This is a genomic window from Dactylosporangium sp. CA-139114, from assembly GCF_050955725.1.
Taxonomy (GTDB): domain Bacteria; phylum Actinomycetota; class Actinomycetes; order Mycobacteriales; family Micromonosporaceae; genus Dactylosporangium.
The window spans coordinates 9,079,603-9,130,000 of sequence record NZ_CP192080.1 but is presented as its reverse complement, the minus strand read 5'-3'; the positions used below and the strand labels follow the sequence as shown (position 1 = coordinate 9,130,000).

Genomic DNA, 50,398 nt, shown 5'->3' with positions numbered 1-50,398 from the left:
AGACTGTAAGGAGCCCGCGCCAGCCGAGTGTGCTGGTGGGGTGCTCAATGGCGGAGACACTGGCGACATTCCTGGTTGGCAACGGCCGGCTCGTTAGTACTGCTGCAGTGATGTGGCGTGGAACGCGTGGTTGGTGCGGCGGCTGGGGAGTATAGGCACCCTGTTGGGTCCTGAAACAACCAACGGTTTGTTTCGGACATGGATCCTGGACGGTTCCGAGGACCGCGGTCGTGGGTGGCCGGAGGCTTGGGCTGATACGACGTTCAGGGTTTGGTGTTGGTTGAGAATTGCACAGTGGATGCGAGCATCTTTATTGCTTTGTGGTCAAGTTGCTGAGGGCGTACGGTGGATGCCTTGGCACCAGGAGCCGATGAAGGACGTGGGAGGCCGCGATAGGCCTGGGGGAGCTGTCAACCGAGCTGTGATCCCAGGGTGTCCGAATGGGGGAACCCGGCACCAGTCATGTGGTGTCACTCCTGCCTGAACACATAGGGCAGGTAGAGGGAACGCGGGGAAGTGAAACATCTCAGTACCCGCAGGAAGAGAAAACAATTGTGATTCCGTGAGTAGTGGCGAGCGAAAGCGGATGAGGCTAAACCAGGCATGTGTGATACCCGGCAGGGGTTGCATGTCTGGGGTTGTGGGGCGTGTCTGCACTGGTCTGCCGGCTGGTGGCACAGTCAGAAAATCGTGGGTTAGTCGAAGTCCGCTGGAAAGCGGCACCGTAGACGGTGAGAGTCCGGTAGGCGAAAACTTGCGGTCTGTGTTGGCGTGTTCCCGAGTAGCGGCGGACTCCTGTAATCTGCCGTGAATCTGCCAGGACCACCTGGTAAGCCTAAATACTCCCTGGTGACCGATAGCGGACGAGTACCGTGAGGGAAAGGTGAAAAGTACCCCGGGAGGGGAGTGAAATAGTACCTGAAACCGTGCGCCTACAATCCGTCGGAGCGTCCTGGCTTTATGTCGGGGGTGACGGCGTGCCTTTTGAAGAATGAGCCTGCGAGTTAGTGATACGTGGCGAGGTTAACCCGTGTGGGGGAGCCGTAGCGAAAGCGAGTCTGAATAGGGCGTTCAGTCGCGTGTCCTAGACCCGAAGCGGAGTGATCTAGCCATGGGCAGGCTGAAGCGCGGGTAAGACCGCGTGGAGGGCCGAACCCACCAACGTTGAAAAGTTGGGGGATGATCTGTGGTTAGGGGTGAAAGGCCAATCAAACTCCGTGATAGCTGGTTCTCCCCGAAATGCATTTAGGTGCAGCGTCATGTGTTTCTTGCCGGAGGTAGAGCACTGGATGGCCTAGGGGGCCCACAAGCTTACTGAAGTCAACCAAACTCCGAATGCCGGTAAGTGAGAGCGTGGCAGTGAGACTGCGGGGGATAAGCTTCGTAGTCGAGAGGGAAACAGCCCAGATCACCAGCTAAGGCCCCTAAGCGTGTGCTAAGTGGTAAAGGATGTGGGGTCGCATAGACAACCAGGAGGTTGGCTTAGAAGCAGCCACCCTTGAAAGAGTGCGTAATAGCTCACTGGTCAAGTGGTTCCGCGCCGACAATGTAGCGGGGCTCAAGCACACCGCCGAAGCTGTGGCATTCACACGTGTACCAGGCCTTTGTGGTCCAGGTGTGTGGATGGGTAGGGGAGCGTCGTGTCACCGGTGAAGCGGCGGAGTGATCCAGCCGTGGAGGTGACGCGAGTGAGAATGCAGGCATGAGTAGCGAAAGCAGGGTGAGAAACCCTGCCGCCGGATGACCAAGGGTTCCAGGGCCAGGCTAATCCGCCCTGGGTGAGTCGGGGCCTAAGGCGAGGCCGAGAGGCGTAGTCGATGGACAACGGGTTGATATTCCCGTACCCGCGTAGAAGCGTCCATGCTGAACCTGCTTGTACTAACGTCACAATGGTCTGAACCTTTCGGGGGGATGGCCGGCGTTTCGGAACTCGGGTGGTAGTAGGCAAGCGATGGGGTGACGCAGGAGGGTAGCTGGGCCCGGCCGGTGGTTGTGCCGGGGCAAGCGTGTAGCCCGTGCTGTAGGCAAATCCGCAGCACATGAGGGTGAGGCGTGAAGCGGAGCCGTTTCAGGTGAAGCCAGTGATCCCATGCTGCCGAGAAAAGCCTCTAGCGAGTTTCGAGCGGCCCGTACCCCAAACCGACACAGGTGGTCAGGTAGAGAATACCGAGGCGATCGGGCGAACTGTGGTTAAGGAACTCGGCAAATTGCCCCCGTAACTTCGGGAGAAGGGGGGCCACCGATGGTGAGACCACATGCTGGTGGAGCGGTTGGTGGCCGCAGAGACCAGGGGGAAGCGACTGTTTACTAAAAACACAGGTCCATGCTAAGTCGTAAGACGACGTATATGGACTGACGCCTGCCCGGTGCTGGAACGTTAAGGGGACCTGTTAGTCCTTCGGGGCGAAGCGGAGAACTTAAGCGCCAGTAAACGGCGGTGGTAACTATAACCATCCTAAGGTAGCGAAATTCCTTGTCGGGTAAGTTCCGACCTGCACGAATGGCGTAACGACTTCCCCACTGTCTCAACCACAGGCCCGGCGAAATTGCACTACGAGTAAAGATGCTCGTTACGCGCGGCAGGACGGAAAGACCCCGGGACCTTCACTATAGCTTGACATTGGTACTCGAATTCGATTGTGTAGGATAGGTGGGAGCCTATGAAACCCTCACGCCAGTGGGGGTGGAGGCAAGCTTGAAATACCACTCTGTTGGATTTGGGTATCTAACCTTGGACCGTGAGCCGGTTCAGGGACAGTGTCTGGTGGGTAGTTTAACTGGGGCGGTTGCCTCCTAAAATGTAACGGAGGCGCCCAAAGGTTCCCTCAGCCTGGTTGGCAATCAGGTGTTGAGTGCAAGTGCACAAGGGGGCTTGACTGTGAGACTGACAGGTCGAGCAGGGACGAAAGTCGGGACTAGTGATCCGGCACTGGCAGGTGGAAGCGGTGTCGCTCAACGGATAAAAGGTACCCCGGGGATAACAGGCTGATCTTCCCCAAGAGTCCATATCGACGGGATGGTTTGGCACCTCGATGTCGGCTCGTCGCATCCTGGGGCTGGAGTAGGTCCCAAGGGTTGGGCTGTTCGCCCATTAAAGCGGTACGCGAGCTGGGTTTAGAACGTCGTGAGACAGTTCGGTCCCTATCCGCCGCGCGCGTAGGATACTTGAGAAGGGCTGTCCCTAGTACGAGAGGACCGGGACGGACGAACCTCTGGTGTGCCAGTTGTTCTGCCAAGAGCACGGCTGGTTGGCTACGTTCGGAAGGGATAACCGCTGAAAGCATCTAAGCGGGAAGCTCGCTTCGAGATGAGGTATCCCACCCCTTGAGGGTTAAGGCCCCCAGCGAGACCACTGGGTTGATAGGCCGGAAGTGGAAGCCTGGTAACAGGTTTGAGCTGACCGGTACTAATAGGCCGAGGACTTGACCTACAACATCAAGCTGTAAAGACTTGCATCCACTGTGTGATTCTGAACCAACACCGGACGCACCCCAATGGCGGGAGACCGTCTGGGTGTGCGGGGTTGACAGGTTCATAGTGTTACGGCGGCCATAGCGGAGGGGAAACGCCCGGTCCCATTCCGAACCCGGAAGCTAAGCCCTCCAGCGCCGATGGTACTGCACCCGAGAGAGTGTGGGAGAGTAGGACGCCGCCGGACTAACGTTCCTTCAGGGGCCCACCGATCATGGTGGGCCCCTGAAGCGTTTCCTGGACACGACACCAATGTGTTGAGCCGGCCCCGCTGACGCGAGGCCGGCTTTTTGCGTTGGTGCGGCACCCGGCCGAGCAGCGCGGCAAAGCACCGCGGTGCTCCGCCGTGGGTGCGGGGTTCGAGCAGGCGCTTGGCCGAGTTGGGCGATGGGACCGTTTGGCGAACAGGGGCGCGCCCAGGCGAGCCGAGGGCATCCGGCACGAAACAGCGCGACGATCAGCTGCGGTGCTCCACGGCGGTGCGGAGCTCGAGCAGGGACTTGGCGGAGTCGGCGACGGGACTGTTGGAGAACAGAGCCACGCCCAGCGAGCCGTTGTCCGCCCAGCCGCACACCGTCAGATCCGAGTCGTCCACCTTCGTCGTGCCGCAGCGCACGGTGCCGCCCAGGGGGCCGGCGTCGACGTCCTTGGTGTCGCGCACGCCGCCCTTGTCGTCGGCCAGCATGTCGAAGGCGGTCTTCAGGGTGTCCTCGGGCTTCCAGATGCGCGCGGTGCCGGCCACGAGGATCGCGTCCGTCTTGCCGTCGCGGTAGATGAGCCCGACGCTGTCGTCGAGGCTCACCTTGGAGGCGATGGCGTCGCGGATGTACTCGCTGGTCTGCTGGGCGCCGTCGCTCTTGTCGAGCGTGAAGGCGCCGACCTTCTCCGGGGATTTGATCTCGGTGTCGCTCTGGCCCAGCACGCGGAAGAAGGTGGGGCCGTAGAAGATCCCCGAGACCAGCAGGGCCGCGGCCGCGACCGAGCCGGTGATGATCGCGATGCGCTTGAGGGGCACTCGGCTCGCCGGGGCCTCGGGGGCGTCGTCGTCGTCTTCGTAGTACAGACCGGCGGGACCGCCGTCGGGGTCGACCATCGGCGCACTGTAGCAACTCAGGCTCGACGGGCGTGGCCGAGTAGCGGCCCGGCAGCACACGCCGGAAGCGGGCGGAGACGCGACAGGGGCGCGTGGAGCGCCCCTGTCGTCGAGGATGCCGGCGTCGAAACGGCTGCGACAGCTCAGCTGCGGGTCTGGACCGCCTCGCGGATGGCGACGAAGCGGGTCGACGCGCCGCTGATGTCCTGGCCCATGAAGACCACCAGGCCCACGCTGCCGTGGTCGGCCCACACGCACATGCTCATCTTCAGGCTCTCCGAGCCCGAGCCGATGTTGTACTGGCTGCTGCCGCACTTCACCGTGCCGCCCAGCTGGCCCGCGGGGTACTCGGTCGGCGGGGTCACCGTCGTGAAGCCGCTGCTCGTGCCGAAGCCCTTGAACGCGGCGTCGACCTCCGAGCCCGGGGAGAAGAACGTGCCGGTCGCGGCGACGAGGATGACCACGTTCGTCGGGTCGTCGTCCTTGGCCGCGGAGTAGACCCCGGTCTCGATCTCGTCGATGTTGTCGATGCTGCCGCGCAGGTCGGACTCCATGCTCGACTTGAGTGCGTCCGACTGCTGGGTCTCCTGCTTGGTGAGGCCGCCCGGGAGCGTCGGCGGGGCGGTCACGTGCGCGCCGGAGTCGCGGTAGATCGGGTACAGGGCGATGCACGCGATCAGGCCGCAGACCAGGAACACGCCGCCGACGACGCCGAGGGTGATTTTCAGCCCCTTGCCCTTGCGGGGCGCCGGTGGGGGCGCGGGCGCGAAACCGGGGCCGGGCTGCTGGTACGCCGGCGGGTAGGCCGGCGCGGGCGGCTGCTGGTAGGGCGGCTGCTGACCATGCGGCTGGCCCGAGACCGCGTAGCCGGGGGCGGACACCGGATACTGCTGCTGCTGCGGTGGCTGCTGCTGCGGCGGCGGATACGGGCCCGGGTTGTTCACCGGCGGGGTGGTGCCGTACTCCGGAGCGAGGTCATACGAGATGGGCCGGAACGGCTCGGAGCGCGGCTCGTCATCCGGGTTCTGCGGCGGGTAGGTCACCGTCGATCAGTCTCCTGAGTGTAGGGGCAATGGCGAGCGTAGACCCCCTGCGCGACAGTTCTAGACTTTGCGTGTGACGGATACTCCACGCACGGGGCAAGCAACCCCGGAGCTCTCGGCTCAGTATGCCCCTGGCGAGGTCGAGCAGCGGCGGTATGAGCAATGGGTAGCCGACGGTCTGTTCAAGGCGGACGCGGGTAGCGACAAGCCGCCGTTCTCGATCGTGCTCCCGCCGCCGAACGTCACCGGCTCCCTGCACATCGGGCACGCGCTCGACCACTCGGTCCAGGACGCGCTGACGCGGCGCAAGCGGATGCAGGGGTACGAGACGCTCTGGCTGCCCGGCATGGACCACGCCGGCATCGCCACCCAGAACGTGGTGGAGCGGCAGCTGGCCGCCGACGGGCAGTCCCGGCACGACCTGGGCCGCGAGGCGTTCGTCGAGCGAGTGTGGCAGTGGAAGCAGGAGTCCGGCGGCAAGATCCTGGGGCAGATGACGCGGCTCGGGGACTCCGTGGACTGGAGCCGCGAGCGGTTCACCATGGACGCGGGCCTGTCGCGGGCCGTGCTGACGATCTTCAAGCGGCTCTTCGACGACGGGCTCATCTACCGGGCCGAGCGCATCATCAACTGGTGCCCGCGGTGCCTGACCGCGCTGAGTGACATCGAGGTCGAGCACTCCGACGACGACGGCGAGCTCGTGTCGATCCGCTACGGCGAGGGCGAGAACGCGATCGTCGTGGCGACCACGCGCGCCGAGACGATGCTCGGTGACACGGCGGTGGCGGTGCACCCGGACGACGAGCGGTACCAGCACCTGGTCGGCACCGAGGTCGAGCTGCCGCTGACCGGGCGGCGGATTCCGATCGTCGCGGACGCGCACGTCGACCCGGCGTTCGGCACCGGCGCGGTCAAGGTGACCCCGGCGCACGACCCGAACGACTTCGAGATCGGCCAGCGCCACGACCTGCCGAGCCTCACGATCATGGACGAGCACGGCGTCATCACGGTGCACGGGCCGTTCCTGGGTCTGGACCGGTTCGAGGCGCGGCCGGCGGTCGTCGCGGCGCTGCGCGCGGAGGGCCGGATCGTCGCGGAGAAGCGGCCGTACGTCCACGCGGTCGGGCACTGCTCGCGCTGCAACACGACGGTCGAGCCGCGGCTGTCGCTGCAGTGGTTCGTGCGCACCGAGCCGCTGGCCCGGGCCGCGGGCGACGCGGTGCGCGACGGGCGGGTGCGGGTCGAGCCGCCGGAGCTCACGAAGCGGTACTTCGGCTGGGTCGACAACATGCACGACTGGTGCATCTCGCGGCAGCTGTGGTGGGGGCACCGGATTCCGGTGTGGTACGGCCCGAACGGCGAGGTCGTGTGCGTGGGCCCGGACGACGAGGTGCCGGCCGGCGACGGCTGGACCCAGGACGCCGACGTGCTCGACACGTGGTTCAGCTCGGCGCTGTGGCCGTTCTCGACGCTCGGCTGGCCCGACGAGACCCCGGACCTCGCGAAGTTCTATCCGACCAGCGTGCTCGTCACGGGGTACGACATCCTGTTCTTCTGGGTCGCCCGGATGATGATGTTCGGTCTGTACGCGATGGACGGGCGGCAGCCGTTCGACGTCGTGATGCTGCACGGGATGGTCCGCGACCAGTACGGCAAGAAGATGTCGAAGTCCTTCGGCAACGTCGTCGACCCGCTGGACTGGATCGAGCGCTTCGGCGCCGACGCGACCCGCTTCACGCTGCTGCGCGGGGCGAACCCGGGCGCGGACGTGCCGGTGAGTGAGGAGTGGGTGCAGGGTGCCCGCAACTTCGCCAACAAGCTGTGGAACGCGACGCGCTACGGGCTGGCCAACGGCGCCACCGTCGAGGGCGAGCTGCCCACGGAGGACCTGAGCACCGTCGACCGCTGGATCCTGTCCCGGCTGCAGCACGTGATCGGCGAGGTCGACCAGCAGTTCGAGGCGTTCGAGCTGGCGAAGGTGTGCGACACGCTGTACCACTTCGCCTGGGACGACGTCTGCGACTGGTATCTGGAGCTGACCAAGCCGGTGCTGACCGGCGACGACGAGACGGCCAAGGCGCGCACCCGCCGGGTGCTGGGGCACGTGCTGGAGAGCCTGCAGCGGCTCCTGCACCCGATCATGCCGTTCGTGACCGAGGAGCTGTGGACGACGCTCACCGGCCGGCCGACCGTGGTCCGCGCCGAGTGGCCGACGCCGGACAAGGAGCTCGCCGACGACTCGGCCGAGCGCGAGGTCGAGAACCTGCAGCGGGTCGTCACCGAGGTGCGCCGGTTCCGCGCCGACCAGGGCGTGAAGCCGGCGCAGCGGGTGGTGGCGCGGCTCGAGGGGCTGGACGCGGCCGGGCTGGCCGCGCACGAGGGGCTGATCCGGTCCCTGGCCCGGCTCGACGCGTCCGGCGGGGACTTCGCGGCGACGGCGAAGCTGGCCGTCGGCGTGGGGGTCACCGTGGAGCTCGACACCCGGGGCGCGATCGACGTCGCGGCCGAGCGGGCCCGGCTCACGAAGGACCACGCGGCGGCGGAGAAGGAGGCGGCGCAGTGCCGGGCGAAGCTCGGCAACCCGGCCTTCACCGGCAAGGCGCCGGAGGCGGTGGTGGCCAAGATCCGGGAGCGGCTGGAGACCGCCGAGGCCGATCTCACGCGCATCTCCGCGCAGCTGGACGCGTTGCAATGACCCGGTTCACGGAGGTCGACCAGGAGCTGAACGCCCGCGGGTTCACCCGCATGGTGTTCGACCTGTCACGCATCGAGGGGCTGCTCGACTCGCTCGGCAGCCCCCAGCGGGCGTACCCGGCGATCCACCTGACCGGCACGAACGGCAAGACGTCGACGGCCCGGATGATCGACTCGCTGCTGCGGGCGCACGGGCTGCGGACGGGGCGGTACACGAGCCCGCACCTGCAGAGCATCACCGAGCGGATCAGCATCGAGGGCGAGCCGATCAGCGAGGAGAGGTTCGTCGAGGTGTACGAGGAGGTGGCGCCGCTGGCCGAGTACCTCGACGCCACCGCAGCGGCTGAGTCTGGTGCCCCGTTGACGTACTTCGACATGACCACGGCGATGGCGTTCGCGGCGTTCGCCGACGCGCCGGTCGACGTGGCCGTGGTCGAGGTCGGCCTCGGCGGCGCGGACGACTCGACGAACGTGCTGCAGGCCCAGACCACGGTGATCACGCCGATCGGCCTCGACCACACCGAGTGGCTCGGGGACACGATCGAGGAGATCGCCTGGGCCAAGGCCGGGATCGTGCACAAGGGCTCGAAGCTCATCTGCGCGCTGCAGCCCGAGGAGGCGATGCGGCCGATCCTGGAGCGCTGCGCCGAGGTCGGGGCGACCGTGGCCCGGGAGGGCCGCGAGTTCGGGGTGGTCAACCGCGATCTCGCCGTCGGCGGGCAGGTGCTCACGCTGCAGGGGCTCTCCGGGGTGTACGAGGGGATCTTCCTGCCCTTGCACGGCGAGCACCAGGCGCAGAACGCGGCCGTCGCGCTGGCGGCGGTCGAGGCGTTCCTGGGTGCGGGCGCCGAGCGGGCGCTCAACGCCGAGTCGGTCCGCGACGGGTTCGCCGGGGTCACCTCGCCCGGCCGGCTGGAGCGGGTGCGCAACTCGCCGCCGATCCTGCTCGACGCGGCCCACAACGCGCACGGCATGCAGGCCACGGTCCGGGCGCTGACCGAGGAGTTCGCGTTCAGCGGGCTCGTCGCGGTCGTCGCGGCCCTCGCCGACAAGGACGTCGAGGGCATGCTGGAGCTGCTGGAGCCGATCACCGAGAGCATCGTGGTGACCCGCAACAGCTCGCCCCGCGGGATGCCGGTCGCCCAGCTGGCGCAGATCGCCGAGGAGCTCTACGGCGGGGACCGGGTGCGGGTCGTGCCGGAGCTGCCGGACGCGATCGACGCGGCCGTCACGCTCGCCGAGAGCGACAACGCCGTGCCCGGCACCGTCGGGATCCTCGTCACCGGCTCGGTCGTGACCGTGGCCGACGCGCGCGGGCTGCTGAAGCGATGAGCTCGCCCGCCGGACTGAAGAATCCGGGCGCGGCCGTGCGGGGCGTCGGGGCCGCGGGCCTCGCCGTCGAGGGTGTCGTACTGCTGCTGGCCCTGCTCCCGCTGGCGAAGCTCGGCCACGGGCACACCACCGGGGCGATCTGGGTGTGTGCGGGGCTCGCGGTCGTGTGCTTCCTGCTGTGCGGGTTCATGAAGCGCCCGTGGGCGTGGATCGCCGGGCTGCTCGTGCAGGTCGTGCTGCTCGCGGGCGGGTTCCTGCACTGGTCGCTGCTCGCGCTCGGGCTCGTCTTCGGGCCGGCCTGGCTGTACGCGCTGTACGTGCGCCGATCCGTCTACGCCAACAAGCCCGACTGATGCGCGCGAGCCGGCTCCTGTCGACGCTGCTGCTGTTGCAGACCCGGGGCCGGCTGACCGCGCAGCAGATCGCGGACGAGCTCGAGGTGTCGGTGCGCACGGTGTACCGCGATATCGAGGCCCTGTCCGCGTCGGGCGTGCCGGTGTACGCCGACCGTGGTCCGGCGGGCGGGTTCGCGCTGCTGGACGGGTACCGAACCAGTCTCACGGGCCTGACCAGCGATGAGGCGGCGGCGCTCTTCCTCGCCGGCAGCGGGGCGACGGCCGGGGATCTCGGGCTCGGGCCGATGCTCGACGCGGCGCGGCTGAAGCTGCTGGCGGCCCTGCCGGCCGAGCAGCGCACGATGGCCGGGCGCGTGCAGCAGCGCGTCCACGTCGACGCCCCGGGCTGGTTCCGCGATCCGGAGGCGCCGCCGCACCTCGACACGGTCGCGACGGCCGTCTGGGAGCAGCGCCAGATCCGGATGTCGTACCAGAAGTGGGACGGCGTTTCCGTGTCGCGCCTGGTCTCGCCGCTGGGGCTCGTGCTGAAGGGCACCGCGTGGTACGTGGTCGCGCTCGGCCGCTCGCGCACGAACGCCTACCGGGTCTCGCGGATCCTGTCGCTCGAGCTGACCGACGAGCGCTTCACGCGCCCGGCCGACTTCGATCTTCGCCGGTACTGGCTGGAGTTCTCCGACCGCCTGCAGTCGACGCTCTATGCCGGGGGGTCGGCCACGGTACGGCTGTCGCCTCGGGCGGTTTCGCTGTGGTTCCTGCTCGGGCCGGTCGCGGGGCGGGCGCTGCGCGAGTCGGCCGTGGAGGCGGGGGACGGCTGGGTGCAGGTGGACGTGCCGATCGAGTCGCTGGAGCACGCGCGGATCGCCTTCGCGCGGTTCGGGCCGGACCTGGAGGTGGTGTCGCCGCCCGAACTGCGCTCGCTCATGATCGCCGACGCGGCCGCGCTGGTGCGGCTCTACTCAGCGTCGTAGCGCTCTCGCGCATGCTGCTTCTGGCGCGTTCTGTCCAGCGGCGTAGCTGCCGGCGTGCTCTGGTCAGCGTCAAAGCTGCGGCCCGTTCTGCTCAGCGGCGTAGCTGCCCAGCCTGCTCTGCTCAGCGGCGTAGCTGCCGGCGTGCTCTGCTCAGCGGTGTAGCTGCCAGCCTGCGCTGCTCAGCGGCGTAGCTCCCAGCGCGTCAGGGCGATCGCGTGGCCGTCCGGGTCGCGGAAGGTCGCCGAGCACAGTTCCAGCTGCTCGCCCTGCGGCACCGTGCGCGGGCGGTGGACGAAGTCGACGCCCTGTTCGCGGAGGCGTTCGTAGGCGTCGTACACGTCCGGCACGTCGAGGTTCAGGTGCACCACGCGGCGGTCGACGGGCGGCATGTCGGCGACGCGGCGCAGCACGACCCGCGCGGTGCCGGTCTCGAGCACGGCACTGGTCTCGCCGCTGTCGAGCTCGGTCAGGCCGAGGGTGTCGCGGTAGAAGCGGCGGGAGCGCTGCAGGTCGGACACGATGAGCGTGATGCTGACACCGTTGACACCGTCGAGGGGCGTGGCCTGCTGGCGGCGCGGGCCGGCGGCGAGGAACTCGGCCACGGCGCCCTCGCTGAGCGGCTGCTCCTCGAGCGCGTCGGCGTCATCGCCGTCCTCGTCGGCCCGGTTGCTGTGGGTGCTGTGGTTGCTTCCGTTGCCGTCGTCGTCCGCCGGGAGGTAGTGCTCCGACGCATACGGATCCGGGGACACCGGCTCCTCGTCGCCGTCCTCGTCGGCCGGGGAGCGGAGGAGGGGTGGGGCGCCGTAGAGGCCCTTGCCGTTGACCGACCATGCGGAGCCGGTGCGCTCCTCGTGGGCTCCTGCTTCGGAGCCGGCTTCGGGTTCGGAGCCCGCTTCGGGTCGGGGGTCGATTTCGGGTTGGGAGCCGGCTTCGAGTTGGGGTTCGGCCAGCTCGCCTTCGATGACGGGTGGCTCGGTGTGCGTGCCGCGGGTCGGGGGGAGTTCGGACTCGCGGTCGGGGTAGTACGCGGCGGCGGGGCGCGGCTCGTCCGCGCTCGTCCACCACTCGATCTCGGCGCCGGCCTTGGGGTCGGCCTGCGGGGCGGGGACCATCGAGCCGGACTCCGGGATGGTGTAGACCCCCGGCTCCGCCTGCGAGTGCTCGGTCGCGGACGTCGCCTCAGCCTCGGCGTCGACGGTTTCGCCCCGGACGCTCTCAGCCCGGACGTTCTCAGCCTGGACGTTCTCAGCCTGGACGTTCTCAGCGTGGAGGTTCTCGGCGTGGATGTTCTCGGCCCAGAGCGGTCCGGTCCGCGAGCCCAGGGCCGGCTGGGGCCCGGCCTGCGGGTCCGTGATCGCGGTGGTCGGCTCGTCCTGTGCGTCCGTGGTTGCGGTCGTCGGCTCGGCGTGTGCGTCCGTGGTCGCCGGGATCGGCTCGGCTTGCGTGTCCGTGGTTGCGGTCGTCGGCTCGGCGTGTGCGTCCGTGGTCGCCGGGATCGGCTCGGCTTGCGTGTCCGTGGTCGCCGGGATCGGCTCGGCCTGCGGGTCAGTGATCGCGGGGATCGGCTCGGCCTGCGTCGCCGCGGGGGCTTCGGGGAGTGCGGGGGGTTCCGGGGTGACCGGGCGGGTGCGTCCCGGGCGGCTGCGGCGGACCCGGTCGTGCGCGCCCGAGCGCGGGTGCGGGCTCGGGCGGCGGTGCTGGCTGCCGCCGGGGCGCGGGGTGGAGCGGAGCCGCATGATGATCGGCTCGTCCTCCTCGCCGATGATCGTCGGGCGGGTCTCGGTCGGCTCCGGCCAGGACTCCGCCGCGGCGGACTCCTCGACCTTCTCTCGCTCGGCCTTCGGGCCGGTCTCCGGCTCGGTCTCCGGCTCGGTCTTGGGCTCGGTCTTCGGCTCCGCGGCGCTGGCCTCGGGTTCGGCGGCGGCCGGCTCCGCTTGGACGATCGGCGCGGTCGCGGCCGGCTCCGCTTCGACGACTGGCGCTGCGGCGGTCGGCTCCGCTTCGACGATCGGCGCTCCGGCGGCCTGCTGCGCTTCGACGACTGGCGCTGCGGCGGCCGGCTCTGCTCCGAGGACTGGCGCTGCGGCGGTCGGCTCTGCCTCGACGACTGGCGCGGCGGCGGTCGGCTCCGCGCGGGTGGCCGCTTCCGCGTCGGCGATCGGCTCGGGTTCGGTCGCGGTCGGGGCGGCGCCCATCGGCTCATCGGTGCGGTGGGCCGGATTGCTGCCGCCGGCGGCGTGGCGGGGCTTGCTCTGGCGGGTCGGGAAGCCGAAGTAGCCGCGCAGCGACGGGCGGCCGGTCGCCGCGTCCGGGATCTGCTCGCCGCCGCCCGGGTCGGGCGGGGCGACCGTCGCCACCCGCGCGTCGGCGGTCTCGGCCTTGACCGGGGGGAGGTCGGTCAGCGTGGCCGAGTTGTCCGGCGGGAGGTAGGTGGACGGGCGCCGGTAGGGCTCGTCGGGGTCGTAGATGTCCTGGCGGGCCTTGTCCAGCTGGGTGTTCAGGGCGGCGTAGTCGTGTTCGAGGTCGTCGGCGGGGCGGCGCTGCTCGGCGAGGACGACCTCCTGGTGCGTCTGGACGCGTTCCCACAGCACCGTGAACTTGCGCGGGGTGCCCTTGAGCACCTGCACGGGCAGGGTCGCGCCGCGCTCCGGCCACTTCTCGATCGGGATGGCGGGGTCGGTGCCGGTGACCGTCACGCCCCGAATGCCCGTCGCGGTGATGGTGAGCTTCAGCCGGCCGCGAGCCGAGCGCCCCTCCTGGGTCGGACGGGCCGTGATCTCCTCGACGATGGCGGTGCCCTGGACGTACAGGCGGACCTTGTTGCGATTGTTGACGAAAGCGATCATCACCGGACCGGCCAGGGCCACGATCACGCCGAGCGCGATGACGAGCGGGCTCGACATGCCCAGGCCGCAGAAGGCCAGGAACCCGCCGATCACCACCATCAACAGGATGACCAGGTTCCGGCTGTCGTTCGATGACGCACGGTTGCTGGACGGCAAGTCGACCTCCCCAGACGACTGACACCAGGCTATGCCTGATCATTACCGAAACGGAAGTCTCCGGCACGCTGGCGGGGCCGGGCACAATCCGGGTATTTCTGCGCCGTCGGTGGGCGGAAGCCGACAACATTTGCCGAGGTCGATCGTATGAAATCGGCGCGGAGCGATTTCCGGCAACCCTTCGATTCAGGCCGACGATGGCCGCACCGGCCCGCCGCGAGCGCCGCCCCGACTGTGGCCCGGTCCGTGTCCCCGGTGCCGGCGGTGACCGGGCCGCCGCCGACACGCCGTGCCGCATCCGGTGGCGCCCGACCGCTTACTTGGCGCCGTGCTCGTCGGCCGCGGTCGTCGCGCGGCTTGCCGGCCGTCGCTGCCGTGCGCGGCCCGTTGCTACCGCGCGGCGGCTGATCGTGTGCCCCCGCGCGGCTTGTCGGCCGTCGCTGCCGTGCGTGGCCCGTTGCTACCGCGCGGCCGGCTGGTCGCGTGTCCCCGCGCGGCTTGCCGGCCAGCGTTGCCGTGCGCGGCCCGTTGCTAGCGCGCGGCGGCTGATCGCGTGCCCCGAGCCACCGGCGCCGGGAAACGGTCCAGGAGTGGGCTAGATTCCCGAATACCCCGTCAGGCGAAAAATGCGGATATGTCGTGGCGCGCAGCGCCCGACATATCCAGCAAACCCCACCTCAGGCGTCCGGCTCCGCGGCGGCGATCTGGTCGGGGCGCTTCGGCGCGTACCGCCCCACATACTCCTGCCCGGTCAGCTGCTGAATCGCGTTCATGAGCTTCAAGGTGACCTCCCGCAGCGCGCGGCTGTCCACCTCGCCGCCGCCCTGCCACTGGCTCAGGTCGAGCGGCTCGCCGATGCGCACCTCGACCTTCGGGCCGAGCTTGGGCAGCCGGGCGCCGACCGGCATGACCTGGTCGAAGCCCATCAGGCCGACCGGGATGATCGGCGCCGGCGCGTCCAGGGCCAGCTTGGCCACGCCGGGGCGGCCGCGGTACAGGCGGCCGTCGGTCGAGCGCGTGCCCTCCGGGAAGATGCCGAGCACGTGGCCGGCGCGCAGGACCGGCAGGGCGGCGTCGAGGGCCAGGAGGCTGGCGCGGCCGCCGGAGCGGTCGACCGGGATCTGGTTCAGGCCGTACATGATGTGGCGCAGGGCGGCGCCCTTGAGGCCGGGGCCGCGGAAGTACTGGTCCTTGGCGAGGAAGTACACGTTGCGCGGGGCGATGGCGCCCATCATCACCGAGTCGAGCACCGACTGGTGGTTGCTGGCGAGGATCGCCGGGCCGGTCTTCGGCACGTTGTCGAGGCCGATGATGGTGGGGTGCCAGAGCACCCGGACCGTTGGTGCCACGGTCATCTTGCCGACCGCATAAAGCGCGGACAAATGCCCTCCACCAGGCTCAACTCGACGCTGCCGCACACTCTAACGGCAGGTCGCGGCAATGGCAGCCAGGCGGGTCACATGGTGGGCAAGACCACCCGGCGCGGGTGAGACCCTGTTCTGCCCGAGTCACCCGGGACAACACCGGCCCTGGCCGCGGCACCTGGGCGATCGAGCCGCCGGGCGCCCGAGGGTCTATGAGGCGACGAGGACCAGGGCGGTCGCGGCCAGGCCGAGGCCCGCGAGCTGGACGGGGCGCAGGCGCTCGCGGTCGACGAGCATGGCCAGCAGGATGGTCGAGACCGGGTACAGGGCGGCGATGGGCGCGATGATGCTCAGGTCGCCGCGGGTCACGGCGAGGACGTACAGCGCGTTGGCGCTCATGTCGAGCACCCCGGCGCTCACCAGCCAGCGCCGCGACGAGGGGTCCGGCCGCAGGCCGTCGCGGCGCAGGCGGAGCAGGGCGAACGGGGCGCCGAGCGCGATGGCGGCGACCTGGGCGCCCGCGATCGGCCACAGGCCCGCGTCGTCGCCGGCCCTCGACAGGCACGTGAAGAACAGGCCGAACGCGGCGCCGGAGAGCAGGGCCAGGCCGACGAGCCGGCCGGTGACCGGGCCTTCGCGGCCGCCCGCGGCGCTCACCAGGCCGATCGCGGCGATCGCGCAGGCTGCGCCGGCCAGGGCCAGGGTGCCGGGGCGCTCGCCCGCGGCCAGACCGAACGCTACCGGGATCAGGGCCGTGGTCACCGCGCTGACGGGGGCGACGATCGCCATCGCGCCGCCGGCCAGCGCGCGGTAGAAGACGAACATGCCGAGCACGCCGAGGACGCCCGCGGCCGCGCCCCAGCCGATGGCCCGGGCGTGCGGGACGCCGGGAATGAGCACGAGGTAGAGGGCGAGCGCGGGGAGGCTGACGGCCTTCGAGAGCACCACGACCAGCAGGGAGTCGGCGCGCTGGCTGGCCTTGCCGCCGGAGAAGTCGCCGACGCCCCAGACCAGGCCGGACAGGGCGGCGAGCACGATGCCGATCATGCGAGCCGCTCGATGGTCGCCGACCGCGCGTCCAGCAGGGAGATCAGCTGCTCGGCCGCCGGTCGCAGGTCGATGTCGAGGCCTTCCAGGAGGAACACGGCCGAGGTCGTCGCCTCGGTCAGGGCGGTGCGGCGACCCTGGCGCCAGTTCCAGCGGCGGCAGGTCACGCCGATGTCGTCGCGCCAGATGACCTCACCGGGTTTCGGGGGCTCGTCGGCCGCGGCTCCGTCGAAGGGCTCGTCGCCGGCCGCGCGGACCAGGCGCTCGGTTCCCACGAGGGCCGCGCGGTCCTCGCCGCCGATGGGCACGGCGAAGCGGATGCTGACGGCGTTGTACGCGTCGACGATCCGGTTCACCGAGGGCACGTCGCCCTTGGCCGCCCGCTTGCGCAACGCCTCCGCGGAGCACGGGGTGCGCTGGGGCTTGGCGCCGAACCCGCGGTACACGTCCCGCCACGCCTCCAGGTGGGGGTGTGGCGCGCTCAGGTCGCCCGCGGCCGCGACGGCGTCGTGCAGCAGTGCGGGGTCGCCCGGGCCGTTGCGCAGCCCGTCGGCGAGGACCGCGAGCACGGTAGCCTCGTGCCCCACGGCACGGCACAGGTCGAGCACGTCATCGGCAATGGCGAACATGCCGCTAGTCGTACCACAATAATGACCGTGAAGGAAAATATGTTGACCGACCGCGAGCGGGACGCCCAGCTGGCGATCGCGCGTCAGGTGAAGGGTCTCCGGCAGGGCAGACGCTGGTCCCTGGACGAGCTCGCGAGCCGCTCGGGCGTGAGCAAGGGCATGCTCGTGCAGATCGAGGGCGCCCGCACGAACCCGAGCATCGGCACCCTGTGCCGGGTCGCGGAGTCGTTCGGGGTGAGCATCGGGCGGCTGCTGGAGGCCGAGCCCGAGCCGGTCGTGAAGATCGTCGGGGCCGAGGAGCCCGCGGTGCTGTGGCGCGGCCCGGACGGCGGCACCGGGCGGCTGCTGCGCGGCGTCAACGATCCCGCGTTCGTCGAGGTCTGGGACTGGCGGATGGCGCCGGGGGAGGAGCACGACTCCGGCGACCACACCCCGCGCACCCGGGAGATCATCCACGTCCACGCCGGCGAGCTCGAGACGGAGATCGGCGGGGCGGCCTACCGGGTGACGGCGGGGGAGACCATCGACTTCCAGGCCGACCGCCCCCACCGGTACCGCAGCAGCGGCACGGTGGAGGCGGTCCTCACGATGGTCGTCGTCATGCCCCAGGGAGAGCACGACCGACGGGCGTGACGGTCACCTTGACGGCCTCGCCCTCGCCGACCTCGCCCGCGAAGCCGTCGATGAGCGTGCCCAGCGACACCGAGTTGGCCAGCGTCTCGCCGGCCACGAACGAGTCGTGCGCGGCCAGGGCGGACGCCACCGACTCGGGGCCGTCGACCACGACCACGATCCGGTCCGACACGTTGAGGTCGGCGTCGCGGCGGGCCTGCTGGATGACCCGGACGAGGTCGCGGGCCACGCCCTCGGCCGACAGCTGCGGCGTGACGGTGCTGTCGAGCACGACCACGCCCTCGCCGCCGGGCAGCGGCGCGGACTGGGTCGGGTCGGCGGCGACGAGCTTGAGGTCGTACTCGCCCTCGCTCAGCTCCACCCCGCCCGCCGTCACGACCCCGCCGGCCTGGCTCCAGTCGCCGGCCTTGACCGCCTTGATCACCTGCTGGACCTGGCCGCCGAGGCGCGGGCCGAGCACCCGCGGCACCAGCGTCAGCACCGGCGTGCAGTGCGCGGCCACGTCCGCGGTGAACTCGACCGTCTTCACGTTGACCTCGTCGGCGACGAGCGCGGCGAACGGGCGCAGCGCCTCGGCGTCCGGCGTGGCCACGGTCAGCGTCGACAGCGGCAGCCGCACCCGCAGCCCGCGGGCCTTGCGCAGCGACAGCGCGGCCGAGCACACCTCGCGCACCGCGTCCATCTCGGCCACGAGCCCGTGGTCGGCCGGGAAGTCCTCCGCGGCCGGCCAGTCCGTCAGGTGCACCGAACGCTCGCCCGTCAGCCCGCGGAAGATCTCCTCCGCGGTCAGCGGGGCGAGCGGCGCGACGACCTGGGCCAGCGTGGTGAGCACCGTGAACAGCGTGTCGAACGCGTCGTGGTCGCCGGACCAGAAGCGGTCCCGGGACCGGCGCACGTACCAGTTGGTGAGCGCGTCGAGGTAGGCGCGCACGGTGCCGCAGGCGCCGGAGATGTCGTACGCGTCCAGCTGCCGCCCCACCGTGGCCACCAGCTCGCCGGTCTTGGCCAGCACGTAGCGGTCGAGCAGGTCGGCGCTGTCGGTCCGGCGCCGCGCGGTGTACCCGTCCGCGTTGGCGTACAGGGAGAAGAAGTAGTACACGTTCCACAGCGGCAGCAGCACGTGGCGGACCGCGTCGCGGATGCCCGGCTCCGTCACCGGCATGTCCCCGCCGCGCAGCACCGGCGAGGAGACGAGGAACCAGCGCATGGCGTCGGAGCCGTACTCGTCGAACACCCGGTACACGTCCGGGTAGTTGCGCAGGCTCTTGGACATCTTGCGCCCGTCCTCGCCGAGCAGGATGCCGTGGGACACGCAGTTGCGGAACGCGGGCCGGTCGAACAGCGCCGTGGCCAGCACGTGCATGGTGTAGAACCAGCCGCGGGTCTGGCCGATGTACTCCACGATGAAGTCGCCGGGGTAGTGGTGCTCGAACCAGTCGCTGTTCTCGAACGGGTAGTGCACCTGGGCGAAGGGCATCGAGCCGGACTCGAACCAGCAGTCCAGCACCTCGGGCACGCGGCGCATGACGGACTGCCCGGTCGGGTCGTCCGGGTTGGGCCGGGTCAGGTTGTCGATCTCGGGCCGGTGCAGGTCGGACGGGCGCACGCCGAAGTCGCGCTCGAGCTCGTCCAGCGAGCCGTACACGTCCACGCGCGGGTACTGCGGGTCGTCGGACTTCCACACCGGGATCGGCGAGCCCCAGAACCGGTTGCGGCTGATCGACCAGTCGCGGGCGTTGGCCAGCCACTTGCCGAACGAGCCCTCCTTGATGTGCTCGGGCGTCCAGGTGATCTGCTGGTTGAGCTCCACCATCCGGTCGCGGAACGCGGTGACCTGCACGAACCAGGACGAGACGGCCTTGTAGACCAGCGGGGTGTCGCAGCGCCAGCAGTGCGGATAGGAGTGCGTGTAGCTGTCGTGGCGCACGACGACGCCGGCCGCCTTGAGGTCGCGGATCACCGGCTTGTTGGCCTCGAAGACCTGCAGGCCCTGGTAGTCCGGGACCAGCGAGGTGAACCGGGTGTGCTCGTCGACGGTGACGACGGTCGGGATGCCCACCGAGGCGCACGCGTTCTGGTCGTCCTCGCCGAAGGCCGGGGCCATGTGCACGACGCCGGTGCCGTCCTCGGTGGTGACGAAGTCGGCCCCGATCACCTGGAACGCGTTCGGGGTGTCCGCGAGGAAGCCGAAGAGGGGGGTGTACCGGCGGCCGACGAGCTCGGCCCCGGAGACCGACCCGACCCGGGTGGCGCCGGCCAGCTCCTTCTCGTAGGCGCCGAGGCGGGACTCGGCCAGGATGTACCGCTGCCCGTCCTCCTCGAAGAGGGCGTACTCGATCTCGGGCCCGACCGCGATGGCCAGGTTGGAGGGCAGCGTCCACGGGGTCGTCGTCCAGACCAGGATCTTCTCGCCGGTCTCCAGCGTGAAGGCCACGGTCAGCGCGGGGTCCTGCCGGTCGCGGTAGACGTCCTCGTCCATGCGCAGCTCGGTGTTGGACAGCGGCGTCTCGCAGCGCCAGCAGTAGGCCAGCACCCGGAAGCCCTCGTAGACCAGGCCCTTGTCGTGCAGGGTCTTGAAGGCCCACATGACGCTCTCCATGTAGGGCAGGTCGAGCGTCTTGTAGTCGTTGGTGAAGTCGACCCAGCGGGCCTGGCGGGTGACGTACCGCTCCCACTCGCCGGTGTAGCGCAGCACGGACTCCTTGGTGGCCGCGTTGAACTTGTCCACGCCGAGCTGGAGGATCTCGGCCTTCGTGGTGATCCCGAGCTGCTTCTCGGCCTCGACCTCGGCGGGCATGCCGTGGCAGTCCCAGCCGAAGCGGCGCTCGACGCGGAAGCCCTTCATGGACTTGTACCGCGGGACGACGTCCTTCGCGTAGCCGGTCAGCAGGTGCCCGTAGTGGGGCAGGCCGTTGGCGAACGGGGGCCCGTCGTAGAACACGAACTCGTTCGAGCCGTTGTCGCCCGCGGGGCGCTGGTCCACCGAGGCCTGGAACGTCTCGTCCCCGGACCAGTAGTCCAGGACCTCGCGTTCGACTTCGGGGAGGTTCGGGCTCGCGGGGACGCCGGTGCCCGTGCGGTGCATCGGGTAGGCCATCGGTGGTCGCTCTCCTCGCGTGGTCGGTGTCGCATCCACGCGGGGACGAACCCTCGGGTCCGCGGTACCACCCCGCTTGCCGCCGGGGTCGTGCGTTCGGCGGCCGCTCGTTGGCCGGCTGTAACGGGCCGGTGCCCGTCCGGTTCTACTGGGCCGCCGGGCGGCCGTTCTTCCGGAGGCTCGCCGGTGATGGCCGGGTCAAAGCCTGTACACCGAGGATAGCGCGCCGCGGAATCGGGTATTCGAGGGTGCCTTAGCAAATAGTAAAGAAACCTTGACATTAAATTCCGGTGCGTGGAACGTGGAGGAACACGTCGACGCCCATCGACGTCACCCCCACCTGGAGTGCCCATGCGTCCACGCCATGTCACCCTGCTCGCAGGGGCCGGCGCGGCGGTCCTGACCCTCGCCGGGGTCCTGATCGCGTTGCCCGCCTCCGCCGCCGAGCTGCTCACCAACCCCGGCTTCGAGTCCGGTTCCGCCTCCGGCTGGACCTGCGAGTCCGCGGCGGTCACGTCCGGGGCCGCGCACTCGGGCTCCTACAAGCTCGCCGGCACGCCCGGTGGCACGACCGCGCAGTGCTCGCAGACGATCTCGGTCCAGCCGAACACGAAGTACACCCTGTCGGGCTGGGTCAACGGCTCCTACGTCTTTATCGGCGTGACCGGCGGGGTCGACGCCAGCACCTGGACCCCGGGCACCAACGGCTACCAGCAGCTGTCGGTCGCCTTCACCACGGGCGCGAGCCAGACCACGGCGAGCGTCTACGTGCACGGCTGGTACGGCCAGCCCGCCTACACCGCCGACGACTTCTCGGTGAACGGCCCCGGCGGCAACCCGACCACGGCCGGCCCGACGACGGCGTCCCCGTCGAAGTCGCCCTCGGCCTCGGCCTCGCCGTCGAAGCCGCCCTCGAGCTCGCCGTCGGCCTCGAAGTCGCCGAGCAGCTCGCCGTCGACGTCGCCGACCACCCCGGCCGGGTCGCTGCCCAAGCACTTCCTGACCGGGTACTGGCAGAACTTCGTCAACCCGGCGACGCCGCTGCGGCTGCGGGACGTGCCCGGCGAGTACGACCTCATCGACGTGGCGTTCGCGGAGGCCGGCTCGCAGCCCGGCTCGCTCACGTACGCGGCCGACTCCGGCCTGTCCAGCGCGCTCGGCGGCTACTCCGACGCGGACCAGAAGGCGGACATCGCGACCCTGCACTCGCGGGGCAAGAAGGTCATCCTCTCCGTCGGCGGCGAGACCGGCCGGGTCAGCGTCGGCGACTCGGCGTCGGCCACGAACTTCGCCAACACCGCCTACGCGCTGATGCAGCAGTACGGCTTCGACGGCATCGACATCGACCTCGAGAACGGGCTGAACCCGACCTACATGGCGCAGGCCCTGCGCGCCCTGCGGGCCAAGGCCGGCGCGAACCTCATCATCACGATGGCGCCGCAGACGATCGACATGCAGTCCACGGGCAGCAGCTACTTCGCCCTCGCCCTGTCGATCAAGGACATCCTGACCGTCGTCTACACGCAGTACTACAACTCCGGCAGCATGCTCGGCTGCGACCAGATGCAGGCGTACTCGCAGGGCACGGTCAACTTCATCACCGCTCTCGCGTGCATCCAGCTGGAGAACGGCCTGCGCCCCGACCAGGTGGCCCTGGGCCTGCCGGCGGGCACGGGCGCGGCCGGCGGCGGCGTGGTCTCCCCGTCCGTGGTCAACCAGGCCCTCGACTGCCTCGCGGTCGGCACCAACTGCGGAACTTTCAAGCCGCCGCACACCTACCCGGGCATCCGCGGCGCGATGACCTGGTCGATCAACTGGGACGTGAAGAACGGCAACGGCTTCGCGAAGACGGTGAAGCCGCACCTGGCGACACTGCCCTAGGACTTTCCTCCACCAACAGGGCAGCCTCGGGGGATCGGGTGTTCCCAGCGCCCGTTCCCCCGAGGCTGTTCCAGTTGTCGCGGGCTAGTTGTCGCGGGTGACGATCGCGGCGCGGATGCTCTGCATCGAGCGGGAGGCCTCGTCGACGGTCTTGCCGGCGAAGACCGCGATCGCGATCACCCCGTGGTCGGCCCAGCCGCACACGGTGGCCGAACGGCCGTCGAGGCGGGACGCGGCGCAGCGCTGCTCGCCGCCCAGCACCCCGGGGTCGACCTCGCGCACGTTCTGCACCTGGATCTTCGTGCCCAGCTTGCGCAGGCTGGCGTCGAGGTCGCGCGACGGGTTCGTGATGAACCGGGTGGCCCCGAACACGAGGATCTTCGCCCTGCCGTCGGTCGTGTCCTGGTACGCCACCGTGAACCCGGACTCGTCCAGGTGGTCGGAGGTCAGCGCGGTCTGCAGCTGCTCGGCCGTCTTCTTCGTGCCCGCGTCGTCGAGCCGGGTCAGCCCCGCCACGCCCGCGTCGACGTTCACCGAGGCCGGATACTGCACCCACCACGGCCGTGCCCACGCGTAGGAGCCGCCGCAGCAGCCCGCGCACAGCACGAGCAGGAACAGCATCACCCACGGCCACTTGCGACGGCGGCGGCGCCACTGCGGCGGGGGCGGGAACGGGCCGGGACGGTAGCCGGGCGGCAACGGGCCGTAACCGGGCGGGACCACGGGGACGTAGCGGATCTCGGGGGGCCGTTGCCGGGCGGGCGCGGCCGGGAGGTCCAGGGTCCGCGGCACGGGCGGCACCTGCCGGGTCTCCGGCTGGGCCGGGAGGTCGAGCGTGTCCTCCCACTGGCGGCGCCGGCGGGACCCGTCCGACGGCACGGAGGCGGAACCGACCCACGTGGGGGAGGCCGGCTGCCGCTGGGTCGGCGACTCGTCCGGCGGTTGTGTCACATCTGGAAGGCTAGCGACCCCGCGCACGCCGCGCAGAGTTCGCTGTTCGGGGTTAACGTCGGGATCGTGCTGGGTCTACCGGATCATGTGACCGCGTGCCTGTTCGATCTTGACGGTGTACTGACCCCGACGGCGGTCGTGCACAACAAGGCCTGGACCGCGACCTTCAACGAGTTTCTCGAGGCCAGGGGCCTGCGGGAGTTCGACCCGGTCCACGACTACAACGACTATGTGGACGGCAAGCCCCGCGAGGCCGGCGTCCGCGACTTCCTGACGTCCCGGGGCATCTCGCTGCCCGAGGGCACCCCCGACGACCCGCCGGATGCCCAGACCGTGAACGGTCTGGGCAACCGCAAGAACGAGCTGCTGCTGAAGCTGCTCGAGCAGGGCGGGCTGCAGCCGTATCCGTCCTCGGTGACCTACCTCGAGCGCGCGCGGGCGGCCGGGCTGCGCCGGGCGGTCGTGAGCTCCAGCGCCAACACGCTGCAGGTCATCACGTCGACGGGGCTGGCGCCGATGCTGCAGGCCCGGGTCGACGGGGTGGCGATCCGCGAGCGCGGGCTCAGGGGCAAGCCGGCCCCGGACACGTTCCTGGAGGCGGCGCGCGAGCTGGGCGTCGAGCCCGCCCGGGCCGCCGTGTTCGAGGACGCCCTCGCGGGAGTCGCGGCCGGCCGGGCCGGCGGGTTCTTCGTGGTGGGCATCGACCGGGTCGGCGGCGAGCACGGCGAGGACCTGCGCCGCAGCGGTGCCGACGTGGTCGTGCGAGACCTGGCCGAGCTGTTGGGGGAGCAGGCATGAGCGCCTTCCCGGTCGAGCCCTGGGCCTTGCGCGAGACCAGCCTCGACATCGACGCGCTGGGCCAGACCGAGTCGCTGTTCTCCCTGGCCAACGGCCACATCGGCCTGCGCGGCAACCTGGACGAGGGCGAGCCCTACGGCCTGCCCGGCACCTACCTGAACTCGTTCTTCGAGGAGCGCCCGCTGCCCTACGCCGAGGCCGGGTACGGCTTCCCGGAGGAGGGCCAGACGATCCTCAACGTCACCAACGGCAAGGTCTTCCGGCTGCTGGTCGACGACGAGCCGTTCGACGTGCGGTACGGGCGGCTGCACAGCCATGAGCGGGTGCTCGACCTGCGCGCCGGCACCCTGACGCGCGACGTCGACTGGTCCTCGCCGGCCGACCAGCGGATCAAGGTGCGCACGGTCCGGCTGGTCTCGCTGGAGCAGCGCTCGGTCGCCGCGTTCCTCTACGAGGTCGAGCCGGTCGACGCGCCGGCCCGGGTGATCGTGCAGTCCGAGCTGGTGGCCAACGAGGACGTGCCGCCGCCGAGCAAGGACCCCCGGGTCGCCGCCGCGCTCGGGCACGCGCTGGTCGCCGAGGGGCAGTACGCCCGCGACCTCAACGCCCAGCTGCTGCACCGCACCAACGCCAGCCGCCTGCGCCTCGGCGCCGAGATGGACCACGAGGTCGAGGCGCCCGTGCCGGTGCGCACCCAGACCGAGACCGTCGACGACTGGGCCCGCACCACGTTCGCCTGCGAGCTGCGGCCCGGCCAGCGGCTGCGGATCGTGAAGTACCTCGCCTACGGCTGGTCCAGCCAGCGCTCCCGGCAGGCGATCCGCGACCAGGTGCACGGCGCCGTGGCCGGGGCCAAGCTCGGCGGCTGGGACGGGCTGGCCAAGGCCCAGCGGACCTACCTGGACCAGTTCTGGGCCCGGGCCGACGTGGAGATCGACGGCGATGCCGAGATCCAGCAGGCGGTCCGCTTCGCGCTGTTCCACCTCATGCAGGCCGGGGCGCGCGCCGAGGCCCGCCCGATCGCGGCCAAGGGGCTCACCGGGCGCGGCTACGACGGGCACGTCTTCTGGGACACCGAGAGCTTCGTGCTGCCGGTGCTGACGTACACCCACCCCCAGGTCGCCCGCGACGGGCTGCGCTGGCGCCACGACACGCTCGACCTGGCCCGCGACCGGGCCCGGCAGCTCGGGCACAAGGGCGCCGCCTTCCCGTGGCGGACCATCCGCGGCCAGGAGTGCTCGGCCTACTGGCCGGCCGGGACCGCCGGGTTCCACGTCAACGCCGACATCGCCGCGGCCGTGGTGCGCTACGTGCAGGCGACCGGCGACACCCGCTTCGAGGCCGACCTGGGGCTGGAGCTGCTGGTCGAGACCGCCCGGCTGTGGCGCTCGCTCGGCCACCACGACCGCCACGGCGTGTTCCACATCGACGGGGTGACCGGGCCGGACGAGTACTCGGCGATCGCCGACGACAACATCTACACGAACCTCATGGCGCAGCTGAACCTGCGCTCGGCGGCCGACGCGGCGGAGCGGCACCCGCAGAAGGCCCGCGAGCTCGGGGTCGACGACGAGGAGATCTCCTCGTGGCGCGACTCGGCGGAGAAGGTGCACCTGCCCTTCGACCACGAGCTCGGCGTGCACCAGCAGTCCGTGAACTTCACCCTGCACCAGGAGTGGGACTTCGCCAACACGCCGCCCGAGCACTATCCGCTGCTGCTGCACTACCCGTACTTCGACCTGTACCGCCGCCAGGTGGTCAAGCAGGCCGACCTCGTGCTGGCGATGCACTGGCGCGGCGACGCGTTCACGCCGGAGGAGAAGGCCCGCAACTTCTACTACTACGACGAGCGCACGGTGCGTGACTCCTCGCTGTCGGCGTGCACCCAGGCGGTCATTGCGGCCGAGGTCGGGCACACCGAGCTCGCCTACGACTACCTGGGCGAGGCGGCCTTCGTCGACCTCTATGACCTGCAGCACAACGCGGGCGACGGCCTGCACATGGCCTCGCTGGCGGGCACCTGGCTCGCGATCGTGGCCGGCTTCGGCGGCATGCGCGACTACGGCGGGGAGTTGTCGTTCCTGCCCCGGCTGCCCGCGCGGTTGGAGCGGCTCAAGTTCGCGCTCACCATCCGCGACGACGTGCTGCGGGTGGAGGTCGAGCACGGGCGGGCGACCTACTCCGTGGACCGGGGCGAGGTCGCGCTGCGCCACCATGGCGAACGGGTGTCGGTGAAGGCGGGCGAGCCCATCACGCTGCCCATTCCCGCCCCGCACCCCGCCACGCCGGCCCCGAGGCAGCCCCGCGGGCGCGAACCCCACCGGCGGCAGCGAGAGGAACAGGTTCCCGGGTAGGTACTCTGGTATTCCGTGAGTGTGACGAGCGTCTTCCCCCAACTCGAGCGACTGCTGCCGCGGATCAGCAAGCCGATCCAGTACGTCGGCGGTGAGCTCGGCGCGGTCGTGAAGGACTGGGACTCGGTCGCCGTCCGCTGGGTGCTGTCCTACCCGGACGCCTACGAGGTCGGCCTGCCCAACCAGGGCGTGCAGATCCTCTACGAGGTGCTCAACGAGCAGCCCGACGTGCTCGCCGAGCGCACCTACGCGGTCTGGCCCGACCTCGAGCAGCTCATGCGCTCCGAGGGCGTGCCGCAGTTCACCGTGGACGCGCACCGGCCGGTCACCGCGTTCGACCTCTTCGGCGTCTCGTTCTCCACCGAGCTCGGCTACACCAACCTGCTCACCATGCTCGACCTGGCCGGCATTCCGCTCGACGCGCGCGAGCGGGATGCCCGGCACCCGATCGTGGTCGCCGGCGGCCACGCGGCCTTCAACCCGGAGCCGATCGCCGACTTCATCGACGCCGCCGTGCTCGGCGACGGCGAGGAGGCGGTGCTCGAGATCACCGCCATCGTCCGCGCGTGGAAGGCGGAGGGGGAGCCCGGCGGCCGCGACGAGCTGCTGCTGCGGCTGGCCCGCACCGAGTCGGTCTACGTGCCGCGCTTCTACGACGTGGACTACCTGGCCGACGGGCGCATCCAGCGGGTCGTGCCCAACCGCGCCGACGTGCCCTTCCGCGTGCACAAGCGCACCACGATGGACCTCGACGCCTGGCCGTATCCGAAGAAGCCCCTGGTGCCGCTGGCCGAGACGGTGCACGAGCGCTACGCGGTGGAGATCTTCCGCGGCTGCACGCGCGGGTGCCGCTTCTGCCAGGCCGGCATGATCACGCGGCCCGTCCGTGAGCGCAGCATCACGACCGTGGGGCAGATGGTCAAGGAGGGGCTCGAGTTCTCCGGCTTCCACGAGGTCGGGCTGCTCTCGCTGTCCTCGGCCGACCACTCCGAGATCGGCGACATGTGCTCGGGGCTGGCGCAGCAGTACGAGGGCACGAACGTCTCGCTGTCGCTGCCCTCCACCCGGGTGGACGCGTTCAACGTGACGCTCGCCCAGGAGCTGTCCCGCAACGGGCGGCGCACCGGGCTCACCTTCGCGCCCGAGGGCGGCTCGGAGCGGATCCGCCAGGTGATCAACAAGATGGTCACCGAGGAGGACCTGATCCGGACCGTCGTCACCGCCTACACCAACGGGTGGCGGCAGGTGAAGCTGTACTTCATGTGCGGTCTGCCCACCGAGACCGACGACGACGTGCTGCAGATCGCCAAGCTCGCGCACGAGGTCATCCGCTCCGGGCGCGCGGCCACCGGCTCGCGGGACATCCGCTGCACGGTGTCCATCGGCGGGTTCGTGCCCAAGCCGCACACCCCGTTCCAGTGGGCGCCGATGGAGGAGCCGGAGGTCATCGACCGGCGGCTCAAGGCGCTCAAGGAGGCCATCAACTCGGACCGCTCGCTGGGCAAGGCGATCGGCTACCGGTACCACGACGGCGAGCCCTCCCAGGTCGAGGGCCTGCTCAGCCGGGGCGACCGGCGCGTCGGGGCGGTCATCCGGCGGGTCTGGGAGAACGGCGGGCGCTTCGACGGCTGGTCGGAGCACTTCTCCTTCCGGCGCTGGGTCGACGCGGCGGCGGAGGTGCTGCCGGCCTACGGCGTCGACCTGGCCTGGTACACCACCCGCGAGCGCGAGCAGCACGAGGTCCTGCCCTGGGACCACCTCGACTCGGGCCTCGACAAGGACTGGCTCTGGCAGGACTGGCAGGACGCCCTGACCGGCTACGAGCAGGACGACTGCCGCTGGACCCCGTGCTTCGACTGTGGCGTGTGCCCCAGCCAGGACACCGAGATCCAGATCGGCCCGACCGGGCGCAAGCTGCTCCCGCTCACGCCGGTCGGCGGGCTGCGCGTGCCGGGGGCCGGAGCCGGGATCGGGCACACGCATGGCTAAGCGGCAGCCTGAGGCCAACCAGGACCCGGTGGTGCAGCGGATCCGGCTGCGCTACGCCAAGCGGGGCCCGCTGCGGTTCACCTCCCACCGGGACTTCGCGCGCGCGTTCGAGCGGGCGCTGCTGCGGGCCAACGTGCCCATCGCCTACTCGCAGGGCTTCACCCCGCACCCGAAGGTCTCCTACGCCTCCGCCGCGCCGACCGGAGTGGCCAGCGAGGCGGAGTATCTGGAGATCGGCCTGCGGGCCGTGGTCGACCCGGACGAGCTGCGCCGGGCCCTCGACGCGGCCCTCTCGCCCGGCCTCGACGTGCTGGAGGCGGTCGAGTCGCCGCTCACCGGCGGGGGCAGCCTCGCCGACCGCATCGACGCGTCGACCTGGCGCATCGAGCTGCCCGGCATCTCCGGAGCGGACGCCGCCGCCGCCGTCCGCACCTTCCTCGACGCGCCCGAGGTGCTCGTCGACCGGCTCACGAAGCAGGGCCGGCGGACCTTCGACACGCGGGCCGCGGTGGTCCGTCTCGACGCCTCTGATCTTGAAATTCTGTCGGATTCCACCATTGGTGACCTACCTTCCGAGGTCGCCGACATACCGTGTGCGATACTCGACCTTGTCGTGCGGCAGGTGACCCCGACCGTGCGACCCGACGATGTGCTGTCCGGTCTGCGCGTTGTGGCCGACCTGGAGCCGCCGGTTCCGCCCCGTGCGACCCGACTGGCTCAGGGAGTGCTGACCGAGCAGGGTGAACTCGTCGATCCGCTCGCCCAGTCCGGCGACGGGGATCGGCCGGCGGCCGTCGTAGGGACTTCGTCGCAGTAGACGACGGCGATCCGCCAAAGTGGCGGGCCGCCGATCGCCGGGCACGAGGTTGGCAGACTTTCGGCGGATCGTCCGTGCGAGCGGATACCTCCGCCGGCACAACATATATGCGGTGCCCCCGTGTGGCTGCGTTGCTACGCGCCCGGGAGCGCCAGAACTGGAGAACGTCCGCATGTTCGACAACAAGTCGGCGAGCGGCGAGACCACCGGCGACGAGCCGGTGGCTGCTGCCGCAGCCAGCGAAGACGAGACCACCGCCCCCGTCCGGCGCACGCGGCGCCGGACCACCAAGGCCACCGCGGCCGCCTCCGCCGAGGCGCCCGCGGCGGATTCCCCCGAGACCCCCGCGGCCGCGGCTCCCGCCGAGGAGCCGGCCCCCGCGCCCACCCGCCGCCGGCGGAAGGTGGCGCCGGCCCCCGAAGCTACCGAAGCCGCCGAACCCGGCGATTCCGGCGAGTCCGGGCAGCAGGCGCTGCCGCTGGACGAACCGCCGCCCGCGCCCGTCAAGGCCACCCGGGCCCGGCGGACCCGCACCAAGGTCGTCGAGCCGGAGCCGGAGCCGCTTGCGGAGCCCGCCGCCGAACTTCCCGCCGAGCCTCTCGCCGAGGCTGAGGCGCTCGCCGAGGCCGAGCCGCTGCCGGTCGCCGAGGCCGAGGAGCCGCTGGGCGAGGAGCTCGCGTCCGAGGACGCCGAGCAGGACGCCGACACGCCCGAGGAGCTCGAGCCCCTGGTCGTGGAGGAGCCCCCGGCGCGCCGGGGCCGCCGCGCCGCGCCCGTGCAGCTGCTGTTCATGCCGCCCAGCGAGCAGGCCGCGCCGGTCCGGGCCGAGCGGCCCGCGCCCGAGCCGGTCGCCGAGGACGAGGAGCTCGCCGAGGAGGAGCCGGTCGGCCGCGGTCGCCGGCGCCGCCGGGGCCGGGCCGCCGCCGAGGAGGCCGTGGCCGAGGCGCCGGTCGAGGCCGTCGAGGCGCCCGTCGAGACCGACGAGGCCGAGACCGACGAGGACGAAGAAGAGGACGAGGACGCCTTCGAGGGCACCGGGCGCCGTCGGCGCCGCCGGGGCCGGCGCGGTCGCGGCCGGGGCCGCGGCAACGGCGTCGACGACCTCGAGGAGGGCGAAGAGGGCGCCGAGGCCGAGGGCGAGGAGGGCGCCGCCGACGAGGAGGCGGAGGCGTCCGCCGACGAGGAGGGCGAGGACGACGGCGAGGGCCTGACCCGCCGCCGGCGCCGCCGCCGGCGCAAGGGCTCGACCGACACCGAGGCCGCCGACGACCCGCACGTGGTCGTCAAGATCCGCGAGCCGCGCTCCGCCGCGCGCGACGAGGTGCAGGGCGTCTCCGGCTCGACCCGGCTCGAGGCCAAGCGCCAGCGCCGCCGGGATGGCCGCGAGCAGCGCCGCACCCGCCCGCCGATCCTCAGCGAGTCGGAGTTCCTGGCCCGCCGCGAGGCCGTCGACCGCACGATGGTCATCCGGCAGAAGAACGACCGCACCCAGATCGCGGTGCTCGAGGACAAGGTGCTCGTCGAGCACTACGTGACCCGGGCCTCGTCGAGCTCGATGGTCGGCAACGTCTACCTCGGCCGGGTCCAGAACGTGCTGCCCAGCATGGAGGCGGCGTTCGTCGACATCGGCCGGGGCCGCAACGCGGTGCTCTACGCCGGCGAGGTCAACTGGGACGTCACCGGGCTCGAGGGGCGAACCCGCACCATCGAGCAGGCGCTCAAGTCCGGCGACTCGGTGCTCGTGCAGGTCACCAAGGACCCCATCGGCACCAAGGGCGCCCGCCTCACCAGTCACATCGCGCTGTCCGGGCGGCACCTGGTCTACGTGCCGCACGGCAACGCCTCCGGCATCAGCCGCAAGCTCTCCGACGTGGAGCGCAAGCGGCTGCGGGACGTGCTCAAGAACCTCGTGCCCGACGGCGCCGGCGTGATCGTGCGCACCGCGGCCGAGGGCGCCTCCGAGGACGACCTCGCCCGCGACGTCAAGCGGCTGCAGGCGCAGTGGGAGGCCATCCAGGAGAAGTCCGGCGGCAGCAGCGCGCCGGCGCTGCTCTACGAGGAGCCCGAGCTCGTCGTGCGGGTCGTGCGCGACCTGTTCAACGAGGACTTCCGCGAGCTGGTCATCCAGGGCAACGAGGCCTTCGAGTCGGTCGAGCCCTACCTGTCGCACGTCTCGCCCGACCTCGTCGACCGGGTGCACCGCTACGCCGGTGCCGGGGACGTCTTCGCCGACCTGCGCATCGACGAGCAGCTGATCAAGGCGCTGGACCGGCGGGTCTTCCTGCCCTCCGGCGGCAGCCTGGTCATCGACCGCACCGAGGCGATGACCGTCATCGACGTCAACACCGGCAAGTACACCGGCGCCGGGGGCAACCTCGAGGAGACGGTCACCCGCAACAACCTGGAGGCGGCCGAGGAGATCGTGCACCAGCTCCGGCTGCGCGACCTCGGCGGCATCATCGTCATCGACTTCATCGACATGGTGCTGGAGTCCAACCGTGAGCTGGTGCTGCGCCGGCTGACCGAGTGCCTGGGCCGGGACCGGACCAAGCACCAGGTCACCGAGATCACCTCGCTCGGCCTGGTGCAGATGACCCGCAAGCGGGTCGGCCAGGGCCTGCTGGAGGCCTTCAGCGAGACCTGTGAGGTCTGCAAGGGCCGCGGCCTGATCATCCACACCGAGCCGATCCCGGAGAAGCGTGGCGGCGGCGGTGGGGGCGGCGGCAACGGTCACAACCACGCGGTGGCCAAGGTCGCCTCGGCCGCGAGCTCGCCCGGCGTGACCAGCGGGGTCGAGGAGGCCGACGCGCCCGCGCCGCGCGGCCGTCGCCGGGGTCGTCGCGGGGCCACCGCCGTCGCCGAGGAGGCGCCGGCGGAGGAGGAGACCGTCCAGGCCGCGGCGGACGCGCCCGAGGAGGCGGACTTCACGCCGATCGCCTCGGACGACGACCCCGACAACATCGACGAGGACGAGGACGAGGGGTCGGGCAACGGGGCCCGTCGCCGCACTCGCCGGGGTGGCGTCCGGCGCCGGACCCGCCCCTGATTTGGGGAGTACGCCACCCGTGGCGTACTCTCCCTAGAGCGCACTTTCGTGCGCGAGGTCTTTTGCGTGCCTGTTACGGCACACATCCCGACCAGCCCGCCAGAGCTCTACGACAGGAGTCCGCGTCCCATGTACGCGATCGTCAAGACCGGCGGCAAGCAGTACAAGGTCGCCGAGGGCGATGTGATCGAGGTCGAGAAGCTCGCGGGCGAGCCGGGCGATGCGCTGACGCTCTCCGCTGTTCTGCTTGTCGACGGCGAGGATCTCATCACCGACGCGTCCAAGCTTGCCAGCGCCGCGGTGACCGCTGAGGTCGTCGCGCACACCAAGGGTCCGAAGATCCGGATCCACAAGTTCAAGAACAAGACCGGCTACCACAAGCGCCAGGGTCACCGTCAGCCGCTGACCCAGGTGAAGGTCACCGGCATCTCCACCGGGAAGTAGGCAAGCGCGATGGCACACAAAAAGGGTGCGTCCAGCTCGCGGAACGGGCGCGACTCCGCCGCCCAGCGGCTCGGCGTGAAGCGGTTCGGCGGCCAGCTGGTCAACGCGGGTGAGATCATCATCCGTCAGCGCGGCACCAAGTTCCACCCGGGCGACCTCGTCGGCCGTGGCGGGGACGACACGCTGTTCGCGCTCGCTCCGGGTCACGTGACCTTCGGCACCAAGCGTGGTCGCAAGACGGTCAGCATCACTCCGGCCGAGGGCTGATCTCGCAGGTTTCCGGCGGCGGGCAGGGGCATAAACGCTCCTCGCCCGCCGTTGCTGCGTTTCAGGAGTGCTCGCGCCCGTCGGGCTGATGCTCGGGGCAGCGTGACCAAACGCGGACCTGGCAGCGACGGCGCGCAGCGCCGAGCGGTGTCTCGCGGGAGGAACGGTCCGCACCACCGCGGACTCGAGTCATGATCTTTGTCTTTGGATCTTTTGTTGGAAGGGTGAACTGCGGTGACCTCGTTCGTTGACCGGGCCGTGCTGCACGTGAAGGCCGGCGACGGCGGTCACGGCTGCGTGTCCATCCACCGGGAGAAGTTCAAGCCGTTCGGCGGCCCCGACGGCGGCGACGGGGGCCACGGCGGCAGCGTCACGCTCATCGTCGACCCCGGCGTGCACACGCTGCTCGACTTCCACTTCCACCCGCACCAGAAGGCCCGCAACGGCAACGGCGGCGCCGGCAACGACCGCGACGGGGCCAACGGCGAGACGCTCGAGCTGCGGGTGCCCGACGGCACCGTCGTGCAGACCCTCGACGGCGACGTCATCGCCGACCTCGTCGGGGCCGGGACCAAGTTCGAGCTGGCCCGCGGCGGGCGCGGCGGGCGTGGCAACGCCTCGCTGGCCAGCACGCGGCGCAAGGCCCCGGGCTTCGCCGAGCTCGGCGAGCCCGGCGAGCAGCTCGACGTCGTGCTCGAGCTCAAGAGCGTCGCCGACGTCGGGCTCGTCGGGTTCCCCTCCGCCGGCAAGTCGTCGCTGATCGCGGCCATCTCCGCGGCCCGGCCGAAGATCGCCGACTACCCGTTCACCACGCTGGTGCCGAACCTCGGGGTCGTGCAGGCCGGCGACGAGACGTTCACCGTGGCCGACGTGCCGGGGCTCATCCCGGGCGCGGCCACCGGCAAGGGGCTCGGGCTGGAGTTCCTGCGGCACATCGAGCGCACCGCCGTGCTCGTGCACGTCGTGGACACCGCGGCGCTGGAGACCGAGCGCGACCCGCTGTCGGACATCGACGCGATCGAGGCCGAGCTCGCGGCGTACGGGGGGCTCGAGGACCGGCCGCGGCTCGTCGTGCTCAACAAGATCGACGTTCCGGACGGGCGGGACCTCGCCGACATCGTGCGGCCCGAGCTCGAGGCGCGCGGGTTCGCCGTGCACCAGGTCAGCGCCGTGACCCACGAGGGGCTGCGGGAGCTCACGTTCGCCATGTCCGAGCTGGTCAAGCAGCACCGGCTGGCCGCGCCGGCGCCGGAGCGGACCCGGATCGTGCTGCGGCCCGTGGCCGTCGACGACAGCGGGTTCACCATCGAGCGCGACGCCGAGGGCGTGTTCGTGGTCAAGGGCGGCGCGCCCGAGCGCTGGGTGCGCCAGACCAATTTCGACAACGACGAGGCCGTCGGATACCTCGCCGACCGGCTCGCCCGGCTCGGGGTCGAGGCCGCGCTCAAGAAAGCCGGGGCCGAGCCCGGCGATCCGGTTCGAATTGGCGCCCGTGAATTCGATTGGCAGCCGAACCTTTTCGTCGAGGAGGAGTTCGTGCCCGGCAACCGGGGCACCGACTACCGCCTCGAGGAGCCGAACCAGCGGGTCGGGGCCGCTCAGCGCAAGGCCATGCGGGCCGCGCGCCGCCGCCCCTACGAGGAGCTGGAAGGTTCCGCTTCGGGCGACGACGACGACTTCTGAGCCGCTCCGCAACGCGATTTGCCAGGTGAGTGAAACATCGGGGAAATCGAGGGTGCGTACCGTCGTTCCATGTTGATCGAGCAACGTCCATCGGACGACTCGGAGGTGATCGCGCTCGTCGTCGACCAGCAGGTCGAGCTGCGGGCGCGCGACGGTGGCCGGGAGGGCCACGTGTACTCGGTCGACCCGGCCGCCCGCTACCTGGTCGCGGTCGTCGGCGGGGAGGCCGTGGCCTGCGGCGCGCTGCTCGCCATCGACCTGGACGCGGCCGAGGTGACCCGGCTCTACGTCCGCCCGGGCTACCGGGGCCGCGGCCTCGGCCGCCGGATGCTCGCCGCGCTCGAGGACCTCGCCGCCTCCCGCGGCCACCGGGTGCTGCGGCTGGAGGCGGGGGTCACCGCGTCCGAGGCCATCGCGCTGTTCCTGGGGGCCGGCTACCGGCCGATCCCGCGGTTCGGGCGGTACGTGAAGTACGAGGGCAGCCGGTGCTTCGAGAAGCGCTTCGACGAGGCCGGGCGGGACCTGTCGGTGATGCGCCGGGCGGTGACCGACCCGGGCATTGCCGAGCTCGTGACGCTGGCGGCGGACGAGACCGCGCACCGCTACGGCGACCCGCAGGCCCGCCGGTTCCCGCTCGACCCGCGCGCGAAGTTCGTGCTCGCCTCGGTCGGCGGGGTCGCCGCCGGGTGCGGGGCGATCCAGCCGCTGGACGACCAGACGGTCGAGGTCAAGCGGATGTACGTGCGGCCGGCCTACCGCGGCAACGGGATCGCCCGGCGGCTGCTCGCCCTGCTGGAGGACCTGGCCGCGGGCTCGCACTACCTGTTCATCCGACTCGAGACCGGCGCACGGCAGCCGGAGTCGATCCGATTGTACGAATCAGCCGGTTACCGACCGATTCCGCCGTATGGGCCGTACGTACACAGCCCGCTCAGCCTCTGTTACGAAAAACTCGTGATTGCCCCCGAGCCCATCGCGTCGGAGCTCGGCTGAGGCTAGTGTCGCTTCGGTGGGCATCCTCGAGCGGCTGACCCGACCGGCCCGTTCACCACGGGAGCGCTTCGCCGACCAGGTCCTGGCCGAGCTGCGCAGACTCGGGTTCACCGACGCCGAATTCCGCCCGACCCAGTTCGCCATCGTCTGCGAATGTGGCCAGGACGCGTACAGCACTCTCTTCCTGTCGAAGGCGTTTTCGCAGTACCAGCGCAAACCCGGCGACCGCAAACAGTTCGTGCGGGAGTTCGTGGCGCACAGCCTCACCCCGCCCGTGCAGCCGGCCAGCTTCGCCGAGGCGCTGCCCGAGCTGCGCCTCGCCCTGCGCCACGCCGCCCGCGGGACCCGCACGCTGCGCCGGCCCGCCCTGCCGCACCTCGACGAGGTCGTGCTCGCCGGGGACGTGCCGCTGGACATCGACAGCCCGGCCCGCTGGGGGGTGAGCGCGGAGGCGATCTTCGCCGCGGCCCATCACCGCACGCTCGCCCGGGCGGAGCTGCCCTCGTCGGCCGGGTTCTTCGGGCCTTCGGTCCTGCACGTGCCCGACTACGGCGGCGAGCAGCTGGTCTCGTGGGTGCTGCTGGAGGGCTGGCTGGCCGAGCTCGACGAGCAGGTCGGCGGCCGGGCGGTCGCGTTCCTGCCCAGCACGCTGATGCTGCTCGTGTGCGCCGACGAGCCGCGTCTGGTCGAGCAGTTGTACGAGCTCGCGGCGGACGAGTACGCGCGCACGCCGCGGCCGCTCTCGCCGATGGCGTACACGACCGACGACGAGGGCCGCGTGGTGCCCTTCCTGCCCGAGCGCGGGCATCCGGCCTATCCGGCCGCGGCGCGGGCCGCTCGGCGGCTCGCCGTCGACGTCGCCGAGCACCAGCGGCGCACCCTGGGCGATCCGCGGCTGGCCGGCGCCACCCTCACCGCCCGGCCGGACGGCACGGCGTTCACCTCGGCCCAGTGGGCGGTCGGGACGCCGGCGCTGCTGCCCGCCGTGGATCTGGTGGGCGTGTCCGTGCCGGGCGAGAAGGTGTTCCACGTGCCGTGGGCGCTGCTCGTCGAGGCCGATCTCGTGCTCGAGGAGATCGAGTACCGGCCCTCGCGCTTCAGCGTGACGCCGGCACCGTCTCCGGCGTCGCTGGGCTACCTGCGCGAGCGGGCCGTGCGCTGCTGAGGCCCATGGCCGCCTTCGTGCGGGCCACGGTCGCGTCGGCGCGTTCGGCGGCGCGCTCGGCCCCGGCGGCCAGGACCTGCTCGATGTCGTCCTCGCTGAGGGCGTGGTAGCGGCGCTGGATCGGCTCCAGCAGGGCGATCACCGCGTCGGCGGTGGCCCTCTTGAGCGCGCCGTAGCCGGTGTGACCGGAGGCGATCCGCCGCGGGTCGTCCCCGGTGGCCACGGCGAGCAGCTCCAGCAGGTTCGACACGCCCGGCCGGTTCTCGGGGTCGTAGGCGACCTCGCCGGCCGTGTCGGTGACCGCCCGCATGATCTTGCGGCGGAGCACGTCCGGCGGGTCGAGCAGGAACAGCACGCCGTTGCTGGACGCGTTCGTCTTGCCCATCTTCACCGCCGGGTCCGCGAGGTCGGCCAGGCGCGCGGCGATCGCCGGGTGCGTGGCCCGCGGGACGGTGAAGACGGGGCCGTGGCGCTCGTTGAAGCGCATCGCGAGGTCGCGCGTGAGCTCGACGTGCTGGCGCTGGTCGCGGCCGACGGGCACCTCGGCGATGTCGTGCAGCAGGATGTCCGCGGCCATGAGCACCGGGTAGGTGAGCAGCGACAGGCGGGTCCCGCTGCCGCCGCCCTTCTCCTTGAACTGGATCATGCGGTGCGCCTCGCCGTAGGTCGCGACGCACTCCAGCAGGTAGTGCAGCTCGGCGTGGGCGGGCAGGTCCGACTGGCGGTAGAGGATGGTGCGCCGCGGGTCCACGCCGGAGGCCAGCAGGAGTCCGGCCACCTGCAGCGACAGCTCGCGCAGGCGCTGCGGATCGCCCGGGACGGTCATGGCGTGCAGGTCGGCGACGAACACGATCGTGGGCTGGTCCTGGCCGTCGACCACCGGGCGGATCGCCCCGACGTAGTTGCCGAGCTGAAGCGGGCCGGTGGGCTTGAAGCCGGAGATGCGGCGGTCGGACATGGGACTCGTTCCTCCTGGGTGGGGGAGCCGCCGGGCCCGGGCGGTGTCCGCACACACCGAAAAGCCGCCCGGATTCCGGGCGGCCCTGGTGGTCTGTGGGGTTGTCGCGATGCGCGAAGTCTGGCCGCCCCTCAGCGGGCGCGCCAGCTGTTCTGTCGGACGGTTCGCGACGACATGGGGCTCATAGTAGCAGCGGTCGGGAGATGTCAAGGGGGCGTTGCTGGCCCCTCCCGGGCGGGGGATTTTGGTGTTCGCTGGTGGGGGCGGGGAGGCGTCGGCGGGGGAGGAACCTGTGTGGAACGACGAGAACGCTGAGGAACGGGCCTGGCTGCGGCTGGAGTGCCCGGGGTGTCACGGCTGGCTCGGCATCCCGGCGGCGGTGCCGCGAGGGCCGGCGGCGGACCGGGTGGCGCGGCGGATCGACGCGTTCACCCATCGGCACCGGGCGTGCGGGCGGCGGCCGTGATGCGCCTGCGGCAGTTCCGGCTCCTGGTGGCCGGGGAGGTGCCCGAGACGGCGGCGGACGCGCTGTTCGGGCGGGCGGACGACCTGTGTGTGGAGACGCTGCCGGGCGGCGGGGCGCTGCCCGTCGTGCCGGCCCTGGACGACGGCGCCGGGATCGGGGCCGGGGCGCGGTGGGTCGCCTGGGTGGCCTTCGACCGGCCGGCGCCGACGCTGGTCGACGCCGTCGTGTCCGGGGTCCGTGACCTGGACGTGGCCGGGCTCGGGATCGCGGCGGCGATCGCGGACGACTCGCTGGTCACGGCGGCGACGGTCGCGGAGCGGGTCGGGCGGCCGGTGGCCGTCGGGCCGGGCCGGGTCTTCGACTGGGGCGAGGTGCTCGAGCGCCTCGGCGGCGACCCCGGCGGGGATGAGGAGGCGGCGTTCGAGGCGGTCACGCTCGCGCTGCGGCTGCGCGCGCTCGCGCCGCGGCTGGAGCGGATGACCCCGATCCGGTCGCTGCTGGTGTAAGGCGGGGCTGCGGCGGGCCCAGAAGCCGTCTGCGCGCGCCCCGCGAGGCCGGGTTACAGCAACCGCCGGCCAGGCCTCCGCGGGGCGCACGCAGCGCTTCGGCTGGGCGGGCGGGGCGGCTCAGACGTCGAACTCGCCGTCCTTGGCGCCCGCCACGAAGGCGTCCCACTCGTCCTGGGTGAAGACCAGGATGGGGCTGGCCGGGTCGGCGCCGTTGCGCAGGCCGATGAGGTCGTCGACGAACGCCACCTCGACGCGGCTGCCGTGGCTGTCGCCGGGCGCGGAGCGCCACACGGCGCGGGAGCTGTCGAAGTCGCCCTTCGGGTGGGACATCGTCATGCGCGTCACCGTACCGCTTACCGACCGTGTTCGCCGTACCCGCCGCGCTCGTTCGGGTGATGCTGCACACGTCCCGGCTCCGGCGTAGCGATCACTACGATGCCCTGATGCGTGTTGGCATCATGGGCGGCACCTTCGATCCGATCCACCACGGGCACCTCGTGGCCGCGAGCGAGGTGGCCGACCGGTTCGGGCTGGACGAGGTCGTGTTCGTCCCGACCGGGCAGCCGTGGCAGAAGAGCGAGTTCACGGTCAGTCCGGCCGAGGACCGGTACCTCATGACCGTCATCGCCACCGCCTCCAACCCGCGCTTCACGGTCAGCCGCGTCGACATCGACCGCGGCGGGCCCACGTACACCGTGGACACGCTGCGTGACCTACGTGACTCGTACGGTGCCGATGCCGAGCTGTTCTTCATCACCGGCGCGGACGCGCTCGGCAAGATCCTGTCGTGGAAGGACGCATCCGACCTGTTCGAGCTCGCGCACTTCGTGGGCGTGACCCGGCCCGGGTTCGAGCTGAACGCGTCGCACCTGCCGGCCGACACGGTGAGCCTGGTGCAGGTCCCGGCGATGGCGATCTCCTCCACGGCGTGCCGCCGGCGGGTCGCCGAGGGCAAACCGGTCTGGTATCTGGTGCCCGACGGGGTGGTGCAGTACATCGCAAAGCGGGGTTTGTACCGAAAAGTCGGAAACATCTGAGGAGCACAATGTCGTGCTTGCGTGAGAGGCTGGAACCAGCCCGGCGAACCTTGGCCGGGGTGGTCCGACGAAGGGAGTCCGGTGCCCGCCACTGAGCGTGCCCGCGAGCTGGCGCTCACCGCCGCGCAGGCGGCCGCCGACAAGAAGGCCGAGGACATCGTGATCCTCGACGTGGCCGACCAGCTGGTCATCACCGACGCGTTCCTGCTCGCCTCGGCGCCGAACGAGCGGCAGGTCCTGTCGATCGTCGACGCGATCGAGGAGCGGCTGGTGCAGCTGCCGGAGAAGGCGAAGCCGGTGCGCCGCGAGGGCGAGCGCGGTGGGCGGTGGGTCCTGCTGGACTACGTCGACATCGTGGTGCATGTCCAGCACACCGAGGAGCGCGAGTTCTACGCGCTCGACCGGCTGTGGAAGGACTGCCCGCAGATCGAGTTCGTCGATCGCGATCTCCCCGCGACCGCATGACGCTGCTGGTTCTGTGGCGGCACGGTCAGACGGAGTGGAACGCGGCCCGGCGGCTTCAGGGGCAGACCGACACGCCGCTGTCCGCCCTCGGCATCGAGCAGGCCGCCGAGAGCGCACCGCGCCTCGCCGCCCTGCGGCCGGCCGTGCTCGTCTCCAGTGACCTGCAGCGCGCCGCCACCACGGCGGGCGCGCTGGCCGCGGCCACGGGGCTGACCCCCACGCTCGATCCGCGGCTGCGCGAGCGCGGGTTCGGGGAGTGGGAGGGGCTCACGCACCCCGAGGCGACCGCGCGCTGGCCCGAGGCGTTCGCCCGGTGGCGGCGCGGCGAGGAGGTCGGCGACGCCGGCGTCGAGGAGTTCGGCGCCGTGGCGAAGCGCATGGTCGCCGCGCTGCAGGACGCGGTCGACGCGGCCGGGCCCGACGCCGTGGTCGTGGCCGCCACGCACGGCGCGGCGGCCCGGTTCGCCACCGTGGCGCTGCTGGGATGGCCGCTGGAATACGCCCCGCTGCTCGGCCCGCTGCACAACTGCCACCGCACCCACCTGCGGCACGACCCGTTGCGCGGGTGGATGCTGGACGCGCACAACCTGCCCTGATCGGCGGCGAACCCGTCCTCGTTCCCGCCCGGAACCGTCCGGGCGGGTCTAGCGTCGAAGGTGTCATGAGGTTTGTAACGCTGATCGTCGCTGGTGGGCTCGCGCTGGGCGGGCTCGCCGGGTGCGGCTCGACGTCGGAGCCGGTCACGGCGCCGCCGCCGTCCATCGTGCCGCCCGCCCCGTCGTCGGACGCCCCGTCGGCCCGGCCGTCGCTGACCCCGGGCTCGGCCCAGCCGCTCGTCTCGGTGCGGGGCACGGTCAAGGACGGCGTCGAGCCCGGCTGTGTGCTGCTGACCACCGAGAAGGAGACCTACCTCCTGCTCGGCGGCGACCGGGAGTCGATGAAGAGCGGCAAGACGCTGACCGTCTACGGCACGCCGGAGCCCACCATGATGACCACCTGCCAGCAGGGAATGCCGTTTCGTGTGAGCCGGGTCGAGAACTAGGCTTCTGGCCGTTTCCGGGATCGGCTACGGTGCGGTCATGACCCGCCCGCAGCCCGCCGTCGCCGTGGTCACCGACTCGACCGCGTATCTGCCGCCGCTGCCCGCCACCACCGGTGGCCGGCTCACCGTCGTGCCGCTCGCCGTGGTCGTCAACGGCGTGCCGGGCCTGGAGACCGCCGACATCGACTCCGCCACGGTCGCGGAGGCGCTGGGCGCGCGCCGGGTCGCCGTCACCACGTCGAGGCCGTCGCCGGAGGCGTTCGCGGAGGTGTACCGCAGGCTGCTCGACGACGGCGCGGACGCCGTGCTGTCGGTGCACCTGTCGGCGCGGCTCTCCGGCACGTACGACGCCGCGACCCTTGCCGCCGCGGACTTCGGCGGCAAGGTCGAGGTCATCGACACCGAGTCGACCGGGATGGGGCTCGGCTTCCCCGCGCTCGCCGCCGCCGAGGCGGCCGCGGGCGGGGGAACGCTCGCCGAGGTGCGCGCGGCGGCCGAGGCGGCAGCGGGGCGTACGACCACGCTGTTCTACGTCGACACGCTCGAGTTCCTCCGGCGCGGCGGGCGGATCGGGGCGGCGGCCGCGCTGCTGGGCACCGCGCTGTCGGTGAAGCCGATCCTGCACACGACCTCCGAGGGCGTCGTGGTGCGGGAGAAGGTGCGCACGGCGAGCCGGGCTTTGGCGCGTTTGGTGGATATCGCGGTCGAGTCGGCGGGATCTTCTGACGTCGATGTCGCGGTGCATCATCTGGCCGCCCCGGATCGGGCGGACGCGCTGCTCACGACGCTGAAGGAGCGCATCGGGGAGCGGCTGCGGGAGGTGTACCTGACCGAGGTCGGCGCCGTGGTCGGGGCGCACGTCGGGCCGGGCATGGTCGCGGTGGTCGTCCACAGGATTTCGTGAGTTATCCACAGGGGGCCGGCAGCGCGGATGTCGCGCGCCTAGCCTCCTGCGCATGGATCGTGTGACGCCGCTCGAGCCCGATGACGACTATCCGTGGGACGAGACCTTCCGGGAGCGCCGAAGACCTCTGACCTCCTCGTTCGATCCGGGGCGGCGCGGGGTCCGGGTGTTGCTCGTGGTAGCCGGAGTCGTGGCGTGCGTCTCGGCCGGGGTGGTGTGGTTCTCGCGGCCGCACGTGACCGCGGCGCCCTCCGTGGGCGTGTCGGCGGTCGCCGGGCCGTCGTCGGCCCCGGCGGTGCTCATCGTCTCCGTGACCGGCAAGGTGGCGCGGCCCGGGCTGGTGCGGCTGCCCGCCGGGGCGCGGGTCGCCGACGCGGTCGAGGCGGCCGGCGGGATCGTGGCCGGGGCCGACACCACCGGGCTCAACCTGGCCCGCAAGGTCGTCGACGGGGAGATGATCGCGGTCGGGGTGCCGGCCCCGCCGGTCGCCGGTCCGGGCTCCGGGCTGGTGGACCTCAACACCGCCTCCACCGCCGAGCTGCAGAAGCTGCCCGGCATCGGCGAGGTGCTGGCGCAGCGGATCGTCGAATACCGAGAGGCCCACGGCGGGTTTCGCGCGGTCACCGATCTGCGGCACGTCGAGGGCATCGGCGACGCGAAGTTCGCGCAGCTCAAGGACAAGGTCACGGTATGAGCGCCGACCTGCGGCTGGTGGGGGCGGCGCTGGGGTGCTGGTTCGCGGCGATCGGCGCGCTGTTCCTGCCCGCGGTGTGGGGCTGGGGGCTTTCCGGTGCCGCGCTGCTGGTGGTCGTCGCGATGTTCCGGGGCTCGCGCTGGGTCGTCGCCGCCGTCGCGGCCGGGGTGGCGTGCGGCGCGGCGGCCACGGCGGCGCGGGTGGGGCAGCGCGACGCCGAGCCGCTGCGGGGTCTGGCCGCCCGGCACGCGACCGTGCTCGCCGGCCTGGAGATCACCGACGACCCGCGGCTCGGGCGGGCGCACGTCGGCCGGAGCGCGACGGTGATCGTGCCGGCACGGCTCGACTGGATCGGGCTCGAACGCGACCGGGTCGAGCTGTCGTCGCGCGTGCTCGTGCTCGCGAGCGACCACGGGTGGCTGGGGCTGCTGCCGGGGCAGCACGTCCGGATCACCGGCCGGCTCTCGTCGCCGGACGGCGGGGATCTGCGGGCCGCCCTGCTGTCGGCCGACGGGGCGCCGGAGCTGCTCGGACGGGCGCCGTGGGTGCAGCGGGCGGCCGGGTCGCTGCGCGCCGGGCTGCAGCGGGCCTGCCGGGGGCTGCCGGCCGAGCCGGGCGGGTTGCTGCCGGGGCTCGTCGTCGGGGACACCAGCCGGCTCGATCCCGCGCTCGCCGACGACTTCAAGACGACCGGGCTCACGCACCTGACCGCCGTGAGCGGGGCGAACCTGGCAATCGTGGTCGGGCTGGTGCTCGTCCTGGTGCGGTGGTGCCGGGCCGGGCCGCGGGTCGCCGCGCTCGTGTGCGTGGTCGCGCTGGCCGGGTTCGTGGTGCTCGTGCGGCCCTCGCCGAGCGTGCTGCGGGCCGCGGCCATGGGCGGGCTGGCGCTCGTCGCGCTCGCGCTCGGACGGCCCCGGGCGGCGGTGCCGGCGCTCGCCACCGGGGTGCTCGGGCTGGTCGTCGTCGACCCGGAGCTCGCCGTGGACGCCGGGTTCGCGCTGTCGGTGCTGGCCACCGGCGGCCTGGTGCTCATCGCGCCGGGCTGGACCGAGGCGCTGCGGGCGCGGGGCTGGCCGCGGGTGGCGGCCGAGGCGCTCGCGGTGCCGGCCGCGGCGCAGGCGGCGTGCGCGCCGGTGATCGCGGCGATCTCGGCCGGCGTCAGCCTGACCACGATCCCGGCCAACCTGCTCGCGGCGCCCGCGGTCGCGCCGGCCACGATCGCCGGGCTTCTGGCGGCGGTACTGTCGCCGGTGCTGCCGTCCGTGGCCGCCTTCGCCGCCTGGGTCGCCTCCTGGCCGGCCCGCTGGCTCGTGTTCGTCGCCCATCGCGGGGCCGACGTGCCGGCCGGGCTGCTGCCGTGGCCCGGCGGGACGGGCGGCGGGCTGCTGCTCGGGGCGCTCATCGCGGCGCTGCTGGCCGGGTTCCGGTGGCCCGTCGTGCGGCGCTGGGTGCTCGTCGCCGCCGTGGCGGTCGTGCTCGGGGCCGTGCCCGTGCGCTTCCTCGCCGCCGCGTGGCCGCCGCGCGGGTGGCTCGTCGTGGCCTGCGACGTCGGGCAGGGCGACGCGCTCGCCGTCGCCGCCGGTCCGGGTGCGGCCGTGGTCGTCGACACCGGACCGGCCCCGGACCCGGTGGACGGGTGTCTGCGGCGGCTCGGCGTGCGGCGGGTGCCGTTGCTGGTCATCAGCCACTTCCACGTCGACCACGTCGGCGGGCTCGACGGGGTGCTGCGCGGGCGGCAGGTCGACGGGCTGCTCGCGCCCGCGTTCGCGGAACCGGCCGGGGCCCGCTCGGCGGTGCTCGCGCGCGGGATGCCCGCCGTCGCGGCGCCGGCGGGCTCCGCGCTGACGGTGGGCGCGGTGCGGCTCGAGGTGCTCGGGCCGGTGCGTCCGGTGACCGGGACCCGGTCGGATCCGAACAACAACTCGCTCGTGCTGGCCGTCTCGGCCGGCGGGTTGCGGATCCTGCTCACCGGCGACGCGGAGACCGAGGAGCAGCTCAGTCTGCTCGGGCTGGACCTGCGCGCCGACGTGCTGAAGGTCGCGCACCACGGCTCCGCGTATCAGGCGCCGGAGTTCCTCGCGGCGGTGCGGCCCCGCGTGGCGCTGGTCAGCGTGGGGGTGGGCAACGACTACGGGCATCCGAACCCCTCGTTGATGGCGGCGCTGGCCCGGGACGGGGCTCGGGTCATGCGGACCGATCAGCTGGGGGACCTGGCCGTCGTGCGCGACGGCTCCGGGCACCTCGCGGTCGCGGCCCGGGATGCGTGACACGATGGGCCGCGTGTCGAACCTTCCGCGCCTTCGCCTGGTGATCGGCGACGAGGAGCTGCTCGTCTCCCGCGCCGTCGCCGAGACCATCGCCGCCGCCCGTGCCGAGGAGCCCGACACGGAGGTGCGGCAGCGGGCCGGCGGGGAGCTGGTCGCCGGGGAGCTGGCCGAGATGCTGAGCCCCTCGCTGTTCGGCGGGCGGCGCGTCATCGTCGTGCTCGACGGGCAGGACGCGAAGAAGGACGTCTCGGCGGCGCTGACCGCCTACGCGAAGGCGCCCGAGGACGACGTCGTGCTCGTGGTCACGCACGCCGGCGGGGCCAAGGGCAAGGCGCTCGCCGACGGCATGAAGGCGGCCGGCGCCGACGTCGTGCCCGCCGCGAAGATCGGCAAGCACCGCGAGCGGGTCGACTTCGTCAAGAACGAGATCCGGCGGCAGGGCGGCAAGATCGGCGACGACGCGGCCGAGGCGCTGCTCGCGGCGGTCGGCAACGACCTGCGGGAGATCGTCGCGGCCTGCTCGCAGCTCGTCGCCGACACCGGCGGGCGGATCGACGCCAAGATCGTCGCGCAGTACTACAAGGGCCGCGCCGAGGTGTCCGGCTTCAGCGTCGCCGACGCCGCGATGGTCGGCGACACGGCCGGCGCGCTGGAGGCGCTGCGGTGGGCGCTGCACGTCGGCGTCGACCCCGTGCCGATCGCCGACGCCATCGCCGACGGGGTCCGGACGGTCGCCCGGGTGGCCTCCGCCGGCAAGGGCAGCGCATACCAACTCGCCGGGAGTTTGGGAATGCCTCCGTGGAAGGTCGAACGCGCGCAGCGCCAAGCCCGTGGCTGGACGGCCGAGGCGCTCGTTGATGCCATGCGAGCGGCTGCAGAGTGCAACGCCGCCGTGAAGGGTGGATCGGATGACCGCGGCTATGCCCTCGAGCGGGCGGTGTTCGCAGTGGTCGCTGCGCGCGGTGGAGGAATAGGACGATGACGACGAGCAACGGGTTCGCGCAGCAGGCTCCGCTCTATGTCCGTGCGCTGCGGCTTCGGCACCTGCACGTGGGCGGGTTCGTGAGTTTCCTGCTGTTCGAGTGCATGATCGCCGCCGGGGTGCTGCTGGCGCTGGCCGAGTTGGTCAGCTGGTGGGCGGTCCCGGTCCTGCCGGCCGTCGTGGCGATCATGGTCAAGGTCAACGACATGGTCATCGGCGGGTCCCGCCGCGCCCGTGCATTGGCGCGCGAGGCGGAGCGGGGTTCACCCGATCGGGCGTCCTCCACTCGGGTGGATCCGGATGACCGCATCGGCGAGCCGGCCTCGGTTCCCCGGCGTACCACGACCGCGCTCGACCGCGCCGAGATCGCCCGCGCCGGGCGGACGGCGGCTCGGTCGGGTTCCGACGCGTCCGCGGCCCGGTCCGGCGCGTCTGCCGGTCGATCCGACGCGTCCGCGGCTCGCGCCGGCGCCGAGGCGTCCGCCGCTCCCGCGACGGCCCCGGCCGTGCGGACGCGGACCGTCGAGCCTCCGGCGCAGCGCAAGAAGGTGGGGGTCATCAAGATCTCCGTGCCGCCGAAGGACGCGGGGTCCCGGCACGCGGCCGACGACGACGGGAACCGGGAGGTGCTCGACGCCGGCTACGGGATCTCGCCCGCCTCGGACGACGCTGCCGTCCCCGTGGTGGAGGCCCCGGCTTCGTATGCTCCGGAGCCTGCGTACGCCTCGGAGGTCCCGGCTTCGCATGCGCTGGAGGCGGCCGGCGAGGAGTGGACCGACACCGACTCGCACGGGTTCCAGCGGTCGCGGCCCCTGCACCCGTCGGAGTGGAGCGACCGGCCGGCGCAGGATCGCCGCGGCGACCAGCCGGTGCAGAACCGCTGGCGCGACCAGCCGGCGCAGGACCCTTGGGCGGAGCAGGCGGCCGCGAGCGTCGCCGAGCCCGTGCGCGATCCGGCGCCGATGGACTGGCCGACCGAGACCGACGCGTGGGGCGACCGGGCGGCGTGGACCGCCCCGGCCGTCTCGAGCGCGCAGGCGCAGGCCAACTGGGGCGACGAGACGGCGTGGGGCGATCGGGCGGCGTGGGAGGCCGGGGAGTACGGGCGCGGGGCGCAGTACTCGGCCGCGGCCGGCGCCGGCGAATGGGACGACGAGACCGGGTTCGCCGACCAGGCGGCCTGGGGCACGCCGACGCGCTCGCCGTACGGGTCCGGATCGCTGTACGGGTCCGGCTCGTCGTGGGGTGCGTGGGAGCCGGGGGCGCCCGACTACGTCTCGGACTACACCGGGGAGAGCACGGGGCCGCAGCAGGCGGCTCGCGATCTGGCGGCGCGCGGGGAGGCGTACCGGTCGGGGGAGTCCACCGGTGGGCACCGGCGCCATGACGAGGAGCAGAACCACGGGCACGACACCCGGCCGCTGCACCGGGAGACGCCTGGGCGGCACGCTCGGCCGCAGACGCCTCCGCCCGGGCGGCGGCGGTCGGACGAGACGGACAACGTGACGTCGGGGCATTTCGGCTCGGGGCGGCACGCGGATCGGGGCTGGCGGTCGGATGACGAGCTGGCTCGGCAGCGTACGGGTGGGGTCAACCAGGGGCGGTTCGCCTGAAGCTTCTGCCGCCGGCTCGCCGTTGCGGGCCGGCATGTAACCGGTAAATCCGATTTATCCGGCATGTGAGTGTCGGTGGTGTGGCCTTGGAGGATCGGCGGGCTTCGGCTCTCCGGTGTTCCAGGGCCACTTTTGTGCTCGGGGGCTTCGGGGCTTCCCGGGCTTCGGCGCGCTGCTCGGCGGAGGCGTGAGCTGGGGCGCGACCTGGGGGCTGAGGTGCCGCGGGATGCGATGGCGGCGGTGGGGCGCGGCCGGCGACGAGGGTGGGCGAGGTCCCAGGTGCCGGGGAGCTGGTGGCGGCGGCGGGACGGATGGGCGGTGCAACGACGTCCGGTGCGGCCGTGCGGTGGGTGGGCGGTGCGGGGTCTTACGGGCGGTGGGCCGGTGTGGCCGTGCGGTGGGTGGGCGGCGCGGGGTCTCGCGGGCGGCGGGCCGGTGGTGGTGCGGGCGATTGGCGGCGCAGCAGTTCGCTGAGCTGCGGCCCGGTGCGGTGCGGTGCGGCGCTCGGGGGCGCCGTGCGTGGGAGCCGATGGTCCGTGGGGCGCGGCCGGGTGCGCTGCGGCGGTGCGGCGGCGCGGATGTTCGCGCCCGCGGGCGGGCAGGGAGCGCAGGCTGGGCTCCCTCGCCGACCGGGTGGGGCTGGCCGTGTTGATGCGGCCGTGGCGGTGCGGATGTTCGGCCTGGCCGCGTCGGTGTGGCCAGGGCGGTGCCGTCCTGGGGCCGGGCACGGCGAAAGCGCCGCTCCACCTGGGTGGGCGGCGCTTTCCGCAGGGCTCGTGAGCTGCTGCTGCTCCGGTCAGGCGGAGGTCAGGCCGTGCAGCTTCTTGGTGATGGCCGACTTGCGGTTGGCGGCCTGGTTCTTGTGGATCACGCCCTTGCTGGCGGCCTTGTCCAGCTTGCGGGAAGCGTCACGGAGCAGCGCGGCGGCGGTGTCGTTGTCGCCGGCGGCGGTCGCCTCGTGGAACTTGCGGATGGCCGTCTTCAGCGACGACTTCACCGACTTGTTGCGCAGGCGGCGCTTCTCGTTCTGCCGGTTGCGCTTGATCTGGGACTTGATGTTCGCCACGCGACAGCCTCGTCTTGATAGCTCGGGTTGGATTCCTTGAGCGCATGGCACGACGGCGCGTCACCTAGCGCGATGAATCAGGCTACCAGGTCACCCCGCAGCCAGCCAAAACGGGCCGCGTCCGAAAGGGGGCCGCGGAGGCGCCGGGACCGGCGAGGCGGGAGGTCGGGAAGGGGCGGCGGGAGAGTCGGGGCCGGTGGAAGTGCGGCGGTCGAGAAGGTGGCGGGAGGGTCGGGGCGGCGGAAGTGCGGCGGTCGGGTAGGAGTGGCGGGAGAGTCGCGGCCGGTGCAAGTGCGGCGGTCGAGGAGGGAGGTGCATGTGCCGGAGCAGGGAACCGGCGCCGCCTCCGAGGGGGAGGGGCGCCGGTGTCCGAGGGGGCTTCGATCGCAGATCAGAGGGCGCTGCCCTTCACGTACTGGTCCCAGGGGAGCTCCCAGTCCGTCCAGCCGTCGCCGTACTTCACGCGCTCTTCGGTGCCCTTCACGATCACCGGGTCGCCGATGTGGGTCACGCCGTAGAGCCACTGGGCCAGCTCCAGGCTCACGTTGACGCAGCCGTGGGAGACGTTGCGCTTGCCCTGGTCGGGGACGGACCAGGGGGCGGCGTGGATGTACTGGCCGCTCCACGTGATGCGCTGCGGGAACTGGACCTTGGTGCGGTAGCCGTCAGGGGAGTCGACGGGCACGCCGTAGGTGGAGGAGTCGAACCACTCCCACTCGTTCTTCACCATCACGATGAAGTTGCCGCTGTCCGAGGGGTTGCTCGGCTTGCCGAGGCTGATCGGCATCGTCTTGAGGACCACGCCGTCCTCGGTCACGGTCATCTTCTTCGTCGCGTTGTCGGCTTCCATGATGAGCTTCTTGCCGACGGTGGCATCGACGGTGAGGTCCTGCTGCGCGTACGACTTGTTGCCCAGCGACACCCCGCCCAGCGCGGCGCGCAGCTTCAGCTTGGTGCCGGCCTGCCAGTACTCCTTCGGGCGGTAGTGCACCTCCTTGGCGCTGAACCAGTTCCAGCTGCCCTCCTGCGGCGGGTCGGAGGACATGAACAGCCGGCGCTGGACCGCGGCCCGGGCGTCCTTGGGCACGTCGTTGGCGAAGTTCAGGATCATCGGCATGCCGACGCCGACGACCTGGTTGTCGCCGACCTGGCTGGTGACCCGGACCAGGTTCGAGGGCTTGGCCATCGTGGTGAACCTCACCTCGCCGGTGGCGCCGTCGGCCTTCACGGTCGCGGTGTACTCGGTGGCCCATTTGAGCTGTTTGTCCGGCACCCAGT

Annotated in this window: 39 protein-coding genes and 2 rRNA genes (1 of these 41 cut by a window edge); 29 read left to right on the top strand and 12 right to left on the bottom strand. The window is 71.6% G+C overall.

Annotated features, from left to right (window positions below; genetic code table 11):
* The first annotated feature begins 322 nt into the window (after positions 1-322).
* Both ACQP2P_RS40905 and rrf read left to right on the top strand, forming a co-directional pair.
* Positions 323-3,430, top strand: a 23S ribosomal RNA gene (locus ACQP2P_RS40905).
* 111 nt (positions 3,431-3,541) lie between these two features.
* Positions 3,542-3,658 (top strand): 5S ribosomal RNA (rrf, locus tag ACQP2P_RS40900).
* A gap of 270 nt (positions 3,659-3,928) precedes the next feature.
* On the opposite strand, the gene ACQP2P_RS40895 is transcribed toward rrf, so the two are convergent.
* Positions 3,929-4,564: a hypothetical protein gene (locus ACQP2P_RS40895; protein ID WP_433610328.1), complete on the bottom strand. Its 636-nt coding sequence runs from the start codon at positions 4,562-4,564 to the stop codon at positions 3,929-3,931.
* A gap of 143 nt (positions 4,565-4,707) precedes the next feature.
* Positions 4,708-5,607 (bottom strand): hypothetical protein, encoded by a 900-nt coding sequence (locus ACQP2P_RS40890; protein ID WP_433610326.1) that lies wholly within the window; start codon positions 5,605-5,607, stop codon positions 4,708-4,710.
* Between the two features lie 73 nt (positions 5,608-5,680).
* Between ACQP2P_RS40890 and ACQP2P_RS40885 the strand changes: the two genes are divergently transcribed.
* From ACQP2P_RS40885 to ACQP2P_RS40870, 4 genes are read left to right on the top strand one after another with little or no spacing between them, the layout of a single operon-like run.
* Complete coding sequence (locus tag ACQP2P_RS40885; RefSeq protein ID WP_433610324.1) at positions 5,681-8,302, top strand: valine--tRNA ligase; 2,622 nt, start codon at positions 5,681-5,683, stop codon at positions 8,300-8,302.
* Complete coding sequence (locus tag ACQP2P_RS40880) at positions 8,299-9,633, top strand: bifunctional folylpolyglutamate synthase/dihydrofolate synthase (protein ID WP_433610322.1); 1,335 nt, start codon at positions 8,299-8,301, stop codon at positions 9,631-9,633. Before ACQP2P_RS40885 ends, ACQP2P_RS40880 begins: the two co-directional genes overlap by 4 nt.
* Entirely contained in the window at positions 9,630-9,986 is a 357-nt protein-coding gene (locus tag ACQP2P_RS40875; RefSeq protein WP_433610320.1) for a DUF4233 domain-containing protein, read from the top strand. The genes ACQP2P_RS40880 and ACQP2P_RS40875 overlap by 4 nt, the downstream gene beginning before the upstream one ends.
* Positions 9,986-10,957 carry a helix-turn-helix transcriptional regulator gene (locus tag ACQP2P_RS40870; RefSeq protein ID WP_433610318.1) on the top strand — a complete coding sequence of 324 codons (972 nt, stop codon included), beginning with the start codon at positions 9,986-9,988 and terminating at the stop codon, positions 10,955-10,957. Before ACQP2P_RS40875 ends, ACQP2P_RS40870 begins: the two co-directional genes overlap by 1 nt.
* 179 nt (positions 10,958-11,136) lie before the next feature.
* On the opposite strand, the gene ACQP2P_RS40865 is transcribed toward ACQP2P_RS40870, so the two are convergent.
* The 4 genes from ACQP2P_RS40865 to ACQP2P_RS40850 all read right to left on the bottom strand — a co-directional run bounded on the left by ACQP2P_RS40865 (position 11,137) and on the right by ACQP2P_RS40850 (position 16,999).
* A complete protein-coding gene (locus tag ACQP2P_RS40865; RefSeq protein WP_433610316.1) occupies positions 11,137-13,902 on the bottom strand; it encodes a VOC family protein in 2,766 nt (921 codons plus the stop codon).
* A gap of 734 nt (positions 13,903-14,636) precedes the next feature.
* Complete coding sequence (locus ACQP2P_RS40860) at positions 14,637-15,341, bottom strand: lysophospholipid acyltransferase family protein (protein ID WP_433610314.1); 705 nt, start codon at positions 15,339-15,341, stop codon at positions 14,637-14,639.
* 192 nt (positions 15,342-15,533) lie between these two features.
* Positions 15,534-16,370, bottom strand: coding sequence for an EamA family transporter (locus tag ACQP2P_RS40855; protein ID WP_433610312.1), 837 nt, complete (start codon positions 16,368-16,370; stop codon positions 15,534-15,536).
* Positions 16,367-16,999 carry a B3/B4 domain-containing protein gene (locus ACQP2P_RS40850; RefSeq protein WP_433610310.1) on the bottom strand — a complete coding sequence of 211 codons (633 nt, stop codon included), beginning with the start codon at positions 16,997-16,999 and terminating at the stop codon, positions 16,367-16,369. The genes ACQP2P_RS40855 and ACQP2P_RS40850 overlap by 4 nt, the downstream gene beginning before the upstream one ends.
* Before the next feature lie 39 nt (positions 17,000-17,038).
* Between ACQP2P_RS40850 and ACQP2P_RS40845 the strand changes: the two genes are divergently transcribed.
* Positions 17,039-17,632: a helix-turn-helix domain-containing protein gene (locus tag ACQP2P_RS40845; protein WP_433610308.1), complete on the top strand. Its 594-nt coding sequence runs from the start codon at positions 17,039-17,041 to the stop codon at positions 17,630-17,632.
* Here ACQP2P_RS40845 and ileS read toward each other — a convergent pair.
* Entirely contained in the window at positions 17,598-20,729 is a 3,132-nt protein-coding gene (gene ileS / locus ACQP2P_RS40840; RefSeq protein WP_433610306.1) for an isoleucine--tRNA ligase, read from the bottom strand. The genes ACQP2P_RS40845 and ileS overlap by 35 nt on opposite strands.
* Before the next feature lie 351 nt (positions 20,730-21,080).
* Between ileS and ACQP2P_RS40835 the strand changes: the two genes are divergently transcribed.
* Entirely contained in the window at positions 21,081-22,610 is a 1,530-nt protein-coding gene (locus ACQP2P_RS40835; protein WP_433610304.1) for a chitinase, read from the top strand.
* Between the two features lie 84 nt (positions 22,611-22,694).
* Here ACQP2P_RS40835 and ACQP2P_RS40830 read toward each other — a convergent pair whose 3' ends face one another.
* Positions 22,695-23,561, bottom strand: coding sequence for a hypothetical protein (locus tag ACQP2P_RS40830; protein ID WP_433610302.1), 867 nt, complete (start codon positions 23,559-23,561; stop codon positions 22,695-22,697).
* Positions 23,562-23,627: 66 nt separating this feature from the next.
* On the opposite strand from ACQP2P_RS40830, the gene ACQP2P_RS40825 reads away from it, so the two are divergent.
* From ACQP2P_RS40825 to ACQP2P_RS40780, 10 genes are all read left to right on the top strand, one after another.
* The gene (locus ACQP2P_RS40825; protein ID WP_433610300.1) at positions 23,628-24,359 is read left to right on the top strand and encodes a beta-phosphoglucomutase family hydrolase; all 732 of its coding nucleotides are present in this window, start codon (positions 23,628-23,630) and stop codon (positions 24,357-24,359) included.
* The gene (locus tag ACQP2P_RS40820) at positions 24,356-26,713 is read left to right on the top strand and encodes a glycoside hydrolase family 65 protein (protein ID WP_433610298.1); all 2,358 of its coding nucleotides are present in this window, start codon (positions 24,356-24,358) and stop codon (positions 26,711-26,713) included. Before ACQP2P_RS40825 ends, ACQP2P_RS40820 begins: the two co-directional genes overlap by 4 nt.
* Before the next feature lie 15 nt (positions 26,714-26,728).
* Positions 26,729-28,702: a TIGR03960 family B12-binding radical SAM protein gene (locus ACQP2P_RS40815; RefSeq protein WP_433610296.1), complete on the top strand. Its 1,974-nt coding sequence runs from the start codon at positions 26,729-26,731 to the stop codon at positions 28,700-28,702.
* Between the two features lie 70 nt (positions 28,703-28,772).
* Positions 28,773-29,519 (top strand): TIGR03936 family radical SAM-associated protein, encoded by a 747-nt coding sequence (locus tag ACQP2P_RS40810; RefSeq protein WP_433619480.1) that lies wholly within the window; start codon positions 28,773-28,775, stop codon positions 29,517-29,519.
* A gap of 172 nt (positions 29,520-29,691) precedes the next feature.
* A complete protein-coding gene (locus ACQP2P_RS40805; protein ID WP_433610294.1) occupies positions 29,692-32,565 on the top strand; it encodes an Rne/Rng family ribonuclease in 2,874 nt (957 codons plus the stop codon).
* A gap of 129 nt (positions 32,566-32,694) precedes the next feature.
* Positions 32,695-33,009 carry a 50S ribosomal protein L21 gene (gene rplU, locus ACQP2P_RS40800; protein ID WP_433610292.1) on the top strand — a complete coding sequence of 105 codons (315 nt, stop codon included), beginning with the start codon at positions 32,695-32,697 and terminating at the stop codon, positions 33,007-33,009.
* A 9-nt stretch (positions 33,010-33,018) separates the two neighbouring features.
* On the top strand, positions 33,019-33,276 hold the full coding sequence (gene rpmA / locus ACQP2P_RS40795) for a 50S ribosomal protein L27 (RefSeq protein ID WP_433080144.1): 258 nt from the start codon (positions 33,019-33,021) through the stop codon (positions 33,274-33,276).
* A 234-nt stretch (positions 33,277-33,510) separates the two neighbouring features.
* A complete protein-coding gene (obgE, locus tag ACQP2P_RS40790) occupies positions 33,511-34,959 on the top strand; it encodes a GTPase ObgE (RefSeq protein ID WP_433610290.1) in 1,449 nt (482 codons plus the stop codon).
* A 69-nt stretch (positions 34,960-35,028) separates the two neighbouring features.
* The gene (locus ACQP2P_RS40785; RefSeq protein WP_433610288.1) at positions 35,029-35,952 is read left to right on the top strand and encodes a GNAT family N-acetyltransferase; all 924 of its coding nucleotides are present in this window, start codon (positions 35,029-35,031) and stop codon (positions 35,950-35,952) included.
* A gap of 16 nt (positions 35,953-35,968) precedes the next feature.
* Positions 35,969-37,117, top strand: coding sequence for a hypothetical protein (locus ACQP2P_RS40780; protein WP_433610286.1), 1,149 nt, complete (start codon positions 35,969-35,971; stop codon positions 37,115-37,117).
* On the opposite strand, the gene trpS is transcribed toward ACQP2P_RS40780, so the two are convergent.
* Positions 37,050-38,075: a tryptophan--tRNA ligase gene (gene trpS / locus ACQP2P_RS40775; RefSeq protein ID WP_433610284.1), complete on the bottom strand. Its 1,026-nt coding sequence runs from the start codon at positions 38,073-38,075 to the stop codon at positions 37,050-37,052. The genes ACQP2P_RS40780 and trpS overlap by 68 nt on opposite strands.
* Positions 38,076-38,367: 292 nt before the next feature.
* On the opposite strand from trpS, the gene ACQP2P_RS40770 reads away from it, so the two are divergent.
* Together ACQP2P_RS40770 and ACQP2P_RS40765 are read left to right on the top strand one after the other, a co-directional pair.
* Positions 38,368-38,541 carry a hypothetical protein gene (locus ACQP2P_RS40770; protein ID WP_433610282.1) on the top strand — a complete coding sequence of 58 codons (174 nt, stop codon included), beginning with the start codon at positions 38,368-38,370 and terminating at the stop codon, positions 38,539-38,541.
* On the top strand, positions 38,538-39,047 hold the full coding sequence (locus tag ACQP2P_RS40765) for a hypothetical protein (RefSeq protein ID WP_433610280.1): 510 nt from the start codon (positions 38,538-38,540) through the stop codon (positions 39,045-39,047). Before ACQP2P_RS40770 ends, ACQP2P_RS40765 begins: the two co-directional genes overlap by 4 nt.
* A gap of 120 nt (positions 39,048-39,167) precedes the next feature.
* Here the strand turns inward: ACQP2P_RS40765 and ACQP2P_RS40760 are convergent, their stop codons facing one another.
* Positions 39,168-39,380, bottom strand: a complete 213-nt coding sequence (locus ACQP2P_RS40760) for a DUF397 domain-containing protein (RefSeq protein WP_433090347.1) — start codon at positions 39,378-39,380, stop codon at positions 39,168-39,170.
* A 128-nt stretch (positions 39,381-39,508) separates the two neighbouring features.
* On the opposite strand from ACQP2P_RS40760, the gene nadD reads away from it, so the two are divergent.
* The 9 genes from nadD to ACQP2P_RS40715 all read left to right on the top strand — a co-directional run bounded on the left by nadD (position 39,509) and on the right by ACQP2P_RS40715 (position 48,054).
* Positions 39,509-40,087 carry a nicotinate-nucleotide adenylyltransferase gene (gene nadD, locus ACQP2P_RS40755; RefSeq protein WP_433619478.1) on the top strand — a complete coding sequence of 193 codons (579 nt, stop codon included), beginning with the start codon at positions 39,509-39,511 and terminating at the stop codon, positions 40,085-40,087.
* Positions 40,088-40,168: 81 nt separating this feature from the next.
* A complete protein-coding gene (rsfS, locus tag ACQP2P_RS40750) occupies positions 40,169-40,552 on the top strand; it encodes an RsfS/YbeB/iojap family protein (protein WP_433080130.1) in 384 nt (127 codons plus the stop codon).
* Positions 40,549-41,148 (top strand): histidine phosphatase family protein, encoded by a 600-nt coding sequence (locus ACQP2P_RS40745; protein WP_433610278.1) that lies wholly within the window; start codon positions 40,549-40,551, stop codon positions 41,146-41,148. Before rsfS ends, ACQP2P_RS40745 begins: the two co-directional genes overlap by 4 nt.
* 65 nt (positions 41,149-41,213) lie before the next feature.
* On the top strand, positions 41,214-41,594 hold the full coding sequence (locus tag ACQP2P_RS40740; protein ID WP_433610276.1) for a hypothetical protein: 381 nt from the start codon (positions 41,214-41,216) through the stop codon (positions 41,592-41,594).
* Between the two features lie 37 nt (positions 41,595-41,631).
* Positions 41,632-42,498 (top strand): DegV family protein, encoded by an 867-nt coding sequence (locus ACQP2P_RS40735; protein WP_433610274.1) that lies wholly within the window; start codon positions 41,632-41,634, stop codon positions 42,496-42,498.
* A 52-nt stretch (positions 42,499-42,550) separates the two neighbouring features.
* Complete coding sequence (locus tag ACQP2P_RS40730; protein WP_433610272.1) at positions 42,551-43,192, top strand: helix-hairpin-helix domain-containing protein; 642 nt, start codon at positions 42,551-42,553, stop codon at positions 43,190-43,192.
* Positions 43,189-45,459: a ComEC/Rec2 family competence protein gene (locus tag ACQP2P_RS40725; protein ID WP_433610270.1), complete on the top strand. Its 2,271-nt coding sequence runs from the start codon at positions 43,189-43,191 to the stop codon at positions 45,457-45,459. Before ACQP2P_RS40730 ends, ACQP2P_RS40725 begins: the two co-directional genes overlap by 4 nt.
* Positions 45,460-45,463: 4 nt before the next feature.
* On the top strand, positions 45,464-46,441 hold the full coding sequence (gene holA / locus ACQP2P_RS40720) for a DNA polymerase III subunit delta (protein ID WP_433619476.1): 978 nt from the start codon (positions 45,464-45,466) through the stop codon (positions 46,439-46,441).
* Positions 46,438-48,054 (top strand): hypothetical protein, encoded by a 1,617-nt coding sequence (locus ACQP2P_RS40715; RefSeq protein ID WP_433610268.1) that lies wholly within the window; start codon positions 46,438-46,440, stop codon positions 48,052-48,054. The genes holA and ACQP2P_RS40715 overlap by 4 nt, the downstream gene beginning before the upstream one ends.
* A gap of 796 nt (positions 48,055-48,850) precedes the next feature.
* Here the strand turns inward: ACQP2P_RS40715 and rpsT are convergent.
* Together rpsT and ACQP2P_RS40705 are read right to left on the bottom strand one after the other, a co-directional pair.
* On the bottom strand, positions 48,851-49,120 hold the full coding sequence (gene rpsT, locus ACQP2P_RS40710) for a 30S ribosomal protein S20 (RefSeq protein WP_433080116.1): 270 nt from the start codon (positions 49,118-49,120) through the stop codon (positions 48,851-48,853).
* A 391-nt stretch (positions 49,121-49,511) separates the two neighbouring features.
* Positions 49,512-50,398: the 3' portion of an Ig-like domain-containing protein gene (locus tag ACQP2P_RS40705; protein ID WP_433610266.1), read on the bottom strand. 334 nt of this gene lie beyond the right edge of the window; 887 of the gene's 1,221 nt are visible here — the last part of the coding sequence; its start codon lies beyond the right edge, outside the window — the gene reads right to left on this strand; its stop codon occupies positions 49,512-49,514.

Bases quoted from the DNA above. Each gene is read 5' to 3' on its own strand.
- ACQP2P_RS40805 (WP_433610294.1), top strand. From the start codon at position 29,692: ATGTTCGACAACAAGTCGGCGAGCGGCGAGACCACCGGCGACGAGCCG.
- ACQP2P_RS40760 (WP_433090347.1), bottom strand. From the start codon at position 39,380: ATGTCCCACCCGAAGGGCGACTTCGACAGCTCCCGCGCCGTGTGGCGC.
- rpmA (WP_433080144.1), top strand. From the start codon at position 33,019: ATGGCACACAAAAAGGGTGCGTCCAGCTCGCGGAACGGGCGCGACTCC.
- ACQP2P_RS40835 (WP_433610304.1), top strand. From the start codon at position 21,081: ATGCGTCCACGCCATGTCACCCTGCTCGCAGGGGCCGGCGCGGCGGTC.
- ACQP2P_RS40850 (WP_433610310.1), bottom strand. From the start codon at position 16,999: ATGTTCGCCATTGCCGATGACGTGCTCGACCTGTGCCGTGCCGTGGGG.
- ACQP2P_RS40725 (WP_433610270.1), top strand. From the start codon at position 43,189: ATGAGCGCCGACCTGCGGCTGGTGGGGGCGGCGCTGGGGTGCTGGTTC.
- ACQP2P_RS40870 (WP_433610318.1), top strand. From the start codon at position 9,986: ATGCGCGCGAGCCGGCTCCTGTCGACGCTGCTGCTGTTGCAGACCCGG.
- ACQP2P_RS40715 (WP_433610268.1), top strand. From the start codon at position 46,438: ATGACGACGAGCAACGGGTTCGCGCAGCAGGCTCCGCTCTATGTCCGT.
- rplU (WP_433610292.1), top strand. From the start codon at position 32,695: ATGTACGCGATCGTCAAGACCGGCGGCAAGCAGTACAAGGTCGCCGAG.
- holA (WP_433619476.1), top strand. From the start codon at position 45,464: ATGGGCCGCGTGTCGAACCTTCCGCGCCTTCGCCTGGTGATCGGCGAC.
- ACQP2P_RS40730 (WP_433610272.1), top strand. From the start codon at position 42,551: ATGGATCGTGTGACGCCGCTCGAGCCCGATGACGACTATCCGTGGGAC.
- ACQP2P_RS40740 (WP_433610276.1), top strand. From the start codon at position 41,214: ATGAGGTTTGTAACGCTGATCGTCGCTGGTGGGCTCGCGCTGGGCGGG.
- ACQP2P_RS40735 (WP_433610274.1), top strand. From the start codon at position 41,632: ATGACCCGCCCGCAGCCCGCCGTCGCCGTGGTCACCGACTCGACCGCG.
- ACQP2P_RS40895 (WP_433610328.1), bottom strand. From the start codon at position 4,564: ATGGTCGACCCCGACGGCGGTCCCGCCGGTCTGTACTACGAAGACGAC.
- ACQP2P_RS40855 (WP_433610312.1), bottom strand. From the start codon at position 16,370: ATGATCGGCATCGTGCTCGCCGCCCTGTCCGGCCTGGTCTGGGGCGTC.
- ACQP2P_RS40845 (WP_433610308.1), top strand. From the start codon at position 17,039: ATGTTGACCGACCGCGAGCGGGACGCCCAGCTGGCGATCGCGCGTCAG.
- nadD (WP_433619478.1), top strand. From the start codon at position 39,509: ATGGGCGGCACCTTCGATCCGATCCACCACGGGCACCTCGTGGCCGCG.
- ACQP2P_RS40745 (WP_433610278.1), top strand. From the start codon at position 40,549: ATGACGCTGCTGGTTCTGTGGCGGCACGGTCAGACGGAGTGGAACGCG.
- trpS (WP_433610284.1), bottom strand. From the start codon at position 38,075: ATGTCCGACCGCCGCATCTCCGGCTTCAAGCCCACCGGCCCGCTTCAG.
- ileS (WP_433610306.1), bottom strand. From the start codon at position 20,729: ATGGCCTACCCGATGCACCGCACGGGCACCGGCGTCCCCGCGAGCCCG.
- ACQP2P_RS40880 (WP_433610322.1), top strand. From the start codon at position 8,299: ATGACCCGGTTCACGGAGGTCGACCAGGAGCTGAACGCCCGCGGGTTC.
- ACQP2P_RS40785 (WP_433610288.1), top strand. From the start codon at position 35,029: ATGTTGATCGAGCAACGTCCATCGGACGACTCGGAGGTGATCGCGCTC.
- ACQP2P_RS40820 (WP_433610298.1), top strand. From the start codon at position 24,356: ATGAGCGCCTTCCCGGTCGAGCCCTGGGCCTTGCGCGAGACCAGCCTC.
- ACQP2P_RS40875 (WP_433610320.1), top strand. From the start codon at position 9,630: ATGAGCTCGCCCGCCGGACTGAAGAATCCGGGCGCGGCCGTGCGGGGC.
- ACQP2P_RS40865 (WP_433610316.1), bottom strand. From the start codon at position 13,902: ATGGTGGTGATCGGCGGGTTCCTGGCCTTCTGCGGCCTGGGCATGTCG.